At 68.8% G+C, this 56,418-nt stretch carries 54 protein-coding genes, 2 tRNA genes and 1 pseudogene (1 of these 57 only partly in view); 24 read left to right on the top strand and 33 right to left on the bottom strand.

The features are described from left to right. From VGO10_RS00280 to cdd, 8 genes are all read right to left on the bottom strand, one after another. Window positions 1-732, bottom strand: part of the annotated coding region (locus tag VGO10_RS00280; RefSeq protein ID WP_327464073.1) for an ABC transporter permease (this coding region is incomplete at its 3' end). Its footprint begins 431 nt before the window's first position; 732 of its 1,163 annotated nt are in view. Continuing rightward, window positions 729-2,018, bottom strand: coding sequence for an ABC transporter permease (locus VGO10_RS00275; protein ID WP_327464072.1), 1,290 nt, complete (start codon window positions 2,016-2,018; stop codon window positions 729-731). The genes VGO10_RS00280 and VGO10_RS00275, both read right to left, overlap by 4 nt. Before the next feature lie 4 nt (window positions 2,019-2,022). After that, window positions 2,023-3,600 (bottom strand): ABC transporter ATP-binding protein, encoded by a 1,578-nt coding sequence (locus VGO10_RS00270; protein WP_327464071.1) that lies wholly within the window; start codon window positions 3,598-3,600, stop codon window positions 2,023-2,025. 2 nt (window positions 3,601-3,602) lie between these two features. Beyond that, a complete protein-coding gene (locus tag VGO10_RS00265) occupies window positions 3,603-4,658 on the bottom strand; it encodes a BMP family ABC transporter substrate-binding protein (protein ID WP_327464070.1) in 1,056 nt (351 codons plus the stop codon). A gap of 75 nt (window positions 4,659-4,733) precedes the next feature. Continuing rightward, window positions 4,734-5,744 carry an adenosine deaminase gene (add, locus tag VGO10_RS00260; protein ID WP_327464069.1) on the bottom strand — a complete coding sequence of 337 codons (1,011 nt, stop codon included), beginning with the start codon at window positions 5,742-5,744 and terminating at the stop codon, window positions 4,734-4,736. Then, window positions 5,741-7,042: a thymidine phosphorylase gene (locus VGO10_RS00255; RefSeq protein ID WP_327464068.1), complete on the bottom strand. Its 1,302-nt coding sequence runs from the start codon at window positions 7,040-7,042 to the stop codon at window positions 5,741-5,743. Before VGO10_RS00255 ends, add begins: the two co-directional genes overlap by 4 nt. Further along, window positions 7,043-7,855, bottom strand: coding sequence for a purine-nucleoside phosphorylase (locus tag VGO10_RS00250; protein WP_327464067.1), 813 nt, complete (start codon window positions 7,853-7,855; stop codon window positions 7,043-7,045). Beyond that, complete coding sequence (gene cdd, locus VGO10_RS00245; protein ID WP_327464066.1) at window positions 7,852-8,763, bottom strand: cytidine deaminase; 912 nt, start codon at window positions 8,761-8,763, stop codon at window positions 7,852-7,854. The genes VGO10_RS00250 and cdd overlap by 4 nt, the downstream gene beginning before the upstream one ends. A gap of 79 nt (window positions 8,764-8,842) precedes the next feature. On the opposite strand from cdd, the gene upp reads away from it, so the two are divergent. Genes upp through VGO10_RS00230 form a run of 3 tightly spaced genes read left to right on the top strand, consistent with a single transcriptional unit; the run spans window position 8,843 to window position 11,225 of the window. Beyond that, window positions 8,843-9,466, top strand: a complete 624-nt coding sequence (gene upp, locus VGO10_RS00240) for a uracil phosphoribosyltransferase (RefSeq protein WP_327464065.1) — start codon at window positions 8,843-8,845, stop codon at window positions 9,464-9,466. Between the two features lie 13 nt (window positions 9,467-9,479). Beyond that, the gene (locus tag VGO10_RS00235; protein ID WP_327464064.1) at window positions 9,480-10,220 is read left to right on the top strand and encodes a TetR/AcrR family transcriptional regulator; all 741 of its coding nucleotides are present in this window, start codon (window positions 9,480-9,482) and stop codon (window positions 10,218-10,220) included. Window positions 10,221-10,238: 18 nt separating this feature from the next. Further along, on the top strand, window positions 10,239-11,225 hold the full coding sequence (locus VGO10_RS00230) for a zinc-binding metallopeptidase family protein (RefSeq protein ID WP_327464063.1): 987 nt from the start codon (window positions 10,239-10,241) through the stop codon (window positions 11,223-11,225). A 75-nt stretch (window positions 11,226-11,300) separates the two neighbouring features. On the opposite strand, the gene VGO10_RS00225 is transcribed toward VGO10_RS00230, so the two are convergent. Next, a complete protein-coding gene (locus tag VGO10_RS00225) occupies window positions 11,301-11,456 on the bottom strand; it encodes a hypothetical protein (RefSeq protein WP_327464062.1) in 156 nt (51 codons plus the stop codon). On the opposite strand from VGO10_RS00225, the pseudogene VGO10_RS21785 reads away from it, so the two are divergent. Further along, window positions 11,400-11,537: pseudogene (locus VGO10_RS21785) on the top strand (MerR family transcriptional regulator); the annotation flags it as partial. The gene VGO10_RS00225 and the pseudogene VGO10_RS21785 sit on opposite strands and share 57 nt — an antisense overlap. Before the next feature lie 39 nt (window positions 11,538-11,576). Here VGO10_RS21785 and chrA read toward each other — a convergent pair. Beyond that, window positions 11,577-12,728, bottom strand: a complete 1,152-nt coding sequence (gene chrA / locus VGO10_RS00220) for a chromate efflux transporter (RefSeq protein ID WP_414642191.1) — start codon at window positions 12,726-12,728, stop codon at window positions 11,577-11,579. Between the two features lie 96 nt (window positions 12,729-12,824). Here chrA and VGO10_RS00215 point away from each other — a divergent pair, with 96 nt between their 5' ends. Beyond that, window positions 12,825-13,025, top strand: a complete 201-nt coding sequence (locus VGO10_RS00215) for a hypothetical protein (RefSeq protein WP_327464060.1) — start codon at window positions 12,825-12,827, stop codon at window positions 13,023-13,025. A 13-nt stretch (window positions 13,026-13,038) separates the two neighbouring features. Here VGO10_RS00215 and VGO10_RS00210 read toward each other — a convergent pair whose 3' ends face one another. Together VGO10_RS00210 and VGO10_RS00205 are read right to left on the bottom strand one after the other, a co-directional pair. Then, window positions 13,039-15,063: a hypothetical protein gene (locus tag VGO10_RS00210; RefSeq protein ID WP_327464059.1), complete on the bottom strand. Its 2,025-nt coding sequence runs from the start codon at window positions 15,061-15,063 to the stop codon at window positions 13,039-13,041. A 54-nt stretch (window positions 15,064-15,117) separates the two neighbouring features. Next, window positions 15,118-19,551, bottom strand: coding sequence for a PKD domain-containing protein (locus tag VGO10_RS00205; protein ID WP_327464058.1), 4,434 nt, complete (start codon window positions 19,549-19,551; stop codon window positions 15,118-15,120). A 689-nt stretch (window positions 19,552-20,240) separates the two neighbouring features. Between VGO10_RS00205 and VGO10_RS00200 the strand changes: the two genes are divergently transcribed. The 7 genes from VGO10_RS00200 to VGO10_RS00170 all read left to right on the top strand — a co-directional run bounded on the left by VGO10_RS00200 (window position 20,241) and on the right by VGO10_RS00170 (window position 28,193). Next, window positions 20,241-22,334, top strand: coding sequence for a DNA methyltransferase (locus VGO10_RS00200; RefSeq protein ID WP_327464057.1), 2,094 nt, complete (start codon window positions 20,241-20,243; stop codon window positions 22,332-22,334). Then, entirely contained in the window at window positions 22,331-24,820 is a 2,490-nt protein-coding gene (locus VGO10_RS00195) for a DEAD/DEAH box helicase (RefSeq protein WP_327464056.1), read from the top strand. Before VGO10_RS00200 ends, VGO10_RS00195 begins: the two co-directional genes overlap by 4 nt. Before the next feature lie 105 nt (window positions 24,821-24,925). Next, window positions 24,926-25,444, top strand: a complete 519-nt coding sequence (locus tag VGO10_RS00190; protein ID WP_327464055.1) for a hypothetical protein — start codon at window positions 24,926-24,928, stop codon at window positions 25,442-25,444. Next, window positions 25,441-26,103 carry a hypothetical protein gene (locus tag VGO10_RS00185; RefSeq protein WP_327464054.1) on the top strand — a complete coding sequence of 221 codons (663 nt, stop codon included), beginning with the start codon at window positions 25,441-25,443 and terminating at the stop codon, window positions 26,101-26,103. The genes VGO10_RS00190 and VGO10_RS00185 overlap by 4 nt, the downstream gene beginning before the upstream one ends. A 291-nt stretch (window positions 26,104-26,394) precedes the next feature. After that, complete coding sequence (locus VGO10_RS00180) at window positions 26,395-26,637, top strand: hypothetical protein (protein ID WP_327464053.1); 243 nt, start codon at window positions 26,395-26,397, stop codon at window positions 26,635-26,637. A gap of 159 nt (window positions 26,638-26,796) precedes the next feature. Further along, window positions 26,797-27,018, top strand: a complete 222-nt coding sequence (locus tag VGO10_RS00175) for a helix-turn-helix domain-containing protein (RefSeq protein ID WP_327464052.1) — start codon at window positions 26,797-26,799, stop codon at window positions 27,016-27,018. Continuing rightward, the gene (locus VGO10_RS00170; RefSeq protein WP_327464051.1) at window positions 27,015-28,193 is read left to right on the top strand and encodes a site-specific integrase; all 1,179 of its coding nucleotides are present in this window, start codon (window positions 27,015-27,017) and stop codon (window positions 28,191-28,193) included. Before VGO10_RS00175 ends, VGO10_RS00170 begins: the two co-directional genes overlap by 4 nt. Window positions 28,194-28,838: 645 nt before the next feature. Here the strand turns inward: VGO10_RS00170 and VGO10_RS00165 are convergent. From VGO10_RS00165 to VGO10_RS00145, 5 genes are all read right to left on the bottom strand, one after another. Then, the gene (locus VGO10_RS00165; RefSeq protein ID WP_327464074.1) at window positions 28,839-29,825 is read right to left on the bottom strand and encodes a carbohydrate kinase family protein; all 987 of its coding nucleotides are present in this window, start codon (window positions 29,823-29,825) and stop codon (window positions 28,839-28,841) included. A 28-nt stretch (window positions 29,826-29,853) separates the two neighbouring features. Beyond that, window positions 29,854-30,909, bottom strand: coding sequence for a hypothetical protein (locus VGO10_RS00160; protein WP_327464050.1), 1,056 nt, complete (start codon window positions 30,907-30,909; stop codon window positions 29,854-29,856). Continuing rightward, entirely contained in the window at window positions 30,906-32,798 is a 1,893-nt protein-coding gene (locus VGO10_RS00155; protein ID WP_327464049.1) for a hypothetical protein, read from the bottom strand. The genes VGO10_RS00160 and VGO10_RS00155 overlap by 4 nt, the downstream gene beginning before the upstream one ends. A gap of 68 nt (window positions 32,799-32,866) precedes the next feature. Continuing rightward, complete coding sequence (locus tag VGO10_RS00150; RefSeq protein ID WP_327464048.1) at window positions 32,867-33,949, bottom strand: phosphoribosyltransferase-like protein; 1,083 nt, start codon at window positions 33,947-33,949, stop codon at window positions 32,867-32,869. Continuing rightward, window positions 33,946-35,445, bottom strand: a complete 1,500-nt coding sequence (locus tag VGO10_RS00145; protein ID WP_327464047.1) for a hypothetical protein — start codon at window positions 35,443-35,445, stop codon at window positions 33,946-33,948. The genes VGO10_RS00150 and VGO10_RS00145 overlap by 4 nt, the downstream gene beginning before the upstream one ends. Window positions 35,446-36,382: 937 nt before the next feature. On the opposite strand from VGO10_RS00145, the gene VGO10_RS00140 reads away from it, so the two are divergent. Further along, window positions 36,383-36,634 (top strand): hypothetical protein, encoded by a 252-nt coding sequence (locus VGO10_RS00140; RefSeq protein WP_327464046.1) that lies wholly within the window; start codon window positions 36,383-36,385, stop codon window positions 36,632-36,634. A 193-nt stretch (window positions 36,635-36,827) separates the two neighbouring features. Continuing rightward, window positions 36,828-37,181, top strand: a complete 354-nt coding sequence (locus VGO10_RS00135) for a hypothetical protein (protein WP_327464045.1) — start codon at window positions 36,828-36,830, stop codon at window positions 37,179-37,181. A 128-nt stretch (window positions 37,182-37,309) separates the two neighbouring features. Here the strand turns inward: VGO10_RS00135 and VGO10_RS00130 are convergent. Further along, a tRNA-Met gene (locus VGO10_RS00130) sits at window positions 37,310-37,383 on the bottom strand. Window positions 37,384-37,434: 51 nt separating this feature from the next. After that, complete coding sequence (locus tag VGO10_RS00125) at window positions 37,435-37,656, bottom strand: hypothetical protein (protein WP_327464044.1); 222 nt, start codon at window positions 37,654-37,656, stop codon at window positions 37,435-37,437. 118 nt (window positions 37,657-37,774) lie between these two features. Between VGO10_RS00125 and VGO10_RS00120 the strand changes: the two genes are divergently transcribed. Beyond that, entirely contained in the window at window positions 37,775-38,716 is a 942-nt protein-coding gene (locus VGO10_RS00120) for a D-glycerate dehydrogenase (protein ID WP_327464043.1), read from the top strand. Between the two features lie 14 nt (window positions 38,717-38,730). Beyond that, a complete protein-coding gene (locus VGO10_RS00115; protein ID WP_327464042.1) occupies window positions 38,731-39,663 on the top strand; it encodes a Ppx/GppA phosphatase family protein in 933 nt (310 codons plus the stop codon). Window positions 39,664-40,096: 433 nt separating this feature from the next. Here the strand turns inward: VGO10_RS00115 and VGO10_RS00110 are convergent, their stop codons facing one another. Continuing rightward, complete coding sequence (locus VGO10_RS00110; protein ID WP_327464041.1) at window positions 40,097-41,740, bottom strand: acetolactate synthase; 1,644 nt, start codon at window positions 41,738-41,740, stop codon at window positions 40,097-40,099. Window positions 41,741-41,924: 184 nt separating this feature from the next. On the opposite strand from VGO10_RS00110, the gene VGO10_RS00105 reads away from it, so the two are divergent. Beyond that, entirely contained in the window at window positions 41,925-42,113 is a 189-nt protein-coding gene (locus tag VGO10_RS00105) for a hypothetical protein (protein ID WP_327464040.1), read from the top strand. Between the two features lie 416 nt (window positions 42,114-42,529). Continuing rightward, window positions 42,530-43,138 (top strand): helix-turn-helix domain-containing protein, encoded by a 609-nt coding sequence (locus tag VGO10_RS00100; protein ID WP_327464039.1) that lies wholly within the window; start codon window positions 42,530-42,532, stop codon window positions 43,136-43,138. 72 nt (window positions 43,139-43,210) lie between these two features. Here VGO10_RS00100 and VGO10_RS00095 read toward each other — a convergent pair whose 3' ends face one another. After that, on the bottom strand, window positions 43,211-44,272 hold the full coding sequence (locus VGO10_RS00095) for a Fic family protein (RefSeq protein WP_327464038.1): 1,062 nt from the start codon (window positions 44,270-44,272) through the stop codon (window positions 43,211-43,213). Between the two features lie 64 nt (window positions 44,273-44,336). Beyond that, a tRNA-Leu gene (locus VGO10_RS00090) sits at window positions 44,337-44,421 on the bottom strand. A 103-nt stretch (window positions 44,422-44,524) separates the two neighbouring features. On the opposite strand from VGO10_RS00090, the gene VGO10_RS00085 reads away from it, so the two are divergent. Then, window positions 44,525-46,069, top strand: a complete 1,545-nt coding sequence (locus tag VGO10_RS00085) for an RNA polymerase sigma factor (protein ID WP_327464037.1) — start codon at window positions 44,525-44,527, stop codon at window positions 46,067-46,069. Window positions 46,070-46,140: 71 nt separating this feature from the next. Here VGO10_RS00085 and VGO10_RS00080 read toward each other — a convergent pair whose 3' ends face one another. Genes VGO10_RS00080 through VGO10_RS00050 form a run of 7 tightly spaced genes read right to left on the bottom strand, consistent with a single transcriptional unit; the run spans window position 46,141 to window position 50,697 of the window. Continuing rightward, window positions 46,141-46,791 carry a hypothetical protein gene (locus VGO10_RS00080; RefSeq protein ID WP_327464036.1) on the bottom strand — a complete coding sequence of 217 codons (651 nt, stop codon included), beginning with the start codon at window positions 46,789-46,791 and terminating at the stop codon, window positions 46,141-46,143. 20 nt (window positions 46,792-46,811) lie between these two features. Further along, the gene (locus tag VGO10_RS00075) at window positions 46,812-47,387 is read right to left on the bottom strand and encodes a hypothetical protein (RefSeq protein WP_327464035.1); all 576 of its coding nucleotides are present in this window, start codon (window positions 47,385-47,387) and stop codon (window positions 46,812-46,814) included. A 23-nt stretch (window positions 47,388-47,410) separates the two neighbouring features. Then, complete coding sequence (locus VGO10_RS00070; RefSeq protein ID WP_327464034.1) at window positions 47,411-47,686, bottom strand: Lrp/AsnC ligand binding domain-containing protein; 276 nt, start codon at window positions 47,684-47,686, stop codon at window positions 47,411-47,413. Further along, on the bottom strand, window positions 47,683-48,360 hold the full coding sequence (locus tag VGO10_RS00065; RefSeq protein ID WP_327464033.1) for a metal-dependent hydrolase: 678 nt from the start codon (window positions 48,358-48,360) through the stop codon (window positions 47,683-47,685). The genes VGO10_RS00070 and VGO10_RS00065 overlap by 4 nt, the downstream gene beginning before the upstream one ends. After that, the gene (locus VGO10_RS00060) at window positions 48,361-48,705 is read right to left on the bottom strand and encodes a hypothetical protein (RefSeq protein ID WP_327464032.1); all 345 of its coding nucleotides are present in this window, start codon (window positions 48,703-48,705) and stop codon (window positions 48,361-48,363) included. Between the two features lie 33 nt (window positions 48,706-48,738). Continuing rightward, entirely contained in the window at window positions 48,739-49,503 is a 765-nt protein-coding gene (locus VGO10_RS00055) for a rhomboid family intramembrane serine protease (protein ID WP_327464031.1), read from the bottom strand. Between the two features lie 60 nt (window positions 49,504-49,563). Continuing rightward, window positions 49,564-50,697: a carboxylate-amine ligase gene (locus VGO10_RS00050; RefSeq protein ID WP_327464030.1), complete on the bottom strand. Its 1,134-nt coding sequence runs from the start codon at window positions 50,695-50,697 to the stop codon at window positions 49,564-49,566. Between the two features lie 67 nt (window positions 50,698-50,764). Between VGO10_RS00050 and VGO10_RS00045 the strand changes: the two genes are divergently transcribed. The 3 genes from VGO10_RS00045 (at window position 50,765) to VGO10_RS00035 (ending at window position 52,687) form a co-directional block, all read left to right on the top strand. Next, a complete protein-coding gene (locus tag VGO10_RS00045) occupies window positions 50,765-51,856 on the top strand; it encodes a class I fructose-bisphosphate aldolase (RefSeq protein ID WP_327464029.1) in 1,092 nt (363 codons plus the stop codon). Window positions 51,857-51,931: 75 nt separating this feature from the next. Then, on the top strand, window positions 51,932-52,435 hold the full coding sequence (locus tag VGO10_RS00040; protein WP_327464028.1) for a thermonuclease family protein: 504 nt from the start codon (window positions 51,932-51,934) through the stop codon (window positions 52,433-52,435). Between the two features lie 12 nt (window positions 52,436-52,447). After that, window positions 52,448-52,687, top strand: a complete 240-nt coding sequence (locus tag VGO10_RS00035) for a hypothetical protein (protein ID WP_327464027.1) — start codon at window positions 52,448-52,450, stop codon at window positions 52,685-52,687. Window positions 52,688-52,751: 64 nt separating this feature from the next. Here the strand turns inward: VGO10_RS00035 and csrA are convergent, their stop codons facing one another. Beyond that, the gene (gene csrA / locus VGO10_RS00030; RefSeq protein ID WP_327464026.1) at window positions 52,752-53,012 is read right to left on the bottom strand and encodes a carbon storage regulator CsrA; all 261 of its coding nucleotides are present in this window, start codon (window positions 53,010-53,012) and stop codon (window positions 52,752-52,754) included. A 227-nt stretch (window positions 53,013-53,239) separates the two neighbouring features. Here csrA and VGO10_RS00025 point away from each other — a divergent pair, with 227 nt between their 5' ends. Both VGO10_RS00025 and VGO10_RS00020 read left to right on the top strand, forming a co-directional pair. Continuing rightward, a complete protein-coding gene (locus VGO10_RS00025; protein ID WP_327464025.1) occupies window positions 53,240-53,818 on the top strand; it encodes a hypothetical protein in 579 nt (192 codons plus the stop codon). A gap of 93 nt (window positions 53,819-53,911) precedes the next feature. Continuing rightward, window positions 53,912-54,688 (top strand): GNAT family N-acetyltransferase, encoded by a 777-nt coding sequence (locus tag VGO10_RS00020; protein ID WP_327464024.1) that lies wholly within the window; start codon window positions 53,912-53,914, stop codon window positions 54,686-54,688. A gap of 12 nt (window positions 54,689-54,700) precedes the next feature. Here VGO10_RS00020 and VGO10_RS00015 read toward each other — a convergent pair whose 3' ends face one another. From VGO10_RS00015 to eno, 3 genes are all read right to left on the bottom strand, one after another. Further along, complete coding sequence (locus tag VGO10_RS00015; protein WP_327464023.1) at window positions 54,701-55,036, bottom strand: hypothetical protein; 336 nt, start codon at window positions 55,034-55,036, stop codon at window positions 54,701-54,703. A gap of 26 nt (window positions 55,037-55,062) precedes the next feature. Beyond that, a complete protein-coding gene (locus VGO10_RS00010) occupies window positions 55,063-55,365 on the bottom strand; it encodes a septum formation initiator family protein (protein ID WP_327464022.1) in 303 nt (100 codons plus the stop codon). A gap of 222 nt (window positions 55,366-55,587) precedes the next feature. Beyond that, the coding region (gene eno, locus VGO10_RS00005; RefSeq protein WP_327464021.1) for a phosphopyruvate hydratase at window positions 55,588-56,418 on the bottom strand (831 nt) is incomplete at its 5' end.

Here is a 56,418-nt window from a genome sequence, read left to right as displayed (position 1 = left end):
CCACGTGAGCGTGTTCGCGTGGCCGATCGCGTCGCCGAAGAAGGACAGGTTCTTGACGCCGGGGATGCTGATGTCGGGCACGCGCGGGATGTTGTCGGGGGTGCCCTGATCGCCGTAATGGTCGAGGAAGACGTAGCCCGTGACTCCGAGGGCCAGGAAGTTCAGCGCGATGCCGCTGACGATCTGGTCTGCGCGCAGCTGAACCGAGAAGAAGGCGTGAACGAGGCCCAGCACGCCGCCGGCCGCCATCCCGACCAGCAGCCCCAGGAACCACGAGTCGAGCAGATCGGCGCCGAAGATCCCGAAGAAGGCGCCCATGAGCATCATGCCCTCGAGGCCGACGTTCACCACGCCGCTGCGCTCGGAGATGATCCCGCCGAGCGCACCGAAGATCAGCGGCGTCGCGTAGCGCAGCGTCGCCGCGATCAGTGCCGACCACGCGACGACGTCCTGGAGGTTGCCGGTGCCCGACTGCGTGGCCGCCACCGCGCCGGTGCCCCCGACGAGGCCGGCGACGATCGCTCCCCAGCCGAGGCGCTTCTCGTCGCCGCCGATGGCCCACGCCCCCGCGGTCATGGCCAGCAGGCCGATCAGGATCGACGGGACCGGGGTGCGCAGGAGCGCCGGCGGCAGCGTGAGGAACCAGGCGACGAAGCCCAGCGCGATGCCGGCCCAGCCGGCGTGGCGCGCCTGCAGGCGCACGGGCGCTGAGGTGGCGACCGCGGTGCTCACGAGGACGCCTCCGCCTCGGCGGGCGCGGCGGGCGCGGCCGGTGCCGTGGGCGTACGGCGGAAGATCCCGCGCCCGCGGCGCAGCATGGTCAGCACGATGACGTCGGCGCTGACGATGAGCACGACGAGGCCCTGGATGATCAGCGTCAGGTTCCCGGCGAGCTCCGGCTCGAAGATCGTCGGGTCGAGGTTGCGCTGCGAGGTGCCGGTGAGCAGGGCGCCGAACAGCAGCGCGGCCACCACCGTGCCGCTGGCCGTGTTGCGGCCGAGCAGGGCGACGGCGATGCCGAAGAAGCCCAGGCCGACGTTCGCCGAGTTGAGGATGTCGTTGGTGGCGATGTGGAACTGCCAGCCGAGGAGGTCCACCGACCCCGCGAGCCCGGCGAACGCGCCGCACACGGCCATGACCAGGATGTAGTTGCGCGAGACGTTGATGCCGCCGTAGCGGGCGGCCTCGGGGTTGAAGCCGACCGCTCGCACCTCGTAGCCGGTGGTCGAGCGGTTGAGCAGCACCCAGAAGACGACGGCTGCCGCGAGCGCGATGAAGATCCCGACGTGGAGCCCCTGGAGCTCCGGGTCGCCCCAGAAGACCGGGAGCTTGGCCCCGGCCACGACGTCGGCCGAGACCGGCACCGACTGCTGCGACGGGTCGGAGTTCTGCAGCGGGCCGTTGAGCTGGAACAGGTAGGCGCCCACCCACACCGCGATCCAGTTGAGCATGATCGTCGAGATCACCTCGTGGGCACCGGCCACCGCCTTGAGTAGGCCTGCGATCCCCGCCCACACCGCGCCGGCCACGGTGGCGAGGACCATCGCCAGGACGACGTGCAGCAGCCTCGGCATGCCGGCGAACGACGACCCCGCCCACACGGCGACATAGGAGCCGACGAGGTACTGGCCCTGGCCGCCGATGTTGAACAGCCCGCAGCGGAAGGCGAAGGCGACCGCGAGCCCGGTGAGGATCAGCGGGGTGGTGGTGATCAGCGTCTGCTGGAGGTTGAGCGCCGCGGTGGTGCGGTCGTCGCTCGAGATCCACGGGAAGATCCAGTTCAGCCCGGTGCCGTTGAAGATCGCCTTGTAGGTCGAGATCGGGTTGTGGCCGGTGATGAGGATGACCAGGCCGCCGACGAAGAAGGCGAGCACTGCCGTGAGCAGCGGGACGATGACGCCCCCGCCCTGCAGGTAAGCCGCCAGCCGCGCGGCGGAGGTGGTGGCCGCGGCCTCGGGGCCGCCCTCGCCGGCGAGCGCCTGCCCTGCCGGGGGCTCGACGGGGTCCGGGCCGCTCAAGGGGTCACCTCGGCGGGGCGTCCAGCCCCGCCCTCTGAGACGAACGATCGGCGTCGGGCCGATCGAGATCCTCCCGCTGGCGCCCACCGCCGGTCATCGCGATGCCGAGCTCCTCCTCGGACACCTCGGGTGGGAACTCGCCCACGATCTCGCCCTCGTAGAGGACGACGATCCGGTCGGCGAGCGAGCGGACCTCCTCGAACTCGAGCGACACGAGCAGGATCCCGCGTCCGGCGTCGCGCTCGGAGACCAGGCGGCGGTGGACGAACTCGATGGCCCCGACGTCGAGGCCGCGGGTCGGCTGCGCCGCGACCAGGACGCGCGGGTTGCACGCGATCTCGCGCGCGATGACGCACTTCTGCTGGTTGCCGCCCGACAGCGACGTCGCCAGCGAGGTCGGGCCGCCGCCGCGCACGTCGTACTCCTTGATGAGGGCCTTGGCGCGGTCGCGCATGCGGCCGATGAGCAGCCACCCGTGGTTGGACATCTTCGGCGTGTTGTACTCGCGCAGCGCGAGGTTCTCGGCCAGGGTGAAGTTCAACACGAGCCCGCGGCGCTGGCGGTCCTCGGCGATGTGCGAGACGCCGTGGCGCACCATCCCGCGCGCCCCGGCGTTCGTGAGCTCCTTGCCCTCCACGGCGATGGAGCCGGAGTCGACCGAGCGCAGGCCCGTGATCGCGTCGACCAGCTCGGACTGGCCGTTGCCGTCGACGCCGGCCAGGGCCACGATCTCGCCCGCGTGCACGGTCAGGGTGGCGCCGTTGACCGCCGGCAGGTCGCGGTCGTCGCGCACGCGCAGGTCGCGGACCTCGAGCACCGGCTCCTTGGGCTGCGCGGGCGGCTTGTCGACGCGCAGCAGGACCTCGCGGCCGACCATGAGCCGCGCGAGCGACGCCTCGGTGGCGCCTTCGGTGGGGACGGTGTCGATGCGCTTGCCGCGCCGCAGCACGGTCACGCGATCGGCGACCTCCAGCACCTCGTTGAGCTTGTGCGAGATGAAGACGATGCCGGTGCCGTCCTCCTTCAGCGCCTCGAGGACGCGGAAGAGGTCGCCCGCCTCCTGCGCGGTGAGCACGGCAGTCGGCTCGTCGAGGACGAGGATCCTCGCGCCGCGGAACAGCGCGCGAAGGATCTCCACGCGCTGCTGCATGCCGACGCTGACGTCCTCGATGCGCGCGTCGGGGTCCACGGCGAGGCCGTAGCGGTCCGACAGCTCGCGCACGCGGGCCGAGGCCGCGTCGAAGTCGAGCAGCAGGCCCTTGCGCGGCTCGTTGGCCAGCACGATGTTCTCGGCCACGGTCATGACCGGGACGAGCATGAAGTGCTGGTGCACCATGCCGATCCCGTGCTCGATGGCCTCCAGCGGCGAGCCGATGCTGACGGGCCGGCCGTCGACGCGGATCTCGCCCTCGTCGGGCGTGTAGAGCCCGTAGAGGACGCTCATCAGCGTCGACTTGCCGGCGCCGTTCTCCCCGAGCAGCGCGTGGACCTCGCCGGACTTCAGGTCGAAGTCGACCGCGTCGTTCGCGACGATCGACCCGAAGCGCTTCGTGATCCCGCGCAGCTCGAGGGCGTTCTCCATACCTACTTGACGGTATCCGGGATGTTGGCGATCGTGCCGCTCGCGATGTCGTCCTGGACCTTCTTGACCTGGTCGGCGTACTTCGTGGCAGCCGTGTTGAGCTTGCCGTAGCCGATGCCGCCGGACTTCACCGAGTTGATGACGTCCTGGCCACCGGTGAACTTGTCGGCCTGGGCGCCCTTGATGGCGTTGACCACGGCGACGTCGACCTTCTTGAGCGCGCTGGTGAAGACCTGCGGGCCCAGGTAGGCCTGATCGGCGTCCACACCGATGCCCTGGATGCTCTTCTCCTTGGCCGCGTCGAGGACGCCGAGGCCGCACTGGCCCGCGACCTGGAACTCGACCTTGGAGCCCTTGGCGATCTGGTTGAGCGCGAGCTCCTTGCACTTCGCCTGGTCGACGAAGTCCTGGGAGTAGGCGTTGAGCGTCTTGATCGACGGATCGGCGGCCTTGGCGCCCGCCTGGTAGCCGGCGATGTAGTGATCGACCGGCGGGATCTTCTGACCGCCGACCGACGAGATCGTCGTGATGTTGTTGTCCTTGGCGTACAGGCCGGCGAGGTAGCCCGCCAGGTAGCCGGACTGCTGCTCCTTGAAGAGCAGGCCCTCGACGTTGCTGGGCTTGCCCTTCAGGGTGGTCGCGTCGACGTCGATGATCGCGAACTTGGTGTTCGGGAACTTCTTGGCGACGGTGTCGACCGCGTCAGCCATCAGGAAGCCGACGCCGATGACGAGGTCGTACTTCTGCTGGGCCAGCGTTGACAGGTTGGGGATGTAGTCAGCGTTGGACTTCGAGGTCAGGACACGACCGGTGACGCCGAGCGTCGACTGGGCGGTCAGCAGACCCTTGTTGGCCAGCGCGTTGAACGAGCGGTCGTTAAGGCCGCCGATGTCCGTGACAAGACCGACCTTGATCGCCTTCCCGGCCGGAGCGGCCGCGGTCGACGTCGTGCCGCTCGACGAGGAGCTGTTGTCGTCAGAGCCGCAACCGGCTGCGACGATGAGGATGCCGGCGGCGCCGAGAGCGGCGATGGCACGGCGAGTGGAACGTGCGCGCACTTGCGAGGTACTCCCTCTGGATTTGAACGGGACTACTGAGGGACAGCGCGGCCAACCCTGAGCCGCGGCGCAAACCTACAGGTCTCCCGGCTGGTGTGGTTGGTTTACCAGACCTTCAGTGTCCGAGAACGCCGCATCCAGCGCGGTTTCGGTGATCGTGCGGAGGTCCTGCAGGCTGCATCCCAAACGCTCGTGCGCCAGTTCGTACTCGCGCCCGATCGTCGTACCGAAGTACGGAGGATCGTCTGATCCCAAGGTCACCGGGACGCCGGCGGCGCGCAGCGCGCCGAGCGGATGGTCCTCATAGGACGGGAAGACCCCGAGGACGACGTTCGAGGTCGGGCAGACCTCCAGCACGATCCGGCGCTCGGCCAGCTCCCTGACCAACGCTGGATCCTCGATCGCCCGAACACCGTGAGAAATACGCACGACGCCGGGCAGCGCGAGCGCCGCGCGGATCGACTCCGGGCCCGCGTGCTCGCCCGCGTGCACCGAACAGCCGAGCCCCGCCTCGGCCGCGATGGCGAAGGCGCGGGCGTAGTCGCCGGCGGGGAAGCCGGCCTCGTCGCCGGCCATGTTGAAGCCCACGACGTAGGGATGGGCGAGCGCGACGGTCCGGCGGGCGACGTCCTCGCAGTCGGCCACACCGAAGTTGCGGACGATCGAGGAGATGATCCGGCCCACGATGCCGTGGTCGGCGTATGCGTCGTCGATGCCCTGCGCGATGCCGGCGAGGTGCTCGGCGTCGTCGAGGCCGACCTTGCGCCCGTGATCCAGCGACGCGATCAACTCAACGTAGACGGCGCCCTCCGCGGCGCAGGCGGAGAGGTACTCGTAGGTGATGTCGCGGTAGTCCTGGGCGGTGCGGATCGCGCCGGCCGCGATGTCGTAGGACTGGAGGAAGTGCAGGAAGTCGTTCCAGGCAAACGTGCCGTCGGGCCGGAACAGCCGCTCCTCGGGCAGCGCGATGCCGTTGCGCGCGGCCAGGCGCCGGATCAGGTCCGGCGTGGCGGTGCCCTCGAGGTGGACGTGGAGCTCGGCTTTGGGGACGCCGGCGACCGGCGAGACGGTCAGCTCGGTGCTCACCGCAGGACCTCCGCGACGACCGGAACGTCGGGCGGTGCCGTCTCCCCCACCACGATCGCCGCCCGCACGGCGGCCTCCGCCGCGTCGGCGCCAGCTTCGTCGCGCGCGTGGACCACCGCCAGCGGCCGCCCGCCGCGCGCGACGCCCGCTCCCGGGCCCGCGACAGCATCCAGCCCGACGGCCGGGTCGATCACGTCGCTCTCCACCGCGCGGCCCCCTCCGAGGTTCATCACCGCGATCCCCAGTGCCCGCGTGTCGTGCGCCACAACCACGCCGTCGCGATCGGCGAACACCTCGCGGATCACCGGCGCACGGTCGAGGCGCTGCTCGTAGTTGTCCATCATGTCGCTTGGGCCGCCGAGCGCCGCGACCATCGCCCCGAAGCGCTCGGCCGCGGCGCCGGAGGCCAGCGCGGCCTCGGGGTCGGCGTCGATCCCGCCGAGCTCGAGCAGCGCGCGCGTCAGCGCCAGCGTCACCGCGAGCAGGCGCGGGTCCGCGCTCGACGGATCGCGCAGCAGCTCGATCGACTCGCGCACCTCCAGCGCGTTGCCGGCGGTCGTGCCGAGCACGCGGTCCATGTCGGTCAGCAGCGCAACGGTCGGCAGGCCGGCCGCGACCGCGACGTCCACGAGCGCCCGCGCCAGCGCACGCGCATCGTCGAGCTCGCTCATGAAGGCGCCGTTGCCGTGCTTGACGTCCATGACCAGGCCGCCGAGCCCGGCGGCGAGCTTCTTGGACAGGATCGAGGAGACGATCAACGGGATTGCCTCGACGCTGCCCGTCGCATCGCGGATGGCGTACAACTTGCGATCGGCCGGCGCGAGGTCGTCGGTCTGGCCGCCGATCACGCAGCCGACCTCGCGGACGACCTTGCCCATCAGCGCCGCGTCGGGCGTCGCGTCGTAGCCCGGGATCGTCTCCAGCTTGTCCAGCGTGCCGCCGGTGTGGCCGAGCCCGCGGCCGGAGATCATCGGCACCACGCCGCCGCACGCCGCAACCAGCGGGGCGAGGATCAGCGACACCTTGTCGCCCACCCCGCCGGTCGAGTGCTTGTCGAGGACGGGCCTGTCGATGTCCGACCAGTTCAGGACCGTGCCGCTGTCGCGCATGCCGAGCGTGAAGGCCGGGAGCTCTGTGGTGTCGAGGCCGCGGAAGAAGACGGCCATCGCGAAGGCCGCGACCTGCGCGTCGCTGAGGCCGCCGTCACCGATGCCCGCCGCGATCGCCCGCAGCTCCTCGGGCGTCAGCGCCTTGCCGTCGCGCTTGTCGCGCAGCAGCTCCTTGGTGGGGCGGGCCATCTAGACGTAGTCCTTGACGAAGCGGGTCAGCACGCGCTGCAGGTCTGCGGAGGCCGTCGCCGCGCTGGCCAGCGTGTGCTCGTGGGTGAGGACCTCGTCGCCGAGCCCCTCAGCCAGGTTGGTGATCGCCGAGACGGCCACGACGCGCAGGCCGCAGTGGCGGGCGACGATGACCTCGGGGACGGTGGACATCCCGACGGCGTCGGCGCCCAACACTTTGAAGGCGCGGATCTCGGCCGGCGTCTCGAACGACGGCCCGCCGACGGCGAGGTAGACGCCCTCGCTGAGGTCGACGCCCTCGGCCACGGCCGCTGCCTTCAACGCGCGCTTGAGCGGCAAGTCATAGGCATCGCCAAGACCGACGAAGCGCGGGCCGATCGTGTCGTTGTTGATCCCGGTCAAGGGGTTGACGCCCATCATGTTGATGTGGTCGGTCAGCGCCATCAGGCGGCCGGGGCCGACGTCGGCGCGCAGCGAGCCGGCGGCGTTGGTCAACACGATCGACTCAGCGCCGAGCGCGCGCACGGTCCGCACGGGGACCGCGAGGTCGGAGACCGGGATGCCCTCGTAGAGGTGCGCGCGACCCTGCAGCACGACCACGGGCGTGCCGGCCAGCGTCCCGAGGACCAGCCGCCCGGCGTGGCCGGCCACCGAGCCGACGGGGAAGCCGGGCAGCTCGGCGTAGGGGATCGCGGTTGCGTCCTGCACCGCATCGGCCAGACCGCCGAGGCCCGAGCCGAGCACGAGGCCCAGGCGGGGCGTTGGCGCGTTCGCTCCGGCAGCTGCGCGGATCACGTCCGCTGCAGTGGTCATCTCTTCGCTTCCTCCAGATCGAACGCGAGCGGCAGCAGCTCGCCGAGGGTGACGGTCCGGCGGATGCCCTCCGGCCCGGCAAGGTGGACCGGCGTCTCGGGAGCGGCGAGCTCCGACAGCCGCTGGCGGCAGCCGCCGCAGGGCACGATCAGCTCGGTGTCGGCCATGACGACGACCTCGCGGATCGCGTGGCCGCCGGCGGTGATCAGGGCGCTGATCGCCGCGGCCTCCGCGCATGTGCCCTGCGGGTAGGAGCTGTTCTCGACGTTGGCGCCCGCGTGCAGTCCGCCGGCCTCGTCGCGCAGCGCCACGCCGACCTGGAAGTGCGAGTAGGGCGCGTAGGCGCGCCCCATGGCGCGCCGGGCGAGATCGACGAGCCGCGGCGTCGCGGCGCCTGCTTCCAGGAGCATCGCCGCGTAGCCGGTGGCGACCACGTCCTCGTCGGCGATCTCGAGCACGGCGCGCAGCTCGGCGACCTTGCGGTGCTCGTCGGTGAGATCGGAGTCCGCCAGCGCGACCGCCTCCAGCTCCAGCCACGTGCCGAGCCCCTCGACCGCGTCGAGGTGGATCCGCACGTTCTCCCACAACAGCAGCCGGCGGAACTTCTCCACAACCACGACTGTGCCCAAAGCATCGCCCAGCGCGGCCTTCAACGCCGCCGGGTCGGGTGCGGGCACCAAGTGATACGCGCTGGTCCGCGCGACCGCCTCGTCGGCGCGCGCGTAGGCGATCAGCGTTCCGGCGCCATCCTGCTCGCGCAGCTTCAGGCGTCCCTCACGTGCGACGAAGTAGGTGTCGACCTGCGTCAGGACGCCCTGATCGGCGGCTCCGTGGGCCAAGGCGGCCGCGAGCGTCGCCTCCGGATCGTCATCGCGCGCCTTGAGCTCAACGTTGCGGTGTGGGGCCATCGCCGCGCCAAGCTACTACCTCGCCGTTCGGCTACCGCCTCGCCGTTCGGACACCCGCATGGAATAACGTCCATCCGCGATGGATGGGCTGCGTGTCGTCGACCACCCAGTGATGGCGAGAGCCGTCACCGAGCTCCGTGCCGTGGGCACGTCACGCGCTGCGTTCCGGGTTGCGATGGCCGACGCGTCATCGATGCTCGCCTACGAGGCGCTGCGCGATGTGCCCACGCGCGAGGTCGAGGTGCAGACGCCACTGGAGTCCACCGTCGGCTCACGTCCGACGCCGGTCATGGTCGTCGCGGTGCTGCGCGCCGGCCTCGGGATGGTCGACGGCTTCCTGCGCTACGTGCCGGGCGCGTCGGTAGCCCATCTCGGCATGCGCCGCAATGAGGAAACACTCGAGCCCGAGGACTACTACGAATCGCTGCCCGAAGGCATCGACAGCTCCACCGTCTTCGTCGTCGATCCGATGCTCGCCACCGGCGGCAGCGCTACGGCGGCGCTGGCCCGGATGCGCGCTGCCGGCGCTCGCGACCTGCGGCTGGTTTGCCTGATCGCCGCGCCCGAGGGCGTCGCCGCAGTGCGCGCCGCGCACCCCGAGGTGCCGATCTTGACCGCCGTCTTGGATCGCGGACTCGACGAACGTGGCTACATCCGTCCCGGCCTCGGCGACGCCGGGGACCGCCTCTTCGGCACCGACTGACGGAGCTTGCGCAATGAGCGATCTCGGAGAAGACCCCGCCACTGATCCGCCGGCCGACGCGCCGGCGGACCCGCCCCCACCCCCGCCCAGTGCGGCCGGCGCACAGCAGCTCCCCAAGGGGCGTCATGGCCTCTCGCGGGCGTTCATCGCCTCCAACCAGCGCGAGCGGCTGCTGGACGCGATCGCCAACGTCGTCGCCGACAAGGGCTACGCGGGCACGCGCGTCGCCGACATCACCGACTACGCCGGGGTCTCGCGCAAGACCTTCTACGAGCTCTTCACCGACAAGGAGGAGTGCTTCCTCGCCGCCTTCGACGCGATCAACAAGCTGTTGATGGACCGGATGGCGAGTGCGCTGACCGACCTCTCCGACAGCAACTGGCGCGTCAGGGTCCGTGCGCTGCTCGGCGAGTTCCTGCGCTTCCTCGCGGCGGAGCCCGCCTTTGCGCGCATGTGCATCGTCGAGGTGCTCGGCTCCGGCTCCGCGGGCCTGGCCCGACGCGACGCCGCGATCGAGGCGTTCGTCCCCATCGTCGACTCCATCCCCCGTTCTCAGCCCGGCGCCGAGCAGTGGCTCGCGCCGCTGACGCCGGTCTTCGTCACCGGCGGGATCCTCGAGGTCATCTACGCGGCGATCCGCCGCGGCGAGATCGCGACGCTGCCCGAACTCGAGGACGACCTGACGCGGCTGGCCTTCCGCACCTACCGCGAGGATCCTGACCATCCGCCGCAGGAGAGCTCCGGCACAGGGTGAGTACGTTGGTCGGACTTCATGCGAGCCTTCACCTGCGGCGTCTGCGGCCAGTTGGTCTTCTTCGAGAACAGCGCATGCCTGCGCTGTGGCACCAAGCTGGGGCTGCGCTGGCGTGACCGTGAGCTGGTCACCAAGCCCGAAGAGCCGCCGTGCGCCAACCGCGACGCGATCGGCTGCAACGCCCTGGCCGACGCGCCGGGCGCACTCTGCTTCGCCTGCTCGCTGACGCGCACGCGGCCCAATGCGGCCGACGGCCACGGCATCGCCCAATGGGCGGAGGCCGAGCGGGCCAAGCGGCGGCTGATCTTCGAGCTCGGCGAGTTGGGCCTCCCGATCCCGACGCGCCAGGAGCAGCCCGAGGGCGGCCTGGCCTTCGATCTGCTCTCCAGCGCGGTGCAGCCGGTGACGACCGGCCACGCCGACGGCGTGATCACGCTCGATCTCGCCGAGTCAGACGACGATCAGCGCGAGCGCCGGCGCGTTCAGATGGGCGAGCCCTACCGCACGCTGCTCGGACATCTGCGCCATGAGATCGGCCACTTCTACTTTCCGCTGTTGACCGTCAACGAGGAGGCGCTGACGGCGGCGCGGCGGCTCTTCGGCGACGAACGCGAGGATTACCAGGCGGCGCTGGATCGCCACTACGCCGATGGGCCGCCCGCGGGCTGGGCGCGCGAGCACGTCTCCGCCTACGCGACGATGCATCCCTCCGAGGACTGGGCCGAGACGTTCGCCCACGTCCTGCACCTGCGCGACACGCTGCAGACCGCGGCGGCCTACGGCGTGCGCGTCGACGGCCCGACCGGCCGGCCGGATCTCCACGCCGAGCCGGTCGACGCCGGGGCCGGCGGGCTGCGCGCGATGCTCGACGACTGGCTCGGGTTGACCTATGCCTTGAACGCGGTCAACCGCAGCCTGGGTTTTGATGACCTCTATCCGTTCGTGCTGTCGGGGCCGGTGATCGACAAGCTGGCCTTCGTCGACGGTCTGATCGCGCGCAGCTGAGCTCGCTGCGGCGGCGCGGGTTGCCGCCTGGCTGTCCACACGTCCTGGACAGGCCGTTGAGCAGGCGTACCATGCTCAATGGTCGCATTCGATCAGGTTCAGTTGAGCGGAATCATGGACGACAAGCTCACCGTCGCGGAGATCGCGCAGCGCGCGGGGATCGCCCCATCCCACGTGCGCTATTACCAGCGGGCCGGGCTGTTGCCCGAGCCCGCCCGCGTCGGTCGCCATGTGCTCTACCCCTTGGGAATCCTTGAGCGGCTGCGCACGATCGCCTCGGCACGTGAGGCCGGCCTATCGCTGGAGGAGATCCATGAGCTGTCCGCGCTGCGCGGGCCACTTCATGGAGACCTAGGGCAATGGCGCGCCGCTGAGCGCGGCGACGACACCAACGGCGCCGGCGCCCACGAGCGTCGCCACGACGCCGAGTCGCTTGGTCAGCAGCGCGACGGCGGCGACACCGAGCAGCGCGACCTGCCAGCGCTCCTGCAGCGCGGCGGCCAGCGGGATCGCGGAACCGAGGATCGCCCCAAGCGCCGCCGGCGCCGCGCCGTCGATGAACGCACGCGCGCGCGGATCGCGCAGCAGCGCGTCAAAGCGGGCGGCGCCGCCGATGACGAACAGGAACGACGGTGAGAACGCGACGAGCGCCGCGAGCAGCCCGCCGCCGACGCCCGCGACCGCGTAGCCGACCGCGGCGACGGTGTGCACCACCGGGCCCGGCGTGACCTGTCCGAGCGCGACCGCGTTGAGGAACTGCGTATCGGTCATCCAGTGGTGGGTGCCGACCGCGTCGGCCTGCATCAGCGGGATGATCACGAAGCCGCCGCCGTAGGAGAGCGCGCCGACCTTCAGCGCCGTCCAGCAGAGCGCGGCGAGCCCGCCGGTGGCGCCCGCGGCCATCGCGATGAGCGCCGGTGGCGAGAGCGAGGTCAACGCGTCGCGGCCGGGTCGGCGCGTGAGCAGGAGCGAGAGCAGGCCGCAGGCGAGCAGGACGAGGACGAGGTAGGGCCCGAGCGTGGCGGCGGCGGCCGCGCCGATCAGGATGTAGGTGATGAGCGGGGCGCGCCGATCGGCCGCGCGGGCCCAGCTCGGCGCGATCAGGTCCAGCCCCGCTCGGACCGCGACCGCCGCGACGGCGGCTCCCGCTCCGGCGCCTGCCCCGCGCAGCCAGCGCGGCGGGTCGTCGGCCAGGAACGCGGCGGCCAGCGCGAGGATCGCGATCAGGCCCGGAACGATGAAGCAGACGCCCGCGACCAACGCCCCCGCACGCCCGCGCAGGCGGTGCCCGCACCAGACCGCGAGCTGCGTCGAGGCCGGCCCGGGCAGCAGGTTGACGGCCGCGATCGCGTCCTCGAAGTCACCGGCGACGATCCAGCCGCGACGCTCCACGCAGAGCTCGCGCAGCAGCGCGATGTGGGCGGGCGGCCCGCCGAAGCCGACGCACCCGATCCGTCCCCACTCGCGCGCGATCGTCGTCAGCGGCGGGCGCACGCGGCGCATCCTACGGCCGACGGACGCGTCGTCGGGTGATCATCTTGAGGTGCGCTTCAGCCAACGCACATCAGGTCTTCAGCGGTGTGGCCGATTATCTTTGCCATGGACGCAGAGCTGACCCTCGAGCAGGCCCGGGAGATCAACCTCCTGCGCCGGCGCCACCCGGGCGCCACGCTCCGCGTCCACGAGCGCCCGTGGGGCGTGCTGGTCGAGGTCGTTCGTGGCACGCACACCGTCACGCTCGAGCGCTTCGAGTTCGGTGGCGCGACGGTGCATGACGCACCGATCAGGCTTGCTGCCTAAGGCCTCTCGCTCGCTAGCTCGCTCGCGCCGTGGCCGCCGCAAGCACGTAGTCGCAGATGCGCTCGTTGGCCTGGCGCAGGCGGCGGAAGTAGGTCGCGCGGCTGATGTGCAGCGAGAACGCGACGTCCTCGTGCGTGGTGCCCGGGTTGTTGTAGGCACCGAGTGCGACGTCGCGCAGCAGCTCCTCGTCGCGGCCCGCGCCGAAGGCCGTGACGATCGCACCGAGCAGCAGCTCGCGCACGGCGGCGGCGGTCGTCGGTGTCTCGGGCCCGACCTCAACCAGCGCGGCGAGCGGGCTCGCCATCAGCTCCGACGGGCGGTCGATGTCGCGCAGCGCCTGGCGCACGTTGGCCTCGGTCACCGTCGCCGAGCCGTCGGCCGCCGCGAGTTCGTCAACCGCCGGGCGCGGCAGGCCGAGCTCGGCATAGACCGTCGCACGCAGCCCGCCGAGGACACCGCCGGGACCGTGGTCGATGACATGGCACTCGTGCACCACGGAGCCCACGAGCACGTCGAGCCCCTCGATCTTGCGCGCCCCCGCCTGGCGCGCGAACGCGACCGACGCGGTGTTGACCGGGCTGATGGGGATGTAGAAGCAGCGCGGGTTCGGCAGGCCGCAGCGCAGGATCGTCGCAGTGTTGATGACCGCCAGCACGCGCGAGGCGAGGTCGCCCTCCTCGTCAGCAGTCAGGTCCAGCGCGTCGCGCCAGACGAGCGCGTTGCCGTCGGGCACGTGGTCGCGCGCATGCTCGATCCAGCGGCCGAGAAACGGGTCGGCCAGCGCGGCGGGCGACGCTCCCCGCGGCGTCGCGGCGATCGCCATCCCCTGAAGTTCATCATGATGGTCGCGGGCGACCACGAAGTGCTCGGGCGCCGCGTCGGCCAGCGCGCGCGTCGCCGCCCACCAGGTCTCGCTGGCGCGGCTGCGGACGCGCTCCGGGGGATTGTCAAGTTCGCCGGGACGCAGGCCGTCCGGGCGCAGAAGGCGCGCTGCGTCGGCGCCGAAGCCCCAGCGCAACGCGGGGTCCTCGACCAGCTCGGCGAGGTCGATGACCAGGCGTGCCTCGCCAGCGATGGCATGGTGATGGAGATGGTCGGCGATGCGGCGGCGCAGCTCACGCTCGCGGTCGGGCCGCTGCGCGCGCAGCTGGGCACGCAGCGCGCGGCGGACCAGCTCGTGCATGGCGATGCCGTCGCCGACCGGCTCGGCGATCGCCTGCGTCCGCAGCCACGCTTGGGCGTCGTTGGGCGCGATCCCTGGTAGGACGCCGGCGAGCATCGAGGCCGTCGTGACCCGCGCGATCGCGGCGACCGCGGTGACGTCCTCATGGCGCTGCGCCGGCGCGTCGGCGCCGAAGCCCCGGGCAAGGACGAGCCGTGCGACGAGCGCCTCGACCAGCTCGGGGTCGGCATCGAGCAGCTGCGCGTCCCAGCGGCCCTCACGTTGGGCGATCGCCGACGCGAGCCCAAGCGCCAGCGGCGAACCGTCAGACCAGCGGACCAGCGCGGCGGCCGTCGCATCGTCGACGCGCGCGTGAGCGTCGACGAACGCCCGGCTCTCGGCGGCGCTGAACGGGACGAGCGGCAGCGCGCGCGTGACGTGCTCCCAACCGTCTTGGAACCACTCGGGCGCGGGGCGCTCACGGCCGGCGACAACGACGATCGCGCGCGTCGGCAGCGCGGGCAGCAGCCGCGCGCGCAGCGCACCGTCAAGTCCCGAGATCCGCTCGTAGGTGTCGAACAACAGCAATGGGCGCTCCTCGGCGCGGGCCGCGGAGAGGATCTCTTCCAGGGCGCCGGGGATCGGCGGCAGTTCCCGGCCGTCGATCCGCCAGGGCGACCAGCCGCGCTCGGCGCCGAGGCGCTCGACCTGTCGCAGCAGGGCGCTCTTGCCGATCCCACCCGGGCCGTGGACGTGTACGACGCTGGCGGGCGGGTCGTCCACGAAGAGCGTGTCGAACACGGCCAGCTCGGCCGTCCGGCCGACGAACCGCTCCGCGTCGCGTGCGCGGAGCCGGTCCGCAATGGTCAAGGCCATTGGGCCGCAGGGTAGCCCCCGGGAGACCCGGCGGTCGGCGGGGTGGTCCGGCGCTCAACGGCGGTGGGCGACCTTCTTCTTGGCCTTGGCCTTCGGGAGCTTGCGCGTGAAGTGCCCCGCCTTGCCCAAGACGCCGGTGTGGGACGTGCCGGTGATTGTCACCTTGAGCGTCGTGCCGGCGCGCGGGGCGCGGATGCGCGTGCTCGACGCCTTCTTGACAATCCGCGTGAGATTCAGCCCGGTCGAGGTGCGGATGTCGACCTGCGTTTTGACGGCCAGCTTGTCGCGCGGCCAGCTCAGGATCAGCGCGGCGCCACTGCGGCGCAGCGTGAGCTTGCGAGCGGCGGCGGGGCGCGGCGGCGAGGGCGCCGTGTAGGTGCCGAGCTTGCGACGGTCGCTGACGAAGCCGTCGATGTTGGTGATGATCACCTGGACGTCGCGCCTGCCCGCGGCGCCCTCGCCGGGGGTGAAGGACAGGGTGCCGGTGCCGTCCTTGGTGACGCGGCCGATGATGCTGCCCGCCGCGGCCCCGACCTCGGCGAAGTCGACGTGCTGGCCGGCGGCCAGGCCGCTGACCTTGTACTTCAGGCTGCGGCGCGGACCGGAGCCGCTGACCGCGCCGGTGATCTTGGCCGGGACGGTGCCGTTGGCCTGGAGCGCCTCGACCAGGCGAGAGGAGTCAGGCGCGACCTCGACCGTCCAGCGACCGCCCGACGGCTTGGCGATGACGACCTCGGTGATGCCCGTCGTCGGGTTCTTCAGCGCGGCGACGCCGGGCGTCTGGACCGGCGCGTTGCCGATGCCGGTGTCGATCGTCTCGCCCTTCGGCCCGTGGAGGATCACGTGCGGCGGGGCGCCGGCTCCCTTGAAGCCCATGACCGTGCCCGGCAGGCCGGCGGGGATGTCGATGGCGTCGGGTGTGGCCTGGGCGGCGCGGGCGGTCGGCGCGCTCTTGCCGGTGTAACGGACCAGCGTGGCCTCATTGCCGCGGCCGGTGGTCGGAAGCACGCGCACGCGCGCCGTCTGGGCCTTCATCCCGTGGACGGGCGGCCCGATGACGAGGTCGCCCGACAGCGCGTGCTGGATGACCACCTTGTAGTCATTGACATCACAACCGAAGAAGTACAACTTTGGTCCGTGGCCCCACTTGGCGCCGCCACCCGGGTGCCAGTCGCCAAAGACCGTGTCGATCGTGAGGCAGCCGACGATGCCCTTGTTGGAGGCCAGCAGCTCGGCCCCGGCGGTGAAGTCCAGCGGGACGACCGTGATCCGCGCCCACGCCTGGGCGTTGAACTGCTGCTTGAAGTACTCGAAGTCGAGGCCGAGGTCCCAGCCGATCCAGGGGTCGCTGGTCGGGTAGCCACCCTTGACCGCGGCGTTGACGTGGACGTAGCCCTCGGTGGTGATCTCGGCGTCGATCGTCGCCTTGATGAGCTCGATCAGCGTGCCCTCGCCGTGGAAGAACAGGACGTTCGGAAGTGGGTTCGGGTAGCGGGCGAAGCCGAAGCCGAAGCGCGCCTCGACGAGCTTGGCGACGCTGAGGCCGATCGAGCCGCAGAGCGCGAAGGTCGGCGTCTTGTAGTCCTTGAACAGCTGGTGGAACAGGATCTGGTTGGGCCCGTCGTGGGCCAGGATGTAGTCCTTGTAACCGGGCAGGAGCTTGTCGAGCAGATCCCAGGAGGCGTACGGCGTGACGTCCTCGAGGCCGACGTGCTTGACGCAGTTCTCGTTGGCCGTGACCTTGGGGCCGAAATCGATCGTCAGGCCGACGTGGGTGATCAGCAGCGGGCCGACCGTGATCGCGCCGTCGAACTGCAGGTCCACCATCTTGACCTTGCCCTTGGCGAGCTCGAGCTTGCCGGTGAGCGTGGTCGGCACCGGGACCGCCATGCTCGCCTTGGCCGAGATCGCCCAGTTGCCGTCGCCCTTGTAGGTGATGGTGACCGGGCCGAGGGTGATGACGCCGAGCGGGATCTCGTCCACGGTGTAGGAGAACGGGGCGAGGTCGGCGGCGCTGGCTGCCGGGCCGAACGTGGCGTGCATCGGCGCGCTTGGCGTCTTGCCCAGCAGCTCGGGCGGCGTGCCGGGGAGGATGTCGAGCGTCGAGGTGCCGTTGCTTGCGAGCGTGGGCTCACCGGCAACCTTCAGCGGGAGGCCGCCGATGCCGGCGTTGGCGTCGAGCTTGAAGCCGCCGATCGTGTCGCCCTTGAGATCCCAGACGATCTTGCCGTCGATGAAGGCGAAGTCGGTGTTCTTGTAGGTGCCGGTGACCTTGACGTTGGCGGCCGTCAGCGTCGCCTGCGTCGTCTCGCCCGGGGCGGACGTGTTCTTGTTCGGCACGGCGACGAGCTTGCGCTTCCAGGTCAGGACGGCCTTGGACGTCAGGAGGGTGTCGACCTCCAGGCCGTTGAGGCGGAAGTGGCCGTCGGTGGTGTAGGTGACGGTGCGGATGCCGTCCTTGTCGACGGTGACGGCGTGAAAGCAGCCGGCCCCGGCCTGCGCCGTGCCCTGCGTGATGAAGACCGCCTTCTCGATCTTGATCGCCGGGTTCTCGACGCAGGGGCCCTCGCCGACCTTCAAGTTGTCGGCGTTGGTGGCGGAGAGGCCCTCGTCGTCGGTCACGCGGACGCTCAGCAGGTGCTGGCCGGCGGTGTCGTACTTGGTGGTGACGTGCGGGTCGGCGCCGGTGCTGGTCTCATAGCTGCCGTTGCCGTCGAGGTCCCAGGCGTAAGAGGCAACCGCGCCGTCGGAGTCCCCGGCAAAGGCGTTCAAGGTGAAGGCCTTGCCGGCCTGGGGCTGCGTCGGCGGCTCGATGATGGCGACGCCGGGCGCGTGGTTGGCGGCGACGGTGAGCGCGGCGCCGGTCGTCGCGGTCAGGTTGTCGTCGTCGGTGACCTTGAGCAGGACGGTCTGCGTGCCGGGGTTGTTGTAGGTGGTGGTGACGGTCGGGCCGTTGTGGTCGGTCTGGCCGTCGCCGTCGAGGTCCCAGGCGTAGGTGGTGATGGCACCATCGGGGTCCTGCGATGCCGTCGCGTCGAAGGTGACGAGTTGGCCCGGACGGATCGGGCGGTCGGGGCGCGTGTGGTCGTAGGTGGTGGTGAACGCGGGGCTCGGCGGCGTGGAGGTGCCGCCGATGCGGGCAAGGAAACCGGTGTCGCGCGGGGTGTTGGTGACACGGCCGGCGATCAGCGCGGTGGTCGCGCCGCCGGGCGTGAGCGCGATCGCGTAGGCCTCGTCGTCGCCATCGTCGCCGATCGTGATGTTGGTGGCGTTGGTGGTCGGCGTGTGGCCGGGCTTCAGCGCGGTGTCGGGCGTGCCGTCGGCGTGGAAACCGGCGATGGCGACCTGCTGGGTCGAGCCGACCGTCATCCGCCCGGCCAGCGTGAGGGCGCCGTCGGTGGGCGAGACGGCGAGGTCCGCGACATCGGTGATGTGCGAGGGGCTGACGTCCTGGGTGGCGGTGCCCGCGGTGCCGAAGCTCGGGTCCAACGCACCGTTAGGGGTGAGACGCGCGAGGCCGAGGAGGTGGTTGGCGCCGGCACCGGTGACCGTGGCGGCGACGGTCGCGTGGCCGTCGGCGGAGAGGTGGATCCGCCGGCCTTCCACGTCGTAGGTCGCCGGCGACGCGCCGTTGAGGTTGGTGGTGACGTAGCCGGAGGTGCCGCCGGTGCCGTAGGCCGAGTTGAGGACACCGGCCGCGCTGTAGCGGGTGAGGACGAGTTGGCCCTTGATGGAGGCGCCGCCGGTCGCGCGCCAGCCGGTGAGGACGAGGCGGTCGGAGGCGTCGATGGCGACGTCGTCGAGGCGCGTCGCAGCGCCACCGATGGTGACGGGGATCTGGCCGCCGCCGGCGAAGGTGCCGTCCGTCGCGCCGTCGGCGGTCAGCCGCGCGACGACGCCGGCGCTGCTGGTGATGGGGTGCGTGCCGACGAGGATGATCGCGCCGGTCGACTGCAGTGCCATGTGGCCGAGGCGGACGCCGCCGGCCGCTGTCGTGACCGTCGCGATGCCGTTGGTGCCGAAGCTGGGGTCGAGGTGGCCGTTGGCGGCGAGGCGCGCGACGACGATGCCGGGCGACGTGCCGGCGGTGGCGGTGAGCGCGGTGGCGGCGACGAGGATGCGGCCGTCTGCGAGCACCAGGACGTCGGTCGGGATGACAGCGCCTTGGCCGCCACCGAAGGCGATCGTGCCGGGGATCGGCTGGTCGGCGGCGAAGCTGGTGTCGGGGGCGCCGTCGGCGGTGCGCTTGGTGACGGCCGTGCGGTCGTTGCCGACTTCCCCGGCCGCGAGGAACGATCCATCGGGGTAGACGTGCAGCGCCGCCCACCGGCCACCGGCGGCGTCGCCCGTGGTGATGGCGCCGCCGCTGCCGGTCGGACCGAAGCTCGGATCGAGGTCGAGCGGACCGGCCGCCGCCGTCGCGGTGGTGGCGATCAGGGTGGCGAGGGCGAGGAGAGCGGTGACGACGAGACGGCGGGGAGAGGGCATCGTCTCCACCATGGACGCGCGAGGGGGTGGAGACCGTCTCGGATGTGTCTCAGGCTGCGGTGGTGCTCGCGCAGAGCTCCGTGCGGTGGTAGCTCAGTAGATCTGACCACGTAAGCAGCTGCCAAAAGCGACTGTCACGGCCGGGCTGGAGCCCGTCGACTCGGATGTGGCCAACCACTCGAACGTCTGATCGGCACGGACAACCTGCGACGGATCGGGATGGCCGAGTTGTAGGTCTTCCCCAAACTGAACCGACCAGCCCGCATTGGCCTCATCAACGAGCTCGCACGGGAGCTCGTCGAGGCGACGCTACCGACCGTTGAGAGCCACGTGCCGACTGGCGCGGTCGCATTGAACGACCTAGTCGTCGCCCGCGCCCGCAACGTCATTCACCTGCCAGCAAGGTCCAGCTCGAAAGGTCATGCGCGATGGTCGGCGCACAGGTCCGAGGCTTGACGGAGAGACGTCGTTGGGGTGCACACAGGCCCGGTGATGCGCACTCATTGGGGGCGCTGGTGGTTGCCATGGCGGCGTGCAACGGTGCATATCGGTGTAGAGGGGCGCCGCCGCGTCAGACCGCGCTTGCCAATAGGCTCCGCCGATGCCAGCACCGTTTCAGTCGGTGCGGCTGACAGCTGATGGCTCGCCTCGAAGACCTCATCGCCAACGTCCCGGACGATGCGCTGCGCGTGGCGCTGGCACACGAGGTGCGAGCGCTCAAGCAGCGGCTCGACTTCGGGCTCGTCTTCGAGCGGCACCTTCCAGAGAACGTCGTGCTGCCGTCCACTGCTGGCGTCCAGAAGGGCGACCAGGTCCGCTTCCGCGATAAGGGGGACGACCAGGAGGAGCTGCGGGTCATCGGCCAGTCTGGGGAGAAGGTCGTTTACGTCGATGAAACTGGCGAGGAGCACGAGGCCGACATCGGCGACCTGTTCGTCGTCAAGACCTTCGGCGAGAGCGTATATCCGACCTTGACGCCGCTCGGTGCCGCCGAGCGCGGCGGCGACCGGCCATACCACTCGGTCATCAACGGCGAGAACTACCACTCGCTCCAGGTCCTCCTCCACTGCTGGGAGAATCGCGTCGACCTCATCTACATCGACCCGCCGTACAACACCGGCGACCCGGACTGGAAGTACAACAACCGCTTCGTCGACAAGAACGACCGCTACCGAAGTTCCAAATGGCTGTCCTTCATGGAGAAGCGTCTGAAGCTGGCCAAGCGGCTGCTCAACAAAGAAGGCGTGCTGGTCGTCACCATCGACGAGCACGAGGTCCATCACCTCGGCGTCCTGCTGGAGCAGCTGTTCTCCGACTATGAGCGCCAGATGGTGACCATCGTCAATAATCCGAAGGGCGTCACGCGCCCGCAGGGCGGCCTGTCTCGCGTGGAGGAGTACGCGATGGTCTGCTTCCCCGCGGGTTCGGTGATGGAGGGACGCGGCGACGACCTCCTCACCCCGCTGAAGACGAAGGGCGAGGAGGATCTAATGCTCGCGGGCAAGCCTCCGCGCTGGCAGGGCTTGCTCCACTCCGGCGAGGACCACCGCCGTCAGGACCGCCCGAGCATGTTCTATCCCGTCTTCATTGATCCCGATCGGGGCGCGGTCGTGGGCGCGGGCGGCCCCCTGCTGCCCGAGGACGAAAATTCGGCGCCGCAGACATGGCCAGTGCCCAACCTCGACGCGAAGGTGGAGGGGCACGTGGCTGTCTGGCCTGTTCGCAAGGACGGCACCTGGGGACGCTGGTACATCGGACCGGACACGCTGCGGAACTTCGCCACGAAGGGTTACGTGCGACTCGGCGGCTATGACAAGCAGCGCAAGACGTGGGCGATGCAGTACCTCTACAAGTCGCTGCGCGAGCAGGTAGCCGACGGGCGCATCGAGGTCGTCGCGTACGACGAAACCCGCAACGTCGTCGAGCTGCGCTATGCGTCCGAGCCAACCCGCCGCATCAAGACGGTTTGGCATCGCAGCCGCCACGATGCGGGCGCCTACGGTTCCGACCTGCTCGGCCAGTTCCTAGGTGGGCGTCACTTCGACTTCCCGAAATCGGTGTATGCCGTGCGCGACACGCTCGCGGCCGTCGTCGGCCAGAAGAAGGACGCGCGCATCATCGACTTCTTCGCCGGGAGTGGCACAACACTTCACGCGACGCTGCTCCTCAACGCCGAAGACGACGGGCGGCGTCAGTGCCTGCTGGTGACCAATAACGAGGTCGAGGCCAAGCGGGCACGGGAGCTGGTCAAGGCCGGCCATTACCCCGGCTCGCCTGAGTACGAGGCTGAGGGCATCTTTGAGAACGTGACGCGGCCTCGCCTTGAGGCCGCCGTCAAGGGCACGCGGGCCGACGACACCCCCGTTCCCGGTACTTACCTCGACGGGCGGTCGCACGACACGGGCTTCGAGGAAAACGTCGAGTTCTTCCGCCTCGACTATCTCAACCCCGACGACATCGAGCTCGGACGTGCGTTCGCTGCCATCCATCCCCTGCTGTGGCTCATCGCCGGCGGTCGTGCGGGGCGCACCGCCGTGGACCCCCAGAAGCCATGGGCAGTTGTGCCCGACGCTGGCTACGCTGTGCTATTCGAAGCGCTCCTGGTCCGTGACTTCATCGCCAAACTCACCAAGACCGACGGGGTCGAGCATCTGTTTTTCGTGACCGACTCCGAGGACGCATACGCGGAGATGGCGGAGGCCGCGGGCCCCGGCTACGTGACCCACATGCTCTACCGCGATTACCTGCGCAACTTCCGAATCCGGGCTGTGCCGAGCTCGTGAAGCTGACCTTAAAGGACTTCCAAGAGGAGGCGGTGCTGCGCCTCCGTCAGCTCGCTGACAAGGCAAGCAGCGACGTCGAGGACTATGGGCCGCAATCCCTCGTGCTCTCGGCCCCCACGGGCTCAGGCAAGACAGTCATGGCCGCCGCGCTCATGGAACTCATCGTGGAAGGAGATGGGGACCACGACCCGGACCCCGACGCGGCGTTCCTGTGGATTACCGACCAGCCGGAGCTCAACGTGCAAACGCGCCGCAAGTTCGAGACGAGCTCGACGACGTTCAAGGGCTACCAGCTGGTCACCATCGACGCCGGCTTCCATGCGGAGACCTTCGACGCCGGCAACCTCTACTTCCTGAACACTGGCAAGCTCCGGCGCGGGGCCAACCTCGTTCAGCGAGGCGAGCACCGGACCTACACCATATGGGACACCATCGCGAACACCGCGGCCCAGCGCCCGAGGAGCTTCTGGGTCATCCTCGACGAGGCCCACAAAGGCATGGCGGAGAGCGCCGATGAGCGCGACACGGCCCGCACCATCGTTCAGAAGTTCATCAAGGGCTCCGAGGGCGAGATACCGCTGATGCCGCTCATCCTCGGCATCAGCGCGACACCTGAGCGCTTCACAAATCTGCTCGCCGGAACGGAGCGCACCAACCTGCCGGTTGTGAATGTAGACCCGGAGGCAGTTCGCGCGTCGGGTCTACTCAAGAGCGCCATCACTCTCTATCACCCTGGCGAGAAACAGCACGCGGACTTCTCGCTGCTGAGGACCTCCGCAGAGCAGCTCAAGCGCTACTCCGAGGAGTGGGAGGAATACTCCGGCAAGGAACAGGCACCGTCAGTACAACCGGTACTCGTCGTACAGGTCGAGGACGCGGGCGCCAACAGCGTCACGAAGACGAACCTGTCGGAATGCCTCCAGCTGGCTGAGGATGTGCTCGGACCGCTGAGCGATGCGGGGGTGGGGCACGCTTTCCAGGAGGGCACGCCGGTGCTGGCCGGGGACCGCCGCATCCGCTACGTGGCGCCGGCCGACATCCAGGAAGACACCGACTTGCGTGTCGTGTTCTTCAAGCGCGCGCTCACCACCGGCTGGGACTGCCCGCGCGCCGAGGTGATGATGAGCTTCCGAAAGGCCGTCGACGAGACCCACATCGCCCAGTTGGTCGGGCGCATGGTCCGGACCCCACTGGCGCGGACGGTCAGCGGGTCGGACTTCCTGAACTCGGTGTGCTTGTACCTGCCTTACTACGACGAGGATGCGCTGGAGTCGGTCATCAAGTACCTGACCGAACCAGACCCGGACGTCAGCTTCGGCATCAAGGTCCAGCGCGGGGAGAACCTTGTTGAGCTCAAGCGCAACGATGCAGTCGCCGAGGCGTTCGCGGCAGCCGAGACGCTCCCGAACTGCCGCGTCGAGAAGGTCTCCAAGCAGAGCAACATCCGCCGGTTGCTGAAGCTCGGCCGGCTACTCGCCTGGGACAAGCTCGACGAGGACGCCGGGGCGATGTACACCGACGAGCTGGTGGCGACGCTGGTAACAGAACGGCAGAAGGTCGCCAACTCTGAGGAGTTCGCAGAACGCTTGGCCGACGCGGAGAACATCGACGTCCGGGTGGTCACCATCGCCTACGGCACCACCGAGACGCAATCGGTGGCCAGCGCTCAGATTCCGGCCGTCGCGGCGAACATCGAGCACGCGTTTGCCGAGGCCGGCCGCAAACTTGGAGGTGGTCTGAACACCGCCTACTTGAAGGCGCGCGCAGCGGCCAACGATGCTCCACCCGTGGGTGGCATCAAGCTAGAACTGTACGCCCTACTCCAGGACTTCGACGTCGTCAAGGCTACCGAGCGCCGAGCCGCCGAGCTGCTCAAGCACGAGCTGGAAAAGTTCAAGGTTGCCATTCGCGACCTGCCCGACGAGCGTCGCCAGCGCTACGCCCACATCCGACGCCAGGCGGCCAAGCCCGAAGCCGAACCGTGGGAGCTCCCGCCGGCCATTGACGGCGACAAGGACGGCAACACCAAGCTCGACCGCCACATGTACGTCAAGGAGGACGGCACCCACGCCTGCTCGCTCAACGACTGGGAGAAAGCAGCGCTCAAGGACGCCCTAGACGACAACAACGCGGTGGCGTGGCTGCGCAATGACCCACGCAAGCCGTGGTCCTTCACGGTGCCGTATGAAGCCGGCAACGAGTACAAGCCGATGTACCCTGACTTCCTCGTGTTCCGCCGCCAGGGCGATGGACTTGTCTGCGACATCCTCGAACCGCATGCCCTGGCGTACTCCGACAGCGTCGCCAAGGCGAGGGGACTCGCGCGCTTCGCCAACGACCACGGCGACCAGTTCGGCCGTATCCGCCTCATCACGAAGGTCGGCGGCACTTACAAGACGCTACGCCTCGACGACATCGAGGTCCGTGACAAGGTTGGGGAAGTGGCCACCAAGGACCATCTCCAGCAGCTTTTCGAGTCGAGTTGACCTGCCGCTGCGTTTAAGGCGCCACGCTGCGCGAGAGGTCTCCGCAGAAGCTGGACGAGGAACCCGAGCCCGGCGCAGTCCTGTCTCCCTTCTAGGGTCTCAGCGATGAGCACGAGCGACATTGGCGAGAGCCTGGTCGGCGCGTACATGCGCTACGTGGAGGGCTGCCCCATTGTCCTCTACAACAGCTTCCTCGTAGACCAGCAGGGCGAGGTCGACGTGGTCGCCCTCAAACCGAGCCAGCCGGGCAGCACGCGCGAGGTATTCCTCTGCGAGGCGACGACGCATATCCAGGGGTTCAACACTAAGACGACGCTCCGGCTTCGCGACAAGCTGGCACGGCTGCGGGAGTTCGCCGCGGTCACGTTCCCCGATGAGCAACACCGGTATCAATGGTGGAGCCCAGTCGTGGCCAAGGGTGCCACGACGACCATGTTCGACGAGCTCTGCACCGAGTGGAACGGCGAGGGGCGCTCGCTGGAGTTCGTCATCAACGAGGAGTACACGCGCCGCCTCGGCGAGCTCGTCGAGTACGCCCGCCAGAGCCCGTCAGCTACGAGCGAGCCGGCCTACCGCATGCTGCAGATACTCACGCGGCTGCGTGGGGAGAAGCCCAAGCTGTGAGCGCCGAGGCCGACTTCGCGACCGACCTAGTTGAGCGCGTTGTCGCCGCGCTCAGGACGGCACGGCCGCTGTTTCACTCAGAGGCCGACTTCCAGCACGCGTTCGCCTGGGAGGCTCACCGCGCGCACCCGGACGCGCATATCCGCCTCGAACGCCGCCGATCCGCCGAGAGCAACGAGCGACTCGACCTCCTGCTCACCGTCGGCAAGACCGCGGTTGCCGTGGAGCTGAAGTACCCGGTCGCCCGGCTCGACGCCGAGCTTGATGGTGAGCCGTTCATTCTGCGGACTCAGGGCGCTGAAGACCGGATGCGCTTCAACTACATCTGGGACCTCGTCCGCCTGGAGCGCCTGGTGACCGCCGGCACCGCCGACGTCGGAGCTGCGGTCCTCTTGACGAACGTCTCGCAGCTCTGGGGTCCGCGCGTGGGCGGCCCGGCCGCCGACACGGAGTTCAGCTTTCACGAAGGCGTCGAGCTCGCCGGCAGGCTCGGGTGGGGCAGCAGCGCGACATGGTGGCAGAACACAAAGCCGCCGTTGCCCGAGGCGGTCGAGCTGACCGGCCGCTATCACATGCGGTGGCGGCCGTACTCGACGGTCAGCGGCGTTGGTCGTGCAGAATTCCGCTGGCTCTATACGACGGTGACCGCCGCCCCGTGACGCCTCGCTCACTCATACGCCGCCGGCCACACGCCAGCTCGACGCCTGCCTGCAAGCCGGGGCGCGCGAGTTGCCAAATTGGGTAAAGGCCCGGCGAGCCTCACCGTTCCGCTGCCCTCCGCTAAGCTCCCGCAGCGACATAATCCGAGATCGTCGGCGCCGGATCGGAACTACGCGTCGACCGCGACGCCGCACATGCCGACCTCGAAGCGCTCGGACCCGACGAGGTCGCCAACGACCAGGCCGACATCGCCGCCAGGCTCGCGCGACTGCCCCGACCTCGGCAAGCAGTTGCGCAAGGCGCCGCCAGCGATCCAGCGCCAGACCTTCGAGGCCTTCGGACTCCGGATCGAGTACGACAAGTCGACCGGCAGCATCGAGATCAGCGCCTCGATCACCGAGGCCATCGCCAGCGCCTTCGAGAACACGAAAGGCCTCCAAAAGGAGGCCTTCAACGCGAGTGGCGGCGACTTGCTCGTCACCGCCGGCGACATAGCGGGGGCAGGATTCGAACCTGCGACCTTCGGGTTATGAGCGAGCTGTTATAGGCCTTGAAAGGCTAGTAGCCCGCTCTGGCGCGGCGGGTGTGGTCTCACGAGAGAGGAGATCTCGTCATGTCGAGACCACGATCGAGCCGTGAAGTGAGCAGGTGTCGCGAGGGGTGTTGGGCGCCCTCGTCGACTGAGGAGCACCATGTCTGATCAGCCCAACCGATACGAGTCCGAATCGTCGGCGATGAAGAAGCTGATGACCGCGCAGCAGGTCGCCGAGCTGTTGGAGGTCGACCCGAGCTGGGTCTACGCCGAGACGCGCGCCGGCCGTTTCCCCCACGTCCGCCTCGGCCGGTACCGCCGCTTTCGGACGAGCGCCGTCGAGCGGTGGATCGAGGACCACGAGCGGGGGCCGGCGCGATGAGTGCCGGCCCCCGCCGGGCCCACGGCACCGGCTCGCTGGAGACGCGGACCGACAAGTACGGCCGGGAGATCTACTACGGCCGGTTCTACGTCGCGGGGCGTCAGGTCAAGCGCAAGCTCGGTGTGAAGCGCCGCGTGGGCGAGTCCACCGGCTTGACGAAGACCGGTGCCGAGCGCGCGTTGCAGAAGCTCATCGACGCCGAGGTCCGCGTCGTCCCGATGGGTGAGCGCATCGACCTGAAGACCGCCGGGGAGCGCTATCTCGTCCACCTCGACCAGGTCATGCACCGCCGACCGACCACGCTCCAGGACTACACCATCATGTTGCACAAGCACCTCGCCCCGTTCTTCTCCGGGCGATCGCTGCAACGCATCGACACCCAGCTCGTCGCCGACTACCTCATCGCCAAGCAGCGCGAGGGTCTGAAGAGCAAGACGGTCGGCAAGCAGCTCACGTTCCTGCACGGCATCTTCCGACACGCGATGAAGAAGGGCTGGGCGACCGCCAATCCGGTCGCCGCCGTCGACCGGCCGCGCGAGCCCGAGAGCGACCCGGACATCCGCTTCCTCACCCACGAGGAACTCGAAGCCCTGCTACGCGCGGTCGACCATCCCGAGTTCAGTCAAGTCGACTACCCACTCTTCCTCGTCGCCGCCACGTGCGGGCTGCGGCAGGGCGAGTTGGTGGCCTTGCGCTGGCGCGACATCGACTGGACCGCAGGCGTCATCCGAGTCCGCCGCAACTACACCCGAGGACACTGGGGTGCACCCAAGTCACGCCGCTCCAGCCGCGCCGTGCCGATGATCGCGCGGACCGCCGGAGCGCTGGACCGTCTCTTCAAGTCATCGCAGTTCCAGGCCGACGACGACCTGGTCTTTGCTCACCCGGAGTTGGGGTCCGTCCTTGACGCATCGAAGCTGCGCAAGCGCTTCAAGAAGGCGTTGGCGTCGGCTGGTGTGCGGCCCGTGCGCTTCCACGACCTGCGCCACACGTTCGGCACCCAGGCCGCCGCGTCAGGCGTGCCGCTGCGGACGCGGCAGGAGTGGATGGGTCATCGGGACTACAAGACCACGCTGATCTACGCCGACTACGCGCCGAGCGCGGAGGAGCGGCAGATGATGGAGCGGGCGTTCGCGAGGGCCCCGATCCCCGACTTCAACGAAGACCGGGTTTAACTTGATGGTTGACCCCACGCCTGACATCCGAGAGGTCGCATGGTCGCGATGCGCCGCACCATCTTCTAAAGCCCCGCGGCGACGAGACTTTGCCATTGGACAAGTAGCGGGCCCGCCGAAGCTCGCGGGCGGGACTGAACGGGACTCTTGAAGCCCTGGAGGAAGCGCGGCATCTCGGCGGCTCCAGATCCGCGAGCAGACTGCTGTCTTGCAGCCCCGGTGTGCTTGCCATGCAGAAGGTAGAGAGTTCGAGTCTCTTCAGCCGCTTACCCGGAAGCCTGCAAATCGCCGGGCTTCCGGGCTTCCGGGCTTCCGGCGTTTAAGGGCGAGGCGTGCAGGGTGCATGTCCCGGAATGGGGTCCCGAAAGGTGGGAGAGATTCCGGGAGACAATGGGGATATCGGCCCCCTAGCGTCGTGCGCTGCATGAAGCCGCCCCTCCCTTCAGGCGGAAGGAGAAGCGGCAGCAAGAACCTGCGCGCTGCCCGAGATCGGACTGGGCGCAGAGTCGATCGCCTCGGCCGCCGTCGCCTGCGCTTGTCTGAGCTGGCGTTCGAAGGTGCGGTGGCGCCACGCCGGCCGTTGACGACGAGCCGGTTACGAGCCGCCCTTACCGGGTCCGCCGACCAGCATCTGAATCGCTCCGCTCATCGACTCGCCGTTAATCGGTCTGGCACCACGTGATCAACGTGAAGAAGACACCAGTCGCACAGATCGTGAGCCACGGTCGACGAAACCATCGGCGGCGCGCTTAGAGGCTCAACTTCATCCCCTTCTTGCAGCGCACGGACGAGTTTCGCCACCGTAGTAGCGTCTCTCGACTCGGCAAGCCCGCGAGCACCGGGCAGCGCGCAATTGAGCGCCGCTAGTGCATGGCCGTACATAACTGCCTCGCCTACGTCACTCGCAGCCAGCGACCGCTTTCCGATGAGGCTGTCCAACATCCCCGACGTCGTCCAGTCGCCAGCACCCGCTGCGTCGACCACGTCGACTGCGAACACCCCTACGTGATGCCAGCGACCCGTTCCTAACCGGAAGCGCGCACCAGCCGCTCCCTGGGTGATGATGCGTAGTTGACCGTCTTGGCCGCTCTCATAGTGCTCGACCAATTCGGGACCATGTTCGTGGCTCCCCTTGACGATCGTCGCAGCGCGCATCGCACGCTGAATCAGCGTGGCGTTCGCAGGTGTCGACGGCTCGAAAACAACGGTCGTCCCTCGCGCTGCGTAACGCTCGGCTAGCAGCACGGTCCCAGGATTGGCCCGATCGAAGAAGTAGACGTCCGGATTCGGCACCGCCGCGACGATCGGCTCAACCTGATCGAGGCGGAGAGGTCTACTTCGCGGCAGCGGTTGCCCGCAACGTGGACACGTAAATCGATAACGGTGTTCGCCGCGCCTGATCTCATGCACTAGCCGGTTCGTCGCCGCACCAGCGTCGACCTGCAGCAACGAGGTGTCGACTCCAGCGCCTCTTAGGTCACTTACGAGCGCCTGGCCGGCGACATCGTCGCCCAGCCGCCCAGCCGGCTTGGTGTGCCATCCGAGGAAAGCCAACATAGCCGCGACGTTCCCGGCGGTCCCTCCTGCGCGCCGCCACGTGGCAGTTCCGTCGTCGATCACGTCGAGCGGCATATAGCCGGCGCTGACAAGGACGCGCGAATCACCCATACGGATCCCCAGTCAACCAGAGGTCGACGACAAAGTCGTGCTGCTCGAGTCCCGGAAGCGCCGCGACGTCCCTGATCCCGTACCTGCTGGGGCTTGCGTGACGCACTTCGAGTCGTTGTTCGAACGCCGTGAGAAGCACGCCGACCGAGAGTAGCTTCGATGCGTGGGCGGAAAGGACCATCTTTGTGTCGCCCACAAGGGGCTTCAGCGCCTCCCGGTAGTCCGCGTTTAGCTTGCTTACGGTCGCGTAGAGATCGTAGGGGTTCGACTCATGCGCGTAAATGATGTTGCGCAGCTCAACTCGCTCGGTCTCGATCAACCAAGTTCGATACTCCTTGAGCAGATCGTCGGCTCGGCGCGGGTTCGCCGCCGGAAACGGCAACACCGGACAAATCTCGGCGGCTCGCAGGTCTTCGTACAGAATCTCGAGGCGCGCGGCCTCGCCTTCTCCTAGGACCGGTACCCAAATACGTGTTGCGGCGTTGTCCTCTTCGATATCGGCGAAACCTGGCAGCGCGCGAGGCGCTTCCGCCCCCTCACCTACAACCAGCTGGTCGACGCGAGGATTGTCGGTCGCGACGACATGCAGCTGGCGCGCAGCTTTGTTGCTGTCTGAGAGCTCTATCAAGCCGCGGATCAGCGGGAAGTACACAGCGCGGGGCATAGCCGACACATCCACGACGATTTCGTCGTAGTCGACGATGCCATGAGCGGCCAGGATTGACCGCGCGATCGACATTCCGCTCATCTGGACGGGATCGTGGTCAATGATGTTCGCTCCGGCCTTGGCCGCCGCCGCTTCGACGCGCGTCCGATTGGCGCGAGCGAGATCGGAGGTCTCAGGCAAAGTCGGCATCGGCAACTCGCATCGCAGAATGTCCACCGGGACCTGAGCTGCCTGACTGATGACCTCGTAGGCAACTGCTGTTCTCGGATCGAACCCGGCCCCCACGATCACCAACGCTCTTCCAATCTGGCGGTCGCGCCACAACGCGGCGACTTCGTCGGATCCGCGGGCCGAGTATCCGGATGCCCAGCGAAGTCTCATAGCGGAAGCTTCTCCTGCAGTACGGGGGCCACCAACTCTTCCTCGGCTGGACGGTCGAGCGTCATCCATCGGCAGAGCTCCTCGACCGGCCGTTCGCGCAGGCCGCCGTAACCGAGTGGCAGCCCGAACCGTACACACAGCAATCGGTTTAGGTAAAGGACCATCCAACGATCGCCCTTTACCGAGTAGTCGAGCTCAGTGCGCAGAAGATTGTGGCCGACCGCGCCGGCGAGGGCGTGGTACAGATCATCCGCACCCTCGATGCTGGCTCTCCAAGCGGGGTCGATCAACCGCTGCCGATCACGCATCGAAATCGCAGTCGCTGTTGCGCCGGGCGGATACGGCGCTGTCGGCCGGTACGTGTCGCGCCGACATAGGCCCGCAATGTTGAGCAGCAGATGTTGGATCTCACGGCCTTTTGGCAGTCTTGGCGGGATGTCCCGCCAGAACTGGTCGCTCACGCGACGGACGATCCGGTCTTGGCGATAAGGCTCGATCGCGAGCGACCTGTTGAGGGTAATCCGCGTCAGAACCTCGTCGAACAGGGCTCCGTTCAGCACCAAGTGCTGATCGATGTTCTCCGTTGCCAGCTTTGTAAGCCGAGAGGTTCCGAAGTAAAACGGAAGGCCGAATTCATCCCGCAAGAAGAGCGCGGCCGCCTCGGCGAGATCGGCGTCCCAGCGGCCCCGCAAATCATCACGGGTCAGGGGTACGGTGAACAGCGTGTCCTGTTTGCGGCCAGCGTCGCGCCTGATCAGGATCTCGATGACGCGGCGCTCGACCGCACCCTGGTAGCCGCCTCGTGAGTGCGCCCACGAAATCCAATCCGCGTATCGCTCGTTGCCGGCGGCCAGGCCAGCTAGGCGATCGTTGAGTTCCTGGTTCGTCGCCTGTGTACGTGTATCGGTTTCTTCGATCTCATCATCGAGGAGCTCACTGAAGTCACGCTCCTCCTCGGCGGCGACATGCAACGTCTGCGCTGCACGCCGATCCGATATTTCGGCCAGCAAACGCTCGAAGCCTCGGGTCTTCCGGCCGGAGTGGCGCCGAGAGCCTCCCGGGCGAAGTCGCCGCGCCTCGGCCTCAATATGAACAACGGTGTAGGCACGGTCGATTTCGCCGTCGCCAATTAGTTCGTCGGCGCTGAGAGCTTGATAGCGCTCAGCGATCCAGCGATGAAGTTGCAGATCGCGGTCTGCGAGCGAGTCCAGCAAGCGCTTTCGGCGGTAGAGGCCGATGTCCTGAGCATCGTCAAACATGAGCAGCGGCCGTACGCCGAGGTCGATGCCGTCCACGCTGAACGACGCCCCGCTGAGCGCATGTATCGCGTACGGCACGTGGTGCCCATGGCCGGCAAGGTCGCGTGGCGATGGCGGGAGGACCGAATCCAGTTGAGCAAGGAGCTTTTGTTGGGCTTCCCGCGACCACGCGGCGAGGTTGATCGCCTCAGGACCACCGAGGTTTGCCAGGGCATCGGCGTTGCTGCTCGAAGGCTCCCACCGCACCGAGGCGAGATCGACGCCAGGGAGCGCGCTTTGAAGCGCATCAACGACAGCGCGCACGATCTTCGCATCCAAGAGGCGGAAGAACACGCGGGCCCGCGCGTCCTCTTCAAGATCCAGGTCGTCGATCAACGCGTAGTCGCGTTTGAGCGGCAGTCGCACTCCAAGTACAGCAGCCCTGTTGTCGTGGACGATCTCCAGCTCTGCCAGGCGCTCGTAGATGTGCTCGAAGTCGTTGGGATGGGTGACGACCTCGCGAAGGGCCTCCGCACTAAACATGCGAAGCAGCGAGGTCTTCCCGGCCCCGGGAGCGCTTTGGATTAGGGCTGGACGGTCCCAGGCATTGTCTGGAAGTAGATCAAGCGCACCCACGCCGAAGGTCTTCAAGAAGCGCCTTAGGCCCTGAGAGGACTCCTGCTCAGATGTCCGCGACCGGAACGGGTTTCGATGCGAGCTCATCGGCGGTCCGGATGGTGACGCTCATATCGCGGAAACAACGCCCGCCGATTGTCGCTGCCTTCTTGATCACGGGTATCCAGCCAAAGCAGGCAAACCGAGTTGTTTGGCGCGTTGTGCGACAAGACGACGGGCAGCGCGCACTCGGAGTAACCGATGGGGACTTCTCCCTTATCGCTGTCGATGCTTTTCGAGTCGAAGAAGTCGCGACAGAGCAGCTCCATCGCAGGGTCAGTCTCGGTCACACGAAGCGAATGCGGAAACAGCTGAACCGTATCGACCGTCCATCCGGTGGCTCCCATCTCGGTCAGGCACCCAGCAATCTGCTCTTGCGCCTGCTCACTGGCGCAATAGAGCACGACGGTCCCTGGCACGTCCGGCGCGACCAAGCCTTCTGCAGCGGCGACATCCAGCGCTTGTCTCAAGCCCGCGACCTTGCCTTCGAATTCGCCGGCCTTGTCGGACTTGCGCAGCAACGTTTTCCCGCTGCCAGAGAAGTCGTCTACGAGAAACACGTGCTCAAATCTGTGGTCGCTGTCCTCTAGGACTTCGGCCTTCGCCATCTTCTCGACGAGCTTCTTGATCTGCTCCGCCGACGGTGCCGGCGTCTGCAGGAACTGCTCGTGTGAAAGGCCAGATGCTCTACGCAGGTGATCCAACCGTGCGCCGTCGGATGCACCTAGAACGAGGCTTCGACGGCGCAGGGTGACGAAATCCCGGTTCCCCTCAATCTCGGCGACTCTGTAGGCCGGAATCTCGTGCGCTTCAGCGACACGGCTGCGAAGCACGCGATCAATAATCGAGTTCGGCACTAGATCGACGAGATGACGCATCTCAGTCTCGGAGACGAACACCAGCCGCGCCATCACAAAATCCAGCGCAACGGTTCTACGAACCTCCGGAAACTGGTTGAGCCAGCCGGCCAGGTTCTCGATGAATTTGCTGCCAGGGCCGTAGTTGCCGTACTCGTCATACTTGGCCTCGGCAAGGGCCTGCAAATCCGGTACGTATTGTCGGAAGGAGTCGTCGTCCGTCCAGCCCATGACTTCGTTCAACAGCCGCTGTGCCAGTTCTGCTCTCATGAGAGACCGCCGACCCTAAACGCGAACCCGCTCCGGCGCTTCACCAGCGACCTGAGATACCGCACGAGGAGCCGTGGACCCGAGTCCGATCCGTCTCCTACGTACCAACAGCGGGTCGGATCGGCGGAGCAGCGCTCGACCGACACCGTCCACGGAGACGCTGCGAGCAGTTCGAAGTCGTTCCCGCCGACCTGTCCCTGGTCACCGACTGCCAGGATCTCGCCGTACGTCAGTGCCGTGAGGCGATCCCTCACCGCCACCTTGGTGGTTGACGCCGGGACAATGTCTAGAGAGTGGCCTGACCGCACGACCCTGACGGGTACCGGCGGATCCCGCGCCAAGACCTCCTGCACAACGGCCGCAAGCTTCGACGGATTGACACGTGCGCCGTCAGCTGGTTCGAGCGTGAGCTGCACACGTCGTGGCACTCGCCTGAGGGCCGCGGCAACAGGGAGCGTTTCAATCCGCGCCACTGCCTCCTCGATCAAACCATTCGGCTCAGTGAGGTCCTCAAGCTCGTCAGCAAGCGTCGTGAGATATCCGCCGTTATAAAGGCCGAGCTGGACCTTGCTCCAGTGCGCAGTGTCAATCACCTCACGCAAGTCTCGGTGGAGCGAAGGTCCACGGCCACTGGCGAAGCCAAGGGACAGCCCTTCACCTAGCAAACGATTCATCTGCTCTGCGATCAAAGGCTCCGGCGGGAAGAAGCGGCCCTCGGTTGTGCATACCGTTCCGTCGTAGTCCACTACTAGGCCGTGAAATCGGACCTCCGCAACGGACTTCTTCCAGGCGTCGAATGCGGTCTCGTAGCGGTTTCGCAGCTCGTCACCGATGAGCGCTCCCCCGGCGGCGTCGAGCTTACGGTCGACCGAACCATTCAAGACGTCAGGGATGCGCTTTCGCAGAGGGAGGCGGTACAGACGCCGACCGAACAGCGGCACTTTGGGACGCGCCATCGACACGTTCTGAGCGGCACCGAGCTTGCCGCTGGCGCGCAGGGACACCTGGAGCAACTCGAGCGCACTTGTGGGCCAAGCCGCCTGCGAGTTCCAGCGGACGATCGAGGCCTGGTCTGGCAACGCCTTCAGTGTCGCGTCCGCCAGGGGCCGGGACTCCTTGTCACTGAGCGCCACGATGGTCGTGCGGTCCAACGTTCGATCTAGTCCCGTGTGCCGCCCATGGGCAAAGTTTCGGTAGTCGGCGAGCTGGACGGCTGCCAACCCCAATTCCGAGACGCGAGTTTCTAGATCGGTCGCCACTGCGGCGAGGCTCGGCGGAAACAGCACTAGGAGGCGATCGACGGCAGTCGGCCACGGATCTGCTTCAGCCTCCGCGAGAGTTACCGGCAGCACCTCGCCGGCGTAGCCCCGGACCATCGCGCTCGCCATGCTCATGACGCTGTTGACGGCCAGAAAGCCCTCTCGGAGGGTCAGGGGCGGAAGCCCGATTACCTTGGCCTCTGGGAGCGCTACGTCGCTGGGATTGCGGTGCGTCATGACAACCGCAGGGCGCATCCCCGAACGGCCGAGACGACGCATAACCTCCAGCGCATCGGGGTGCTTAGCGCTGGACGTGAATAGCATCGCCCCGGAATCAGGCAACGCTGGGCGCGCCATGAGACCGAGTGGCGTCAACGCGGTCCCTGGCTGCAACGCGTATCGCTCATGAAGCTGTGCTGCGATGACGGCAACGCACAACATGCCTCCCGAGGCTGCGAACGCGGCAGGCCCAGAAGCGAGGCGGCCCAGGGCCGATCGGAGTTGCGCGGCATCCCACTCCCGTATGCCGGTGTAGGTCGCCTCAAGCGAGTCAAGCTCTTCCTCATACGTTGGCCGCACCTCTTGAGTATCGACCAGGCCTCGGCCGTTGTTGCTCGAGGGGTCGACGATCGGTGCCCACGCCTGCTCCGAGGCACGGAACCCCAGTTCCGCGAAGTCTCGGGGCCCGTTGCCACTCCGCACGGGATCCGCCGCACCAAGCTCGGCGCGGAAAGGCGCACCAAGAAGGAAAAACGGCATCAGGCGGTCCCGTCAACCCCGCTCCACGGCATCTCCCGAGCCGTGCCAGCGCGTGACGAAGAATCTGCTCTCCGCGCGGACCGCCAGCACTCGATTCGCGCAATCCGCCAGCGCACCAGTTCGGGCGGGCCTGAGGTCTAGCTGTTCGTCACGCGTCTCCAGCCGGTTTTACGATCGCCCTGCTCCTATGTCGCGCAGCCGCCTCTCGACTGCGCGCTCATCGCTCCGGAGCGGCACCGACGCCGTCTGTGTACTAGCCGCCCGGACAGGCACACACTTGCATTGGTAATGCAGCGTCGACGCGTGTACGTGCCCGAGGGGTCTTTGGCGACTTCATCGACTGAGGTGCATGGAAAGACGAAGCCGACGCAGATCCGTTCCCCCAACGCCGACGACGAGAGATCACCAGGCGCGGGTGAAGGTCAGCGACGACGTGTGGACCGACTTCCGGGCGGCCACCCGCAACAGCTCTGTCTCGATCGCGCTGGGCGACCTCGTCACGCGCGAGGTCGATCGTTATCGCGCCCACCGCGTGCGGGAGGGCTCGGCCGACGAGCAGCAGCTGCTGGAGGCGTTGGACCGCGCGCACGAGCTGCACGCCGAGCTGGCCGCGCTCGTCAAGCGGATCGAGCGAGGGCTCGATGTGCACGGCGCTCGGCCGCAGTAGCTCAGGTCGCGTCTCGCCGCCGGCGGTCACGCTCCACCATGGCCGCCGCCGCCCGATCAGCGACGACGTCCGGCAGAGAACGCACAGGTGGCGAGAACGCGGCCGCCAGCCCCTCTCCTTAGGAGGACACAAAATCAAGCGCCCCCGCGCGGAGGCAACCGCCGGGGGCATGGCCCAAAGGAGCAGGACTCCCATGAGCAAGAAAGACGCTACCCCGTCCCTGAGCCCCGACGCCGCGATCCCCGAGCATCTGCGAGCCAAGGTGCGCGTCGCAGCCGAGTGGCGCGTGGTCAACGCCTGCAAGACCGTGACCGTGCCGCAGAACATCGACGCCATCTGCAACGCCGTCCACGACCTCGACGGCTTCGACAGCGGCGACCTCCCCGCCGAGACGCTCATCCAACTCGGCAAAGAGGCCATCGACTGGTGGATGCCCGAAGCCCGCCCCCACACCACCGAGCAATGGCAAGAGCTGCTCGACGACCTCGACCTCATCCGCGAACTCGTCGCGATGATCGAGCACATGGCCGAGATGGCCGACAGATAGCCCACCGCCGCCCGCTCCCACCCGGATAGCGTTTCCACCACCAACTAAGTCCCAAAACGAGACCACGCCCGCCCGCGCCACCGTTCCGTTAAGCACGAAAACCCCCTGGCGAGAGGGGGTCTTCGTAGTAGCGGGGGCAGGATTCGAACCTGCGACCTTCGGGTTATGAGCCCGACGAGCTACCAGACTGCTCCACCCCGCGGCGGACGAAGAAGTGTAGCGGATCGGTCGTCTCCGAACGATGTCGGCGGGCTTACGCGCGGTCGCGCCCGCGGCGCAAACAGGTGACCGCCAGCCAGCGGCCAGGCGTGCCGGTCGGGGCTAGCGGAAAGGCCAGATCACCAGACAACGCCCACAGCGCCGCCGGCCGATCAGACACCACCCAGCCCGGCGGCCAACGCGTGATGTCAGCATCCTCCAACGTCCCCAACAGCGCGCGAACCACTTCCTCCAGGCCCGGCACCCGGATCGGCATGCGCTCGCGGTACCGCGCAACGCAATGGTCGCTCGGGACGATCTCGGGCGCTTCCGAATCCCCCGTGCGTGCCGTGCCCACGAACATTGCCGTGCAGCCTGGCAGGATCACAGCACCGATGGCCCACGTCTTCGTCTCCCGCGCACTGACCGGCGACGCGCTGCACCGACTCACCGCCGCCGGCCACGATGTCGACCTCTGGTCCGGCAACCTGCCGCCTCACCCCACCGAGCTCCGTGACCGCCTCGCCCACGCCGAAGGCCTCCTCGCGATGCTCACCGAGCGCGTCGACACCGCCCTCCTCGACGCCGCGCCCCAACTCAAGGTCATTGCCAACTACGCCGTCGGCTTCGACAACATCGACATCGAGGCCACCAACAAGCGCGGCATTCCCGTCGGCGTCACCCCCGACGTCCTCACCGACGCCACGGCCGACCTCGCCTTCGCCCTCCTGCTCGCTGCCGCGCGACGACTCGCACCAGCGGAGGCCGCCGTCCGCCAAGGCCGCTGGCGGACCTTCGAGCCCCAGGGCTGGCTCGGCGCCGACGTCCACGGCGCGACGCTCGTGATCGTCGGCGGCAGCGGCCGCATCGGCCAGGCGGTCGCGCGCCGAGCGCGAGGCTTCGACATGTCCATCATCTCGATCGGCCGCGACGACGACCTGCATCAAGCCCTTCAACAAGCCGACTTCGTCTCCCTCCACACGCCCCTCACATCCCTGACCCGTCACCTGATCGACGACGCAGCACTCAACGCGATCAAGCCCGGCGCGATCCTCGTCAACACCGGCCGCGGCGGACTGGTCGACCAAATAGCCCTCGCCGCCGCCCTCCGAGACGGCCGCCTCGCCGCCGCCGCGCTCGACGTCACCGACCCCGAGCCGCTGCCTGCCGACGACCCGCTGCTCTCCGCGCCCAACCTGCTCGTCGTTCCCCACATCGGGTCTGCCACCCACACCGCCCGCAACCGCATGGCGCACATGGCCGTCGACAACCTGCTCGCGGGCCTCGCCGGCGACCCGCTCCCCCACCCCGCGCCCGCACCGGCGCCCCCGAAGTAGCCTCGCCCGCACACATGCGCGTCGCCGTCGTCGACATCGGGACCAACTCGACCCGCCTGCTCATCGCAGACGTCAACGACCAACGGATAACCGAACTAGAGCGCCGCACCACCATCACCCGTCTCGGCCAGGGCGTCGACCACACCGGCGAGCTCCACCCCGAGGCCATCACACGCGTCTACGCCGCCCTCGACACCTACAAGAAGCTCATCGACGACAACAACGTCGACGCCACCACCGGCGTCCTCACCTCCGCCGTCCGCGACGCCCGCAACGGCGCGACCTTCACCGCCACCGTCAACGAGCGCTACGCCATCAACGCCAGGACGATCACCGGCGACGAGGAGGCCCAGCTCACCTACCTCGGCGCCACCAGCGACCGCACCGCCACCGACAACAAACCCCGCGTCGTCATCGACGTCGGCGGCGGCTCGACCGAGCTCGTCATCGGCCACGGCGCCGCCGTCGACTTCCACGTCTCCACCCAGGCCGGCGTCGTCCGCCAGACCGAGCGCTTCCTGCGCTCCGACCCGCCACGCTCCGAGGAGCTCCAGCTCCTCCAAGCCGAGGCGGCCGAGATCTTCACCTCAGCCGTCCCGGCGACCGAGCGCGCGCGCACGCGCACCGGCATCGCCGTCGCCGGCACCGCCACCTCCTGCGCCGCGATCCTCCAGGAGCTCGACCCCTACGACCCCGCCCGGGTCCACGGCTTCCGGCTCCTCAGAGCACAAGCCGAGATGCTGCTCTCCCGACTCGCCGCCATGACGCTGGCCCAGCGCCGCCACGTCACCGGCCTGCACCCCGACCGCGCGCCCGCCATCGTCGCGGGCATCATCCTGCTGCTAGAGGCGATGCGGACCTTCGACCTCACCGAGGTCGAAGTCTCCGAGCACGACATCCTGCGCGGTGCGGCGCTGAGTCGCGGCGGCGGGACGGGCGAGGGCTGAGGAACACGCCCGCCCCGCTCGCTTCCAGCGACGGGGTCAAGCAGGGCATGGCTGCCCCACCTCCCGATTTCGCCGCAGAGCGGTTGTACCTCGCATCCCCACTTCTCGGAACGCTTCTGGACGGGTGTCTGATTGTGGGCCTCTGAGCGCGGCCGGATACTGCGAACGTCGGGTCATGGGTGTACGTGCCGAACAGGCTCGCTCACCCGCTGCTCCGACGCATAGGTCCGAGCGAAGCCGCATCGAATCGGCGCCTCCCGCCGCTCGGGCCAGACAACCAGGCCCCCGCATGGCACGTACCCCTGCCCGTCCTGTCGGGGCCGACTTTGGAAGCCGCTCTTCGGGGCGGCTTCCAATTTTCGCGGACCGCGTTGCACCGGAAAGCGCAGTGCTTCTTCTTGCCAAAAGACGGTCCAACGGAACTCCCTCGCCGTTAGGCCAGATTCGACTTGCGCGGATAGACGACGTCGGGGTCTGTGAGCACGTTGACGAGCGCCGGCGCCCCCGCCTCGAACGCTCGCGCGAGCGCCGGCTTGAGGGCCTCGGGCGTCCGGACGAGCTCCCCGTGGCACCCCAGCGCCTCGACCATCTGGTCGTAGCGCGTCTCGGGCCGGAGCTCCGCGGCGACCGAGTACCCGTACAAGAACTCCATCGGGTGCTTCTCGAGCGCCCAGATGCCGTTGTTGCCCATGACCGCGACGACGTTGACGCCATGGCGGGCCAGCGTGTCGAACTCCATCCCGCTGAAGCCGAACGCGCCGTCCCCGACGAGCAGGACGACCTGCCGGTCGGGATGCGCGAGCTTGGCCGCCAGCGCGTAGCCCGGCCCGGTGCCGAGACAGCCGAACGGCCCCGGATCCAGCCAGCAGCCCGGCTCGTAGGTGTCGATCACGCGGCCTGCGTAAGAGACGAAGTCGCCGCCGTCACCGATGACGATCGCATTGCGATCCAACATCTCGCCCAGTTCGCGGTAGAGCCGCATCGGGTGCAGCGGCGCGCGGCCGTCGTCCAACTCGACGCGCTCGGCCTCGCGCTTCTCGGTCTCCTTGCCGCGCAGATGCGCGACCCAGTCGCGCGTGCGATCCGGCGTGCCGTCGCCGACCAGCGCGCGCAGGGTCGCGTCGATGCCGCCGTAGAGCGACGCCTCCACCGCCCGCGGATGCGCTCGCGCCGGCTGCGCCCGATCGATGACCACCAACTTGGTCTCCTCGCCGAACGAGCCGCCGAAGCCGAGGCGGAAGTCCATCGGCACACCGATGACCAGCGCCAGGTCGGCGCCCTTCAACCCATCTCCTCGTGCCCGCGAGAAGAACAGCTCGTGATCGGCCGCAAGGCAACCACGCGCCTGGCCGTTCAGGTACACCGGGATGCCGCGACGCTCGGCCAGCTCGCGCAGCGCCTCCTCACCCCGACCCCAGTAGAGGTTCGTCCCGGCCATGATCACCGGCCGCTCGGCGCCGTCGAGCAGCGCGAGCACGCGCTCGACGTCGCCGTCGGCCAGCGGCTCGGCGAGCACGTCGTGCAGGGCGCCTTCCAAACCGGTGTCTTCGCCCTCGGAGAAGACGTGGTCCATCGGGAAGTCCAGGAACGTCGGCCCCGAGTGCGGCGCCATCGCCGCCGCCAGCGCGCGATCGACCAGGCCCGGGATCTCATCCGGCGAGCCCGCGGTCGCCGCCAGCTTGGTCAGCGGCGCGACGAACGGGACGTGGTCGATCTCCTGGAGCGAGCCCATCCCCCAACGCATCGCCGGCGCGCGGCCGCCGAGCACGACGATCGGCGAGGCCGACTGCTGGGCGCTGGCGATCGCGCTCATCCCGTTGGTGACGCCCGGGCCGGCCGTCAGCGCGGCGACGCCCGGAGTGCGCGTGACCTTCGCCCAGCCCTCGGCGGCGAAGGTCGCGGCCTGCTCGTGGCGGGTGTCGACGATGTCGATGCCCTCCTCCCGGCAGCCGTCGTAGATCGAGAAGATGTGCCCGCCCGACAGCGTGAAGAGCTTGGTCACCCCGTGGGCCTTCAGCCTCCGGGCGATCAGCCGCCCGCCATGGACCCGCGTCGTCTGCTCCGCCTCGGTGCTCATCCGTCCATCCTCATGGCCACGCGACCGATACGCCAGCTCATCGGTCACACAACGCGGCGCCGAATCTTCAGAGACTTCCTACAAAGATGGCGCACTCAGGTCTGGTGCGCCGACATCGAGGTTGCAATCGGGCGCGATCGGCGTAGAACGGGTGGTGAAGGCACCCGAGAGGAGAAGGAGTCCCGTGGACCCCCGCTTCAAGAAGGACCTGCCCGAAGCGCAGGAGCAGAGCCTGCCCACGCGTCGCTTCGCGGCCATCGCCGCCGAGCAGGACGCGACCTACCCCATGCTGGCGCCCGCGGCGTCACTGCACGTGGGCGCCGACGAGGACGTCTACGACGAGCAGATCCTCGCGGGCCTCGTCAACGTGTAGGCCAACTGGCCAAATTGCACAACTTGTGGGTGATGCGCGTCCCTTTTGGGCGCGCATTTGCTCGTTCCCTGCACATTTGGATTGGTGAAGGACCAAATGCCTGTGCACCAGCACTCCCGCGCTAGGTGCCAAGACGGACCTCGTGGTCGACGGGCTGGGCAGCTTCTGGCAATGTCCTGCCTTCCGGATCGATCGTCAGCGCTTGTCCGACAACGACTCACCATCCTCGGGTCAAACGGACGTCCACGTCCGCCGAAAAACGGCGCGTCCGTGGGCTGACGTGGGTATCCTCGTCAGTGGCTGAGGGGTCCGTCCCATCTACGCGGTCTCAAAGGGAGGCAGCCATTCCCTCCGTTCCACCCCCAAAGCGGCATCCGTACAACCAGTGGGCGCCAGACGCGCGCGCTCTTGATCTGGTGGGCGATAAGTGGACGCTGTTGATCGTCCGCGACCTCGTCGCCGGTCCCCGCCGCTTCGTTGAACTGCAGCGAGTCCTGCCCGGGATCTCGACCGAGCAGCTGCGTTCCCGGCTCAACCGCATGGTCGCCGACGGCCTGCTGACACGCCAGCGCTACCGCGAGGTTCCGCCGCGTGTCGACTACGAGCTCACCGAGCGGGCGCGTGACCTGCTGCCCGTCGTCGGCGCGCTCGCGCGCTGGGGCGCACGTTGGGCGTGGTCGCCGCCGCGGCCGGACGAGTCCGTCGACATCGGCGCGATCCTGCGCACGGTGCCTGGGCTCACGCTGCCCGACGAGATCGACGGCATGGTCGAGATCACCGTCGTTCGCCGCGCCGGCGACATGAAGCGCTACGTGCTCACCGCCCACCGCGGCCGCATGGAGCTCGCGGAGCGTTCGGCCCCTGAGGCCGATGCGCGCATCGCCGGCCCCGAGCGGGCGTGGGTCGAGGCCCTGGGCCCCGACGCCTCCCGCACGGAGCTGGAGATCACCGGCGATCAGGGAATGGCCGACCTGCTGCTGGACGCGCTGGCGCCCGGCGCGGTGCGCGAGACGCCCGTGGCCTAGGGATGCAGACGGGCGTGCGCGTCGGAGGCCGAGCGGCCATCGACGCGCACGAGCTTGTCTGGCCAGTACCGGCTATTCGACGTCGGGACGGAGTCGGCGCCAGCCGGCGCCTCGGCCCCTGCCGACCGGCTCGATGGCACCGTCGGCCTTGAGCTCGCCTAGCACCTTGCTGATGTACGCGTCGCTGACGCCCGGCGACGCATCACGGATCTGGGCCACCTTGAACTCATCCGACAGCGATGCCCGGATGTAGAACGTGATGAGCGCCCGCTTGGAGCCACGGCCGTTGACGAGAGCCGTTCGGTTCTCGAGCTCGCGGTAGGCGGCGACGACGATGCCGAGGAAGTAATCGGTCCAAGGGCCGAGATCGTGCTTGCGCTCATGCCAGCCCAGCGTCGAGCGGTGGAGCGCCTCGTAGTAGGTCTCCCTGCTCTCCTCGATGAGCTTCTCGATGCTGATGTAGCGACCGACCTCGTGGCCGCAGACATACAGCAGCCACAACGTGTTCAAACGCGCCATGCGCCCGTTGCGGTCGCGGAAGGGGTGGATGACCAGGAAGTCCAGAACGTATGTCGCCACCAGCAGGAGCGGCGCGTGCCGTCCCTCCTGCATGGCGCGGGCGAAGCCGGCGTGGAGATCCTTCATCGCCGTGGGTGTGTCGGCGGCAGATACCGGCCGGAACCGCTCGACGACGGTTCCGTCGGGGTGGTGTTCTTCGACGCGGTTGTCCACCCCTTTCCACTTGCCCGCCGTCCGATCGCCGGTGAAGCGGGAGAGGGAGCCATGGAGTTGCTCGACGAAGCGCGACTCGAACGGGATGTCCGGGCCGTTGGCATGGATCTGATCCAAGACCAGGCGATAGCCGGCGATCTCCTGCTCGGAGCGGTTCTGCGGCGTGGTCTTGTCGGCGATCAGCGCCTCGATGCGCTCTCGCGACGCGTGGATGTTCTCGATCGCGTTGGAGGCCTCGGCGCTCTGGATCAAGGCGACCGCGCGCAGCGTCTCCAGGCCAGCGGGGTTCTGTCGGCGAAGGACCTCCTCACGACCGCGGGCCTCGGCGATCACGACCAGCGCCTGCACGCGCTCGGGAGGCAGAGCGCCGAAGTGCCGATCGAGATCCTGGAAGCTCGTCACGGCCATGAATGTACTACTAACGACACCAAGAGTATGCCGTTACGGAGAAGGGAGGCGTTCTGCATGCCCGGGGGGGGACTCGAACCCCCATGCCCTTGCGGGCAGCCGGTTTTAAGCCAGCCGTGTCTGACCAATTCCACCACCCGGGCGGAGCCTTGCGGAGCGTATCTGCCTCCGTCCTAGACTGAGAAGCCGCAACTCGCCTGCCCGTCGCGAGTTCCAACGCCGGACGGGTAACCCTGTCCCACACGCGTGGAAGTCTCAAGCCTCCGATATTCCGGGGCCGCCGGTCTCCGCGGCCCGACGCCGCTGCTGCGATTGCAGGGCGACGAGCGGCTGGTCGCGCTCACCCGCCGCGGCAACCAGGCGGCCTACGAGGCGCTTGTGGCGCGTTACCAGGCGCGCCTGTTGGCGTTCTGCCGCCACATGCTCTCCTCGCGCGAGGATGCCGAGGATGTGCTGCAGGAGGTCTTCGCCGCCGCGTTCAACGCGATGCTGGCCGACGACCGGCCGATCAACGTACGGCCGTGGCTCTACCGCATCGCGCGCAACCGCTGCCTGAACCACCTGCGCAAGCAGACCGCCATCGGGGTCGACTCGATGGACATCCACCTCGCCGAGCACGGCACCACCACCGCCGACAAGGTCCACGACCGCGAGGACTTCCGCCAGCTCGTCGCCGACGTGCAGACGCTGGCCGAGACGCAGCGCACCGCGCTGCTGCTGCGCGAGATCGACGCGCTGAGCTACGAGCAGATCGCCGAGGCGATGGAGACCACGGTCCCGTCGGTCAAGTCGCTGCTCGTCCGCGCACGGGTGTCGCTGGCCGAGGCGGCCGAGGCGCGTCGGCTGACCTGTGACGAGGTTCGTACCGAGCTCGGTGAGTGGGCCGAGGGCCTGGCGCGCATCAGCGCACCGGTGCGCCGCCATGTCCGCACCTGTCAGCGCTGCGGCGCCTTCAAGAAGCAACTGCGCCAGACCAACAAGGCGCTGGCGGCGGTCTTCCCGGTTGGGCCGCTGCTGCTGCTCAAGAAGTTCATCTTGGCCCAGGGCGCCTCGAGCGCCGGGGCGGCGGCCGGCGGCGCAGCGGCCACGAGCGGTGCGACCGTCGGTGGCGCCACCGCGGGTAGCGCGCTGTCGGCGGGCGTCGGCGCCGTCGCCACCAAGGCAGCGGCCGGCCTGGCCGCCGTGGCCATCGTCACGACCGGTGTGGCCGAGGTCGACCACGCCCAGCACCACCGTCTCCACCGCTCCCACGCGCCGGCTCAGGTCGTCGCATCGGCTCCCCCGCGCGTCGTCACCTCCAGCGCCCAGGTGCCCGCGCCCGCCCCGGCGCCGATCGCCGTCAGCTCCCAGCCGCAGCAGCCATCGGTCCCGGCGCAGCAGGCGACCGACGCGCACCCGAGCACCGCGGCGCCGTCGAGCACGGTCCCGGCCACGCCCACCACGCCCGACACCAGCGCTACGGCCAGCGTCCCCTCCAGCACCGCGCCCACCGGCACCCAAGAGGGCTACGACAACACGCGCCTGCCCGACCAGCCCAGCGCCGGTGCCACGACGGAGCAGCCGCAGTCGCCGATCACCGCAATCACGCCGGCGCCCGCCGACGCCGCACCGGCCGCCACGGTCCCGGCCCAGCCCGCGCCCGCCGATCCCGCGCCGAGCACGCCGGCGGTCACGGCCCCGACCGCGCCCGCCGATCCGGCCCCGCCGACCGACGGCTCCTCCACGGCCCCGTCGTCGACGACGCCCAGCGCGCCGCCCGTGCCGGCCACCTCGTCGATCCCGGCGGACTAGCGCCGCCGAGCCGAGCGCCTACGGGCGCTCGGTGCCGAAGCGCAACGATCTCGGCAATCGTCCGCTCAGCCTCATGGGCGCTCGGTGCCGAAGCGCAACGATCGCAGCGCCGTCTTCAGCCCACCGTTGTGCCCGACGTCGTCGGCGCGCACGATCGCCGGTGACCGCGGCGCGGTCACGAGGATGTCGACGCCGTCGCGCGCGGTGACGCTGGGCACCAACAGCACGCGACGGCCGTAGGTCAGCGGGCCGCCGGGGCGGCGGAACTGGAAGACGATCTCGAAGCCCTGCTGCTGGTTGATGTTCGCGCGGCCGTCAGCGCGCCAGACGAATCCGGGGAACGCACGCGCCATCTGCGCCTCCTGCTGAGCGGCGTAGAGCGGCAGGAAGCCGGCGGCGTCGCCACGGTAGGCGGGCAGCCTGAGGTCGCGCACCGCGAAGGTCTGTGACCGGCTGCCGACGCGCGCCAGCTCCCCGGCGGCCGGCGCGAGCCGGTGAAACGGCGCGCGGTAGACGAAGTTGAAGGCGATCGGCTGCCGCACGACGACCGCGCGCTTGGCGTCTGCGCCATCGCCGCGCAGGACCAAGGCGTAGAAGATCGCAACGACGACGAACCCAGCCAACGCCGCAAGGCCAAGACGAACCACTTGGGGCAGCGCCCGGAACCGCGGCCCCAGCAGCGCGGGCAGCGTCGGGCCGAACTCGGGACGGACGGCGGACATCGAGTGCGGAGTCTAGGCGGCTAGGGCCCCGGGTCGCCGCCGCTGACCACCCGCAGCGTGGTCTTCGCGCCGCCGGCCGTCGTCACGGTGTAGTCGCCCGGCTTGAGCCCGGCCAGGCGCTTGGTCGCGGTCTGACCCGCGGCCACCGACAGCGTCCCGCCACCCGGCGCAGAGATCGTCAACTTCTCGGCATCGCCCTTGGCGGTGACGCGCAGCTCGATCGCCAGGAAGGCCGGGATCGTCACGGTCGTGGGCGACAGCGACGCGCCATCGGCCGTCAGCGTGACGGGGACGCGCGCAGCCTCCTCGTCGCCGGCGCCGCCCTGGCCCTGCTCACCGCCGGCGGGTGCGCCACCCGTTGTCGTCGGCTTGACGCCGCCCGTCGGAACGCCGGTGGTCGCCGTGGGGTTCGTCGACGTCGACGTCGAGGTGGGCGTCGACGTCGTCGGCGTCACCACCGTCGTCGTCGGCACCGTGGCCGCGGGCCCCGTGGCCGGCGCCACCGCCGTCGTCGGCGCCTGCACGACCGTCGCCGACGTCGTGTCGTCGCTCCCGCAGCCGGCGGCCAGCACGGCGACCGCCAACGCGACGGCCACCGCCGGTGCTGCGCTCGACCGCCTCACTGCCCGATCGAGAACATCGCCTCGAGGTCGTGCTCGGAGAACACCTCGAACGCGACCATCGTCTGCGTGCGGCTGACGCCCGGCAGCTTCACGATCTCCCCCGTGATGACGTCGGCCAGCTGCTCATGGCGCTGAACGCGCACGATCGCCACGAAGTCCCACTCACCGGTGACGGAGTAGGCCTCTGCCACCCCGCCGAGACCGGCCAACGCGCCGCCGAGCGTCGAGAGCTCATCCCGCTCGGCCTCGATCAGGACGACCGCGTGTGTCATAGCTCGTGCGACGCGCCCGGGTCCAGGACGATGACCTCGGCGAAGCCCGCGTTCTGCACGTCGGCCTTGAAGGCCTGCGCGTCGGTCTCGATCAGCGGGAACGTGTTGTAGTGGCTCGGAATCACCTGATCGGCCTTGATCAGCTCGGCCGCGACGACGGCGTCGAAGCGATCCATCGTGTAGTGGCCGCCGATCGGGATGACCGCGAGGTCGAGGTGGCCGCGCTTGGCCGGCAGGGCGAGATCGCTGAACAGCCCCGTGTCGCCCGCGAAGTAGATCCGCTTGCCGCCCATCTCGACCACGAGGCCGGCCGGCGTGTTGACGGTGCCCTTCGGCGTCGTCGACGTGTGCCACGCCGGCGTCAGCCTGACGCTGACCCAGCCGAGGTCGACCGTCCCGCCGATGTTGGGGTCCTTGACGTTCTCGACGCCGGACTCGCTCAGCTCGCCCGCCAGCTCGACGATCGCCACGACCGTCGCGCCCGTGCGCTTGGCGATGTCGACCGTGTCGCCGATGTGATCGCTGTGGCCGTGGGTGAGGAAGATCGCGTCGGCGGCGACCTCGTCGGCGGTCGCCGCGGCCTTCGGGTTGCCGGTGAGGAACGGATCGACGAGCACGGTCTTGCCGTCGTGCTCCAGCGCGAACGCGGCGTGGCCCAAGAACTGGATCTTCATCTACGTCATCTCCTCTGCATCGTCGTCGACATCGAACAGCTCGCGTGCCAGCTCGAGCCCCACCGCAACGCCCACGAGCATGCTCAGGCGCGTCTCCTCGGCGATCAGGACGCGCAGCGCCGACTCGCGCTCCGGCCCCTCGCCGATCGACGCGACGCCGGTGATCTGCGCCTCGTGGGCCTCGCCGAACCAGCCGCCTGCCGAGAGCGCCTCGTTGAGGACGCGCTGCAGTCCAGGCGCGGCGTGGGTGACGATCTCCTGGGCGTGGACGAACCGCTCGGAGTCATCCGACAGCGCCGCGACGGCGGCGTCGACCTGCTCGGCGGTGAAGCGGCGGGCGGGCACGTCAACTCACCCTAGCCGCTCGACCGTCGTGGTCTACCGGCGTGTGTCGGTGCCGCGCAGCAGCATCAGCCCGGCCAGCGCGCCGAGCACTAACCCGGAGAACGTCGCGATCGCGCTCGCCCCCGGGACGACCGCCGGCATGACCGCGACGGTGGCGCCGATGACGGCCGTGCCGAGGAGGTCGCCGTCGTGCTCCACGTGGTTGCGAGCGCGCAGGACGTCGGGCAGCGCCCAAGCCGCGAGCATGCCCAGCGCCGCGCCCGGCGCGCCGAAGATCAGCGTGTCCTGCCCTGCCGCCGCGGCGATCGCGTTGCCGCCGATGCCGCAGGCGAGGAAGAGCGCGACCACCAGGATCGGGCCGTGGCGCAGCTCCAGCCGCCAGCCGTAGATCCCGATCGCCAGCAGCACCGCCAGCTGGTACCAGGCGTTGGGATAGAGGAAGGCCGAGGTGACATACCGCCACGCGTCTCCGGAGAGCGAGATCAGCGCGACGTCGGCGTTGGTGACGAACGGCAGGACCAGGAAGCCGATCAGCGAGGCGATCAGCAGCGCGAACGTCGCGTTCGGCCGGCCGGTCGGATCGCCGCGGATGCCCGGGATCTCGTTGGTGCGCAGCGGGCTCAGCGTCGGGCGCGCTGCGCGCCGCGGCGGGCGCGGAGCAGCGTCGCCGGCGCGGCGATCGATCTTCGGGGCTCGCTTCCGCAACCGGGTCCCGCAGTACGGGCACTCGGTGATGTACGGGCTGACCTCAGACCCGCACTTCTTGCAGACCACGAACAGGTCGGGCGTCCCGGCCATCTGAAGATCGATTCTAGGCCCCCGCGAGCCCGGTCGGTGAGCAGTGTGCGAAGTCGTCGCTCAGAACTCGGTGTCGCCGTCACCGATGGTCGCGGCGACGACCTCTGCCATGACCTCACGGAGGTCGTGGTTGGCCTCGTAGACGACCACCTGACGCGCGGCGCCGTTGCCGCGCGCGAGGAGATCCTCGATGCCCTCTAGTTCAGCGGCCGAGCCGAGATCCTGCGCGTGGGGGCGGAGGCGGTCCAGCAACCGCCGGGCCAGCGCCTTGGTCGCCACCCGCTCGTTGGTGGGCAGGTCGACCAGCTCTCCCTCGAGGCCATGGCGCGCGGCCAGCCAGCGGTTCTCGTCGAGCATCTGCCACGGGTACTCGCCGAGGTGCTTGCCCTCGTCGAAGTGCTCGGCCAGCTCCTTGACCATCGCCTGGATCAGCGCGGCGAGGCCGAGCGTGTGCTCGACGCGGGTCTGCGCGTCGCAGGCGCGGATCTCGACGGTGCCGAGCTTGGGGTGCGGGCGGACGTCGTACCAGAGGTAGGTGTAGTCCTCCATCACGCCGCTGGAGACCATGAACTCGATCTGGCGCTCGTAGTCGGCCCAGTCGTGGTAGCTCGGCGGGACGCCGACGCGCGGAAAAGCGCGGAAGATCGGCAGGCGCGTGCTGGCCATTCCCGTTCCGTCGCCACGCCAGAACGGCGAGTTGGCGCTGAGCGCGAGCAGCACCGGCAGATGCACGCGCATCCCGTTGGCGACGTGGATCGCCTTGTCGGGATCGTCGAGGCCGACGTGGACGTGGAGGCCGAAGATCAGCTCCTGACGCGCGACGAAGCGCAGCGCGTTGACCAGCTCGCGGTAGCGCTGGCGTGAGGCGATCCGCTGGTCCTCCCAGAGCGCGAACGGATGCGTGCCCGACGAGCCGATCGTCAGACCCCGCCGCGCGGCGATGTCTCCGACCTGGCGGCGCAGCGCCCGCAGTTGGTGGCCGGCCTCCGCCGTGTTGGCGGCTGGACGGGTCGCGATCTCCAGCACGGACTCCATCAGCTCGGGCTTGATCTCCCCGGCGGTGGTGTCGGCACCGCGCGCGTCCTCGAGCAGGGACTCGATGGCGTTGACGAGCTCGTGAGAGTCGGCGTCGACGATCATCAGCTCCTCTTCGATGCCGATCGTGTAGCTCGGCCCGCTGAAGTGGTGCTCCATCTGCCGCGCCAGCCTACCGACGCCTATGATCTGGGGTCCAAGCCATGACTCTTTTGGAGGTCTGACAGTGTCCACCGACGTGCTCAGCGGGTCGCGTCTCGAGGAGCTGCTCGGCGACGAGGCCGACACGCTCCTGAACCATCGCAGCACCACCATCGACGCTTCGGAGCTCCACCTGCCGGGCCCGGACTTCGTCGACCGCATCGTGCGCGACACGGATCGTTCCTCGACCGTCCTGCGCAACCTGCAGTGGCTCTTTGACAACGGACGCCTCGGCGGCACCGGCTACGTGTCGATCCTGCCGGTCGACCAGGGCATCGAGCACTCCGGCGGCGCCAGCTTCGCGCCCAACCCCAAGTACTTCGACCCCGACAAGATCGTGGAGCTGGCCGTCGAGGGCGGCTGCAACGCGGTGGCCTCGACCGTCGGCGTCCTCGGCGCGGTCGGCCGCAAGTGGGCCCACCACATTCCGTTCATCGTCAAGCTCAACCACAACGAGCTGCTGACGTACCCCAACGGCGCCGACCAGATCATGTTCGCCTCGCCCCAGCGCGCGGCGGACATGGGAGCCGCAGGCGTCGGCGCGACGATCTACTTCGGCTCTGAGAACAGCGACCGCCAGATCGTCGAGGTCGCCGCGGCGTTCGAGGAAGCGCATCGCCTCGGCATGTTCACCGTGCTCTGGTGCTACCTGCGCAACTCGGCCTTCAAGCAGGGCGACACCGACTACCACCTGTCGGCCGACCTGACCGGCCAGGCCAACCACCTCGGCGTCACGATCCAGGCCGACATCATCAAGCAGAAGCTGCCCGAGAACAACGGCGGCTACACCGCGATGAACGCGCTGGGCAACGGGTCGTACGGCAAGACCAACAAGTTGGTCTATGACCAGCTGACGACCGACAACCCGATCGACCTGACGCGCTATCAGCTGATCAACTGCTACCTGGGCCGCTCCCCGTTGATCAACAGCGGCGGCGCATCGTCGGGCGCGACCGACCTGGCCGAGGCGGTGCGCACCGCGGTCATCAACAAGCGCGCCGGCGGCGCCGGCCTGATCTCCGGCCGCAAGGCGTTCCAGCGCCCGACCGCCGAGGGCGTCGAGCTGCTCAACGCGATCCAGGACGTGTACCTCTCCAGCGAGGTCACGATCGCGTAGGAGCTGAGACGTGGGCGTGCCGAGTGTGCGACAGCGCACCCGGCACGCTTGCGTGCGACCTAGGGTCGGCGGCCGATGCGCCGCACGCTGCCCTGGGTCCTCGTCGTCCTCCTCGCCGCCGGCTACGGCTGGGTGCGGCGGCGTGAGGACGGCTCGTCGGCGTCTTCGTCGCTCACGGCGCGGGTGCTGCGCGTGGTCGACGGCGACACGATCCTCGTCGCCGTCGACGGTCGGCAGGAGCGCGTACGCTACATCGGCGTCGACACGCCCGAGACGGTCAAGCCGAACACGCCGGTGCAGTGCTTCGGCAAGCGGGCGTCGGCCGAGAACCATCGGCTGGTCGACGGGCGCGCGGTCCGGCTGATCGCAGACGCCGAGGCGCGCGATCGCTACGGACGGCTGCTGGCCTACGTCTACCGTGCCGACGACGGGCTGTTCGTCAACGCGGCGCTCGTGCGCGGTGGCTATGCCACAACGCTGACGATCGCGCCAAACGTGCGCTTTGTCGACCGCTTTGCCGCGCTGGCCCGCCAGGCGCGTGCCGCCGGGCGAGGGTTATGGAGCGCGTGTGAGCGGTAGCCTCCGAGGCTGATGCGCATGCGTCAGAGCCTCGCCCAGCTGGAACGGGCGCTCGTCGACGAGATCGAGCAGGACCGCGAGCAGGCAGACCGCCTGCGACGCGAGGTCGAGCTGCGTGCGCGCAAGCGCCACCTGGAGAAGACCCACAAGCGCGGCTCGATGCGCTTTGGGCTGCTGTACCTGATCCTCGTCGCCACGGCCGTCCTGGTGACGGTCGCGATGTTCGAGACGCTCTACTACGTGATGGGGTAATCGCCTAGAAGGCGATTACCTTGCGAAGAATCGCCTGGCGGCGATTTTCGCGGGGCCTTCGGGCCTATTCGGCCGCGGTGCCGAGCTTGCGGAGGGCCTCGTCGACCTCGCCGCGCACGTTGTTGTCGCTGTCGGCGGCGGTGCCCTCGACGGTCCCGGCGCGCTCCTGCTGGATCTCGAGGTAGACCTCTTTGCGGAAGACCGGGATGTCGCGCGGAGCCTGGATCCCGATGCGCACCTTCTCGCCCATGATGGAAAGAACGGAGACCTCGATGTCGTCTCCGATCATGATGCTCTGGTTGGACTTTCGTGTCAGTACGAGCATGGTTGGACGCCTCCCAACGTCCCTGCCACCGGCCGAGCGAGTCTCGCAGGGCCGGTGCCCACATGCAAGCAGCGCGAAACCATCAAATAGCGGGAACGTCGTTGGATCACGAACCTTGCCCCGAAAGCCTGTGCGAAGTCGTGTCTAGGAGGTCGGGCATCGGACTGCAGCCTGACGGACGGTGCCGACGTACCGCCCGGACGGTCGACTAGGATGGCCACCTTCGTATGGCAAGACGATCGCTCCGCCCTCATCTGAACCAGATCCGTACGTGGGTGCGCCAAGGGCGCACGGACGCGTGGGTCGCTCACCAGCTGGAGGTCACGGTCCAGCAGATCGAAGCCTTCAAGAAGGAGAACGACCTGCTCCCCGACGGGGAGTCGACGGAGACCCCCGGCGTCGACTTCGACGACGAGATCGACCTCCGCGCCGAAGACGACGCGCTCATCGCCGCCGAGCTTGAGGCCGAGGCCGCCCGCAAAGCCGAGGCCGGCGAGGACGAGGACGAGCCCTCTGACGAGGCCGGCGACGACGACGATGGCGCGCCCAAGCGCCGCCGGGGCCGCCGCGGCGGCCGTGGGCGCGCGCGCACCGGTGCCGGCGCCAAGAAGGGCTCCGCGTACGAGGGCAGCTTCGACCACGGTGACGAGGGCTACGGCCTGTGGCTGGATCCGGCGATCGCCGACGACGGCGTCTATGCCGAGCACTGGGCGGGCCACCGCCAGGTCGAGGTGACGGTCGAGGCCGACCAGATCGTCATCAAGCGGGTCGGCGATGGTGCCGACACCGACGCCGACGAGGGCTGACGACTCCAGGCTGGCTCGCGCGTTCGCCTTCGAACGCGCGCACTTTCGATGACCCGCGACGGCCTTCAACGCGCCTTCGCTTTCGAACGTGCCATGCATGCCGCCGTCGGGCGGACGGTCACCGCTGCCTGGGGGCAGGCGTTCCTCTCCCCCGAGCTCGACCGCTGTTATGACCGCAACGTCCTCTGGGCCATCGATGACGCCGGCGGCATCAGCGCGGAGGCGCTCGACGGCCACGCCGACCGCCTGCTCGGCGGCCACGACCTCCCGCACCGCCGGCTCCTGCTCGAGCCGATCGCCCGAGCACGGCTGCATGATGGTCTGATCGCCCGAGGCTACGACGCAAGCCGTCACGTCTTCCAGGTCCATGCCGGCCCCGCAGCGATGCCGGACGCCGTCGCGGGCGTGGAGGTGGTCGAGGTCTCGGTCGAGGCGATCCTGGCCGCTAACGACCACTACCTGCAGACCGACCGCGACACGCCCTACGGTCGCGACGGCCGCACACGCCGCCATCTGCTCGAGCACCACCGCAGCTACGGACCGGCCGGTGCGCAGGAGCGGCGCTTCGCTGTCTGTGACGGCAACAACGTCGTCGCCTGGGCGCGGCTGTGGACGCGCGGCGCCGAAGCGCAGGTCGAGGACGTCATCTGCCTTGCCGAGCACCGCGGCCGCGGGTACGGACGCGCGGTGGTCGCTGCGGCCACCCGTGCCGCGCTCGCTCAGGACCCTGAGCTGCTGTTCATCGTCGCCGACGCCGACGACTGGCCCAAGGAGCTCTACGCGCGTCTCGGTTTCGCGTCCGCCGGCGAGCTTGGGGTCTATCTGCGATTCGCGCGGATGCCGCAGAGCTCGGGGCCCGGAGCGGCGTAACGCGCGTCGGCGTCAGTCGGCCGGGCGCGGGTCCAGCCGGCGGCCACCGGCGTAGTCCGACGCCTCGCGGACGTAGCGGCCGAAGGCGGCGTCGGCGGTCGTCCGCGCGTCCCAGGCCCACGGCGCACCCGGGGCGACGCTGTAGGCGATGTCGGTGCACCAGGCGGTGCCCTGGTCGTAGAGCTCGACCAGCTCGTCGATCGTGAAGGGGCCGCCAAGCCGGCGGCGCAGTTCGGCGAGCACGTGATCGACGACGCGATCCATCGCCATGCGCTCATCCGGAAGGGACTCGCGCACGCGGCGCTCGCCATCCTTCCACTGGAACATCGACGTCTCGAACTGGGCCACGAGCGCAGGCTAGCGCCGGCGGCCACTCATCGATCGCCGGGGAGGCCCTTGACGATGAACGGACGCTCGCCGGGCTTGACGAGCCCGAGCCGGCGCGCCTCGCGCTCCAGCGTGCGCGGGTTCTTCAGGGCGGTGTGCCGCGTCCGCAGGCGCTTGTTCTCGGCCTGCAGCGCGCTGACCTCACCGCGGCGGGCCTTGGCCTCGCGGTAGGTGTGAAAGAACGTGATCGACGGCCCGACGTAGAGGGCGACGACGCCGACCAGGACCATCAACAGCGCGACACGGCCGACGCGATCCCAGCGGATGGCCCGACCGCCACCCGCGACCACACGCGGCCGCTGTCGAGCGCGGGGCTCCGTGGAGGGACGGGAGCGCGCGTGCGCCGCGGACTGGCGGGCTGGGGACATCTAGAGGCCCGTTCGCCCCGCGCACACGCGTTCCTGCCCGATTCAGCGCATGATCGACGCCACCCACGCACGCCCACCAGCCATCGAGGGACGATTGATGGTCGCCAAGCGACCATGAGTCGTCCCTCGATGCCCGGCGCGGCGCTAGGAGCGAAAGACGGAGCGACCCGGGTAGGTCGCGTCGGCGCCCAGGGCCTCTTCGATGCGCAGCAGCTGGTTGTACTTCGCCACGCGATCGGAGCGTGAAGGCGCGCCGGTCTTGATCTGCCCGCAGCCGGTCGCAACCGCGAGGTCGGCGATCGTGACGTCCTCGGTCTCGCCCGAGCGGTGCGACATCACCGCGGTGTAGCCGGCCTCGCGGGCCATGGCGATGGCGGCCAGCGTCTCGGTCAGCGTGCCGATCTGGTTGACCTTGATGAGAATCGAGTTGCCGACGCCCGCGTCGATGCCGCGCTTGAGGCGGTCGACGTTGGTCACGAACAGGTCGTCGCCGACCAGCTGGACCGTCGCGCCGATCTTGTCGGTCAGCGCCTTCCAGCCGTCCCAGTCCTCTTCATCCATCCCGTCCTCGATCGACAGGATGGGATACTTGCCGGCGAGTACCGACCAGTAATCGGCCAGCTCCACCGAGCTCAGCTTGCGGCCTTCGTGCTCGAGGTCGTAGACGCCGTTCTCGAAGATCTCCGACGTCGCCGGATCCAGCGCGATCGCGATGTCCTCGCCGGGCTTGTAGCCCGAGGCCTCGATGCCCGCCACCAGCAGCTCCAGCGCCGCCTCGTTGGATTCCAGGTTCGGAGCGAAGCCACCCTCGTCGCCGACGGTTGTCCCGAGCTTGCGATCGTGCAACGTCTTCTTCAAAGCGTGGAAGACCTCGGTGCCGTAGCGCAGCCCCTCCCGGAAGGAGCTCGCGCCCACCGGCACGATCATGAACTCCTGGAAGTCCACCGAGTTGTCGGCGTGCGCGCCGCCGTTGAG

Source organism: Baekduia sp., from assembly GCF_035996765.1.
Taxonomy (GTDB): Bacteria; Actinomycetota; Thermoleophilia; order Solirubrobacterales; family Solirubrobacteraceae; genus Baekduia.
Note: the sequence above shows the minus strand (reverse complement) of the source record. Positions and strands in the feature narration are given on the sequence as shown.

What these genes read in the sequence shown, in the direction of transcription:
- VGO10_RS00110 (WP_327464041.1), bottom strand. Translation starts at nt 41,740, where the DNA reads ATGAGCACCGAGGCGGAGCAGACGACGCGGGTCCATGGCGGGCGGCTG.
- VGO10_RS00125 (WP_327464044.1), bottom strand. Translation starts at nt 37,656, where the DNA reads ATGCCGATCCGGGTGCCGGGCCTGGAGGAAGTGGTTCGCGCGCTGTTG.
- chrA (WP_414642191.1), bottom strand. Translation starts at nt 12,728, where the DNA reads ATGCGCCGCGTGCGCCCGCCGCTGACGACGATCGCGCGCGAGTGGGGA.
- VGO10_RS00205 (WP_327464058.1), bottom strand. Translation starts at nt 19,551, where the DNA reads ATGCCCTCTCCCCGCCGTCTCGTCGTCACCGCTCTCCTCGCCCTCGCC.
- VGO10_RS00255 (WP_327464068.1), bottom strand. Translation starts at nt 7,042, where the DNA reads ATGGCCCGCCCCACCAAGGAGCTGCTGCGCGACAAGCGCGACGGCAAG.
- VGO10_RS00035 (WP_327464027.1), top strand. Translation starts at nt 52,448, where the DNA reads ATGCGCATGCGTCAGAGCCTCGCCCAGCTGGAACGGGCGCTCGTCGAC.
- VGO10_RS00070 (WP_327464034.1), bottom strand. Translation starts at nt 47,686, where the DNA reads ATGACACACGCGGTCGTCCTGATCGAGGCCGAGCGGGATGAGCTCTCG.
- VGO10_RS00190 (WP_327464055.1), top strand. Translation starts at nt 24,926, where the DNA reads ATGAGCACGAGCGACATTGGCGAGAGCCTGGTCGGCGCGTACATGCGC.
- VGO10_RS00055 (WP_327464031.1), bottom strand. Translation starts at nt 49,503, where the DNA reads ATGGCCGGGACGCCCGACCTGTTCGTGGTCTGCAAGAAGTGCGGGTCT.
- VGO10_RS00135 (WP_327464045.1), top strand. Translation starts at nt 36,828, where the DNA reads ATGAGCAAGAAAGACGCTACCCCGTCCCTGAGCCCCGACGCCGCGATC.
- VGO10_RS00210 (WP_327464059.1), bottom strand. Translation starts at nt 15,063, where the DNA reads ATGGCCTTGACCATTGCGGACCGGCTCCGCGCACGCGACGCGGAGCGG.
- VGO10_RS00050 (WP_327464030.1), bottom strand. Translation starts at nt 50,697, where the DNA reads ATGGAGCACCACTTCAGCGGGCCGAGCTACACGATCGGCATCGAAGAG.
- VGO10_RS00120 (WP_327464043.1), top strand. Translation starts at nt 37,775, where the DNA reads ATGGCCCACGTCTTCGTCTCCCGCGCACTGACCGGCGACGCGCTGCAC.
- upp (WP_327464065.1), top strand. Translation starts at nt 8,843, where the DNA reads ATGGATGGGCTGCGTGTCGTCGACCACCCAGTGATGGCGAGAGCCGTC.
- VGO10_RS00170 (WP_327464051.1), top strand. Translation starts at nt 27,015, where the DNA reads ATGAGTGCCGGCCCCCGCCGGGCCCACGGCACCGGCTCGCTGGAGACG.
- VGO10_RS00020 (WP_327464024.1), top strand. Translation starts at nt 53,912, where the DNA reads ATGCATGCCGCCGTCGGGCGGACGGTCACCGCTGCCTGGGGGCAGGCG.
- VGO10_RS00065 (WP_327464033.1), bottom strand. Translation starts at nt 48,360, where the DNA reads ATGAAGATCCAGTTCTTGGGCCACGCCGCGTTCGCGCTGGAGCACGAC.
- VGO10_RS00225 (WP_327464062.1), bottom strand. Translation starts at nt 11,456, where the DNA reads ATGGCGACCGACGCGGGCGGGCTCGGGCAACAGCCCGGCCCGCTGGTA.
- csrA (WP_327464026.1), bottom strand. Translation starts at nt 53,012, where the DNA reads ATGCTCGTACTGACACGAAAGTCCAACCAGAGCATCATGATCGGAGAC.
- VGO10_RS00040 (WP_327464028.1), top strand. Translation starts at nt 51,932, where the DNA reads ATGCGCCGCACGCTGCCCTGGGTCCTCGTCGTCCTCCTCGCCGCCGGC.
- VGO10_RS00235 (WP_327464064.1), top strand. Translation starts at nt 9,480, where the DNA reads ATGAGCGATCTCGGAGAAGACCCCGCCACTGATCCGCCGGCCGACGCG.
- VGO10_RS00080 (WP_327464036.1), bottom strand. Translation starts at nt 46,791, where the DNA reads ATGTCCGCCGTCCGTCCCGAGTTCGGCCCGACGCTGCCCGCGCTGCTG.
- VGO10_RS00150 (WP_327464048.1), bottom strand. Translation starts at nt 33,949, where the DNA reads ATGAGAGCAGAACTGGCACAGCGGCTGTTGAACGAAGTCATGGGCTGG.
- VGO10_RS00160 (WP_327464050.1), bottom strand. Translation starts at nt 30,909, where the DNA reads ATGAGACTTCGCTGGGCATCCGGATACTCGGCCCGCGGATCCGACGAA.
- VGO10_RS00175 (WP_327464052.1), top strand. Translation starts at nt 26,797, where the DNA reads ATGTCTGATCAGCCCAACCGATACGAGTCCGAATCGTCGGCGATGAAG.
- VGO10_RS00025 (WP_327464025.1), top strand. Translation starts at nt 53,240, where the DNA reads ATGGCAAGACGATCGCTCCGCCCTCATCTGAACCAGATCCGTACGTGG.
- cdd (WP_327464066.1), bottom strand. Translation starts at nt 8,763, where the DNA reads ATGGCCCCACACCGCAACGTTGAGCTCAAGGCGCGCGATGACGATCCG.
- VGO10_RS00270 (WP_327464071.1), bottom strand. Translation starts at nt 3,600, where the DNA reads ATGGAGAACGCCCTCGAGCTGCGCGGGATCACGAAGCGCTTCGGGTCG.
- VGO10_RS00250 (WP_327464067.1), bottom strand. Translation starts at nt 7,855, where the DNA reads ATGACCACTGCAGCGGACGTGATCCGCGCAGCTGCCGGAGCGAACGCG.
- VGO10_RS00115 (WP_327464042.1), top strand. Translation starts at nt 38,731, where the DNA reads ATGCGCGTCGCCGTCGTCGACATCGGGACCAACTCGACCCGCCTGCTC.
- VGO10_RS00215 (WP_327464060.1), top strand. Translation starts at nt 12,825, where the DNA reads ATGGACGCAGAGCTGACCCTCGAGCAGGCCCGGGAGATCAACCTCCTG.
- VGO10_RS00145 (WP_327464047.1), bottom strand. Translation starts at nt 35,445, where the DNA reads ATGACGCACCGCAATCCCAGCGACGTAGCGCTCCCAGAGGCCAAGGTA.
- VGO10_RS00230 (WP_327464063.1), top strand. Translation starts at nt 10,239, where the DNA reads ATGCGAGCCTTCACCTGCGGCGTCTGCGGCCAGTTGGTCTTCTTCGAG.
- VGO10_RS00165 (WP_327464074.1), bottom strand. Translation starts at nt 29,825, where the DNA reads ATGCCGCTCGACGTGATCGACGACGGAACTGCCACGTGGCGGCGCGCA.